The sequence below is a fragment of the Imhoffiella purpurea genome, from assembly GCF_000585215.1.
Classification (GTDB): domain Bacteria; phylum Pseudomonadota; class Gammaproteobacteria; order Chromatiales; family Chromatiaceae; genus Imhoffiella; species Imhoffiella purpurea.
This window is the reverse complement of record NZ_AONC01000061.1, coordinates 1-56,066: the sequence shown is the minus strand read 5'-3', so window position 1 is coordinate 56,066 and position 56,066 is coordinate 1. Positions and strand designations below refer to the sequence as shown.

General features: G+C 65.9%; 54 protein-coding genes and 2 tRNA genes (1 of these 56 running past the window's edge). 36 read left to right on the top strand and 20 right to left on the bottom strand.

The genetic code is table 11. The annotated features are described in order from the left end of the window. The 7 genes in view from D779_RS17400 to D779_RS17370 are tightly spaced (at most 5 nt apart) and all read right to left on the bottom strand, a layout consistent with a single transcriptional unit that may run on beyond the window. Window positions 1-18, bottom strand: the beginning of a protein-coding gene (locus D779_RS17400; protein ID WP_043756485.1) for a complex I subunit 5 family protein. It extends 1,422 nt beyond the left edge of the window; 18 of the gene's 1,440 nt are visible here — the first part of the coding sequence; its start codon is at window positions 16-18; its stop codon lies beyond the left edge, outside the window. Further along, window positions 11-289 carry an NADH-quinone oxidoreductase subunit K gene (locus tag D779_RS17395; RefSeq protein ID WP_043756483.1) on the bottom strand — a complete coding sequence of 93 codons (279 nt, stop codon included), beginning with the start codon at window positions 287-289 and terminating at the stop codon, window positions 11-13. Before D779_RS17395 ends, D779_RS17400 begins: the two co-directional genes overlap by 8 nt. After that, window positions 286-966, bottom strand: a complete 681-nt coding sequence (locus tag D779_RS17390; protein ID WP_043756481.1) for a Na(+)/H(+) antiporter subunit B — start codon at window positions 964-966, stop codon at window positions 286-288. Before D779_RS17390 ends, D779_RS17395 begins: the two co-directional genes overlap by 4 nt. Next, entirely contained in the window at window positions 963-1,262 is a 300-nt protein-coding gene (locus D779_RS17385) for a DUF4040 domain-containing protein (RefSeq protein ID WP_043756478.1), read from the bottom strand. Before D779_RS17385 ends, D779_RS17390 begins: the two co-directional genes overlap by 4 nt. Window positions 1,263-1,267: 5 nt before the next feature. Next, window positions 1,268-1,564 (bottom strand): cation:proton antiporter, encoded by a 297-nt coding sequence (locus tag D779_RS17380; protein ID WP_043756476.1) that lies wholly within the window; start codon window positions 1,562-1,564, stop codon window positions 1,268-1,270. Continuing rightward, a complete protein-coding gene (locus D779_RS17375; RefSeq protein ID WP_043756474.1) occupies window positions 1,561-1,827 on the bottom strand; it encodes a monovalent cation/H+ antiporter complex subunit F in 267 nt (88 codons plus the stop codon). Before D779_RS17375 ends, D779_RS17380 begins: the two co-directional genes overlap by 4 nt. Then, the gene (locus D779_RS17370) at window positions 1,820-2,332 is read right to left on the bottom strand and encodes a Na+/H+ antiporter subunit E (protein WP_081763575.1); all 513 of its coding nucleotides are present in this window, start codon (window positions 2,330-2,332) and stop codon (window positions 1,820-1,822) included. Before D779_RS17370 ends, D779_RS17375 begins: the two co-directional genes overlap by 8 nt. Before the next feature lie 527 nt (window positions 2,333-2,859). Here D779_RS17370 and D779_RS17365 point away from each other — a divergent pair. From D779_RS17365 to D779_RS17355, 3 genes are all read left to right on the top strand, one after another. Further along, the gene (locus tag D779_RS17365) at window positions 2,860-3,414 is read left to right on the top strand and encodes a hypothetical protein (RefSeq protein ID WP_043756472.1); all 555 of its coding nucleotides are present in this window, start codon (window positions 2,860-2,862) and stop codon (window positions 3,412-3,414) included. 369 nt (window positions 3,415-3,783) lie between these two features. After that, window positions 3,784-4,140: an HPF/RaiA family ribosome-associated protein gene (locus tag D779_RS17360; RefSeq protein ID WP_043756470.1), complete on the top strand. Its 357-nt coding sequence runs from the start codon at window positions 3,784-3,786 to the stop codon at window positions 4,138-4,140. A 118-nt stretch (window positions 4,141-4,258) separates the two neighbouring features. Next, entirely contained in the window at window positions 4,259-5,176 is a 918-nt protein-coding gene (locus tag D779_RS17355) for an SDR family oxidoreductase (RefSeq protein ID WP_043756468.1), read from the top strand. 60 nt (window positions 5,177-5,236) lie between these two features. On the opposite strand, the gene D779_RS17350 is transcribed toward D779_RS17355, so the two are convergent. Then, window positions 5,237-6,535 carry a glycerate kinase type-2 family protein gene (locus tag D779_RS17350; RefSeq protein WP_332307778.1) on the bottom strand — a complete coding sequence of 433 codons (1,299 nt, stop codon included), beginning with the start codon at window positions 6,533-6,535 and terminating at the stop codon, window positions 5,237-5,239. Between the two features lie 138 nt (window positions 6,536-6,673). Between D779_RS17350 and D779_RS17345 the strand changes: the two genes are divergently transcribed. Further along, window positions 6,674-6,931 carry a hypothetical protein gene (locus D779_RS17345; RefSeq protein WP_043756466.1) on the top strand — a complete coding sequence of 86 codons (258 nt, stop codon included), beginning with the start codon at window positions 6,674-6,676 and terminating at the stop codon, window positions 6,929-6,931. Window positions 6,932-6,962: 31 nt separating this feature from the next. Here D779_RS17345 and tsaB read toward each other — a convergent pair whose 3' ends face one another. The 3 genes from tsaB to D779_RS17330 all read right to left on the bottom strand — a co-directional run bounded on the left by tsaB (window position 6,963) and on the right by D779_RS17330 (window position 9,805). Continuing rightward, a complete protein-coding gene (tsaB, locus tag D779_RS17340; protein WP_043756463.1) occupies window positions 6,963-7,640 on the bottom strand; it encodes a tRNA (adenosine(37)-N6)-threonylcarbamoyltransferase complex dimerization subunit type 1 TsaB in 678 nt (225 codons plus the stop codon). An 18-nt stretch (window positions 7,641-7,658) separates the two neighbouring features. Further along, window positions 7,659-8,585, bottom strand: coding sequence for a hypothetical protein (locus D779_RS17335; RefSeq protein ID WP_043756461.1), 927 nt, complete (start codon window positions 8,583-8,585; stop codon window positions 7,659-7,661). 230 nt (window positions 8,586-8,815) lie between these two features. Then, window positions 8,816-9,805 (bottom strand): adenosine kinase, encoded by a 990-nt coding sequence (locus tag D779_RS17330; RefSeq protein WP_043756459.1) that lies wholly within the window; start codon window positions 9,803-9,805, stop codon window positions 8,816-8,818. 247 nt (window positions 9,806-10,052) lie between these two features. Here D779_RS17330 and D779_RS17325 point away from each other — a divergent pair, with 247 nt between their 5' ends. The 5 genes from D779_RS17325 (at window position 10,053) to D779_RS17305 (ending at window position 16,942) form a co-directional block, all read left to right on the top strand. Continuing rightward, window positions 10,053-11,264 (top strand): MFS transporter, encoded by a 1,212-nt coding sequence (locus D779_RS17325; RefSeq protein WP_043756457.1) that lies wholly within the window; start codon window positions 10,053-10,055, stop codon window positions 11,262-11,264. A 276-nt stretch (window positions 11,265-11,540) separates the two neighbouring features. After that, a complete protein-coding gene (locus tag D779_RS17320) occupies window positions 11,541-13,955 on the top strand; it encodes a DEAD/DEAH box helicase (RefSeq protein ID WP_052348230.1) in 2,415 nt (804 codons plus the stop codon). Further along, a complete protein-coding gene (locus D779_RS17315) occupies window positions 13,952-14,389 on the top strand; it encodes a hypothetical protein (RefSeq protein ID WP_043756455.1) in 438 nt (145 codons plus the stop codon). Before D779_RS17320 ends, D779_RS17315 begins: the two co-directional genes overlap by 4 nt. Before the next feature lie 8 nt (window positions 14,390-14,397). Further along, window positions 14,398-15,729: a ribonuclease H-like domain-containing protein gene (locus D779_RS17310; RefSeq protein WP_094300805.1), complete on the top strand. Its 1,332-nt coding sequence runs from the start codon at window positions 14,398-14,400 to the stop codon at window positions 15,727-15,729. Between the two features lie 121 nt (window positions 15,730-15,850). After that, window positions 15,851-16,942, top strand: a complete 1,092-nt coding sequence (locus D779_RS17305) for a DUF1615 domain-containing protein (RefSeq protein WP_232424233.1) — start codon at window positions 15,851-15,853, stop codon at window positions 16,940-16,942. A 127-nt stretch (window positions 16,943-17,069) separates the two neighbouring features. On the opposite strand, the gene cydC is transcribed toward D779_RS17305, so the two are convergent. The 3 genes from cydC to D779_RS17290 form a co-directional block, all read right to left on the bottom strand. Beyond that, on the bottom strand, window positions 17,070-18,815 hold the full coding sequence (cydC, locus tag D779_RS17300) for a thiol reductant ABC exporter subunit CydC (protein WP_043756453.1): 1,746 nt from the start codon (window positions 18,813-18,815) through the stop codon (window positions 17,070-17,072). Beyond that, window positions 18,812-20,611: a thiol reductant ABC exporter subunit CydD gene (gene cydD, locus D779_RS17295; protein WP_043756451.1), complete on the bottom strand. Its 1,800-nt coding sequence runs from the start codon at window positions 20,609-20,611 to the stop codon at window positions 18,812-18,814. The genes cydC and cydD overlap by 4 nt, the downstream gene beginning before the upstream one ends. 177 nt (window positions 20,612-20,788) lie before the next feature. Next, window positions 20,789-22,210: a sigma-54 dependent transcriptional regulator gene (locus D779_RS17290; RefSeq protein WP_043756449.1), complete on the bottom strand. Its 1,422-nt coding sequence runs from the start codon at window positions 22,208-22,210 to the stop codon at window positions 20,789-20,791. 478 nt (window positions 22,211-22,688) lie between these two features. On the opposite strand from D779_RS17290, the gene rpsP reads away from it, so the two are divergent. The 5 genes from rpsP to sbcB all read left to right on the top strand — a co-directional run bounded on the left by rpsP (window position 22,689) and on the right by sbcB (window position 26,178). Further along, window positions 22,689-22,946, top strand: coding sequence for a 30S ribosomal protein S16 (gene rpsP, locus D779_RS17285; protein WP_043756447.1), 258 nt, complete (start codon window positions 22,689-22,691; stop codon window positions 22,944-22,946). 26 nt (window positions 22,947-22,972) lie between these two features. Beyond that, window positions 22,973-23,482, top strand: coding sequence for a ribosome maturation factor RimM (gene rimM, locus D779_RS17280; protein WP_043756445.1), 510 nt, complete (start codon window positions 22,973-22,975; stop codon window positions 23,480-23,482). A gap of 87 nt (window positions 23,483-23,569) precedes the next feature. After that, on the top strand, window positions 23,570-24,343 hold the full coding sequence (trmD, locus tag D779_RS17275) for a tRNA (guanosine(37)-N1)-methyltransferase TrmD (RefSeq protein WP_043756444.1): 774 nt from the start codon (window positions 23,570-23,572) through the stop codon (window positions 24,341-24,343). Then, window positions 24,340-24,684, top strand: coding sequence for a 50S ribosomal protein L19 (gene rplS / locus D779_RS17270; protein ID WP_043756441.1), 345 nt, complete (start codon window positions 24,340-24,342; stop codon window positions 24,682-24,684). The genes trmD and rplS overlap by 4 nt, the downstream gene beginning before the upstream one ends. A gap of 54 nt (window positions 24,685-24,738) precedes the next feature. After that, the gene (sbcB, locus tag D779_RS17265; protein WP_043756440.1) at window positions 24,739-26,178 is read left to right on the top strand and encodes an exodeoxyribonuclease I; all 1,440 of its coding nucleotides are present in this window, start codon (window positions 24,739-24,741) and stop codon (window positions 26,176-26,178) included. A gap of 5 nt (window positions 26,179-26,183) precedes the next feature. Here sbcB and D779_RS17260 read toward each other — a convergent pair whose 3' ends face one another. The 3 genes from D779_RS17260 to D779_RS17250 form a co-directional block, all read right to left on the bottom strand. Continuing rightward, complete coding sequence (locus D779_RS17260) at window positions 26,184-26,489, bottom strand: GGDEF domain-containing protein (RefSeq protein WP_043756439.1); 306 nt, start codon at window positions 26,487-26,489, stop codon at window positions 26,184-26,186. 85 nt (window positions 26,490-26,574) lie between these two features. Further along, the gene (tsaA, locus tag D779_RS17255) at window positions 26,575-27,291 is read right to left on the bottom strand and encodes a tRNA (N6-threonylcarbamoyladenosine(37)-N6)-methyltransferase TrmO (protein WP_043756436.1); all 717 of its coding nucleotides are present in this window, start codon (window positions 27,289-27,291) and stop codon (window positions 26,575-26,577) included. Beyond that, window positions 27,288-27,977 (bottom strand): TetR/AcrR family transcriptional regulator, encoded by a 690-nt coding sequence (locus D779_RS17250; protein ID WP_052348226.1) that lies wholly within the window; start codon window positions 27,975-27,977, stop codon window positions 27,288-27,290. The genes tsaA and D779_RS17250 overlap by 4 nt, the downstream gene beginning before the upstream one ends. Window positions 27,978-28,179: 202 nt before the next feature. Between D779_RS17250 and D779_RS17245 the strand changes: the two genes are divergently transcribed. Both D779_RS17245 and D779_RS17240 read left to right on the top strand, forming a co-directional pair. Beyond that, on the top strand, window positions 28,180-29,256 hold the full coding sequence (locus tag D779_RS17245; RefSeq protein ID WP_043756435.1) for an efflux RND transporter periplasmic adaptor subunit: 1,077 nt from the start codon (window positions 28,180-28,182) through the stop codon (window positions 29,254-29,256). Then, window positions 29,253-32,348: an efflux RND transporter permease subunit gene (locus D779_RS17240; protein WP_052348225.1), complete on the top strand. Its 3,096-nt coding sequence runs from the start codon at window positions 29,253-29,255 to the stop codon at window positions 32,346-32,348. Before D779_RS17245 ends, D779_RS17240 begins: the two co-directional genes overlap by 4 nt. Here D779_RS17240 and D779_RS17235 read toward each other — a convergent pair. Beyond that, window positions 32,281-33,297, bottom strand: a complete 1,017-nt coding sequence (locus D779_RS17235) for an EamA family transporter (protein WP_043756433.1) — start codon at window positions 33,295-33,297, stop codon at window positions 32,281-32,283. The two genes, D779_RS17240 and D779_RS17235, sit on opposite strands and share 68 nt — an antisense overlap. 114 nt (window positions 33,298-33,411) lie before the next feature. Here D779_RS17235 and D779_RS17230 point away from each other — a divergent pair, with 114 nt between their 5' ends. After that, window positions 33,412-34,338 carry a LysR family transcriptional regulator gene (locus D779_RS17230; protein ID WP_043756431.1) on the top strand — a complete coding sequence of 309 codons (927 nt, stop codon included), beginning with the start codon at window positions 33,412-33,414 and terminating at the stop codon, window positions 34,336-34,338. A gap of 511 nt (window positions 34,339-34,849) precedes the next feature. After that, a complete protein-coding gene (locus tag D779_RS17225; RefSeq protein WP_043756429.1) occupies window positions 34,850-35,167 on the top strand; it encodes a hypothetical protein in 318 nt (105 codons plus the stop codon). Between the two features lie 61 nt (window positions 35,168-35,228). Here D779_RS17225 and D779_RS17220 read toward each other — a convergent pair whose 3' ends face one another. After that, window positions 35,229-37,019, bottom strand: a complete 1,791-nt coding sequence (locus tag D779_RS17220; RefSeq protein WP_043756428.1) for a J domain-containing protein — start codon at window positions 37,017-37,019, stop codon at window positions 35,229-35,231. Window positions 37,020-37,183: 164 nt separating this feature from the next. Between D779_RS17220 and D779_RS17215 the strand changes: the two genes are divergently transcribed. Further along, the gene (locus D779_RS17215) at window positions 37,184-37,603 is read left to right on the top strand and encodes a PilZ domain-containing protein (RefSeq protein ID WP_043756426.1); all 420 of its coding nucleotides are present in this window, start codon (window positions 37,184-37,186) and stop codon (window positions 37,601-37,603) included. A gap of 98 nt (window positions 37,604-37,701) precedes the next feature. Here D779_RS17215 and D779_RS17210 read toward each other — a convergent pair whose 3' ends face one another. Further along, window positions 37,702-39,336, bottom strand: coding sequence for an alpha-D-glucose phosphate-specific phosphoglucomutase (locus D779_RS17210; RefSeq protein ID WP_043756501.1), 1,635 nt, complete (start codon window positions 39,334-39,336; stop codon window positions 37,702-37,704). 283 nt (window positions 39,337-39,619) lie between these two features. Between D779_RS17210 and htpG the strand changes: the two genes are divergently transcribed. The 17 genes from htpG to D779_RS17125 all read left to right on the top strand — a co-directional run. After that, the gene (gene htpG, locus D779_RS17205) at window positions 39,620-41,539 is read left to right on the top strand and encodes a molecular chaperone HtpG (RefSeq protein WP_043756424.1); all 1,920 of its coding nucleotides are present in this window, start codon (window positions 39,620-39,622) and stop codon (window positions 41,537-41,539) included. 171 nt (window positions 41,540-41,710) lie between these two features. Next, entirely contained in the window at window positions 41,711-42,370 is a 660-nt protein-coding gene (adk, locus tag D779_RS17200; protein ID WP_043756422.1) for an adenylate kinase, read from the top strand. Between the two features lie 113 nt (window positions 42,371-42,483). Further along, complete coding sequence (trxA, locus tag D779_RS17195; protein WP_043756421.1) at window positions 42,484-42,858, top strand: thioredoxin; 375 nt, start codon at window positions 42,484-42,486, stop codon at window positions 42,856-42,858. A gap of 302 nt (window positions 42,859-43,160) precedes the next feature. Continuing rightward, window positions 43,161-43,580: a DUF1249 domain-containing protein gene (locus D779_RS17190; protein WP_232424232.1), complete on the top strand. Its 420-nt coding sequence runs from the start codon at window positions 43,161-43,163 to the stop codon at window positions 43,578-43,580. 242 nt (window positions 43,581-43,822) lie between these two features. Next, window positions 43,823-44,290 (top strand): Rrf2 family transcriptional regulator, encoded by a 468-nt coding sequence (locus tag D779_RS17185; protein ID WP_043756419.1) that lies wholly within the window; start codon window positions 43,823-43,825, stop codon window positions 44,288-44,290. 221 nt (window positions 44,291-44,511) lie between these two features. Beyond that, window positions 44,512-45,435 carry a 50S ribosomal protein L3 N(5)-glutamine methyltransferase gene (gene prmB, locus D779_RS17180; protein WP_043756417.1) on the top strand — a complete coding sequence of 308 codons (924 nt, stop codon included), beginning with the start codon at window positions 44,512-44,514 and terminating at the stop codon, window positions 45,433-45,435. Further along, window positions 45,432-45,599, top strand: coding sequence for a hypothetical protein (locus D779_RS17175; RefSeq protein ID WP_232424231.1), 168 nt, complete (start codon window positions 45,432-45,434; stop codon window positions 45,597-45,599). Before prmB ends, D779_RS17175 begins: the two co-directional genes overlap by 4 nt. 63 nt (window positions 45,600-45,662) lie before the next feature. Then, window positions 45,663-47,048, top strand: coding sequence for an oxygen-independent coproporphyrinogen III oxidase (hemN, locus tag D779_RS17170; RefSeq protein ID WP_043756414.1), 1,386 nt, complete (start codon window positions 45,663-45,665; stop codon window positions 47,046-47,048). Between the two features lie 10 nt (window positions 47,049-47,058). After that, a complete protein-coding gene (locus tag D779_RS17165; protein WP_081763572.1) occupies window positions 47,059-48,645 on the top strand; it encodes a long-chain-fatty-acid--CoA ligase in 1,587 nt (528 codons plus the stop codon). Between the two features lie 130 nt (window positions 48,646-48,775). Beyond that, on the top strand, window positions 48,776-50,083 hold the full coding sequence (gene tig, locus D779_RS17160; protein WP_052348223.1) for a trigger factor: 1,308 nt from the start codon (window positions 48,776-48,778) through the stop codon (window positions 50,081-50,083). A 99-nt stretch (window positions 50,084-50,182) separates the two neighbouring features. Next, the gene (clpP, locus tag D779_RS17155) at window positions 50,183-50,824 is read left to right on the top strand and encodes an ATP-dependent Clp endopeptidase proteolytic subunit ClpP (RefSeq protein WP_043756493.1); all 642 of its coding nucleotides are present in this window, start codon (window positions 50,183-50,185) and stop codon (window positions 50,822-50,824) included. Window positions 50,825-51,017: 193 nt separating this feature from the next. Then, window positions 51,018-52,292, top strand: a complete 1,275-nt coding sequence (gene clpX, locus D779_RS17150; protein WP_043756410.1) for an ATP-dependent Clp protease ATP-binding subunit ClpX — start codon at window positions 51,018-51,020, stop codon at window positions 52,290-52,292. A gap of 222 nt (window positions 52,293-52,514) precedes the next feature. Next, on the top strand, window positions 52,515-54,974 hold the full coding sequence (lon, locus tag D779_RS17145; protein WP_043756409.1) for an endopeptidase La: 2,460 nt from the start codon (window positions 52,515-52,517) through the stop codon (window positions 54,972-54,974). A 359-nt stretch (window positions 54,975-55,333) separates the two neighbouring features. Further along, a complete protein-coding gene (locus D779_RS17140; protein ID WP_043756407.1) occupies window positions 55,334-55,606 on the top strand; it encodes an HU family DNA-binding protein in 273 nt (90 codons plus the stop codon). A gap of 13 nt (window positions 55,607-55,619) precedes the next feature. Beyond that, a tRNA-Val gene (locus tag D779_RS17135) sits at window positions 55,620-55,695 on the top strand. A 6-nt stretch (window positions 55,696-55,701) separates the two neighbouring features. Then, window positions 55,702-55,778: transfer RNA gene (locus tag D779_RS17130), tRNA-Asp, on the top strand. A gap of 76 nt (window positions 55,779-55,854) precedes the next feature. After that, window positions 55,855-56,066: SurA N-terminal domain-containing protein (locus tag D779_RS17125; RefSeq protein ID WP_043756405.1), on the top strand; the 212-nt coding region annotated here is incomplete at its 3' end.

Here is a 56,066-nt window from a genome sequence, read left to right as displayed (position 1 = left end):
GAGTGCGAGGCTATCCATCGGGATCCTCGTCGTCGAGCCGGCGGTCGAGCGCGAGCGCCAGCGCGGTGGCGCTCACGGCCACCACGATGCCGGTCAGGACCAGGGCGTGCGGCACGGGATCCGGCCGCAGCGCGCCGCGCTCGGAGATGGCGACCAGGATATGGAAGACACCGCTGCCCATGACGTTGAAGGCGATCAGCTTGCGCAGCAGCGGCTCATGAACCAGGAAGGACCAGAGACCCATCGCGAAGAGGAGGATGCCGGCCCCGCCGAAGAGGAGCTCGGTCATGGCGCGTCTCGCTCGTTGCCTGCCGGCCCGGGTGGTCCGCCGGGGTAGGCGGCGGCGAGGGTCATTCCGACCGCCAGTGTGGTCGCGGTCTCGATCAGCAGGATCAGCCACTTGGACCAGGACTCCGGGTAGGCAAGGAATCCCAGTCCGGCCGCCGCCGTCCCCAGACCGACCGCGAGGAAGGCGCCGATCCCGGCGATCGCGAGCCGGCGCTGCGCCCGCTCGGACGGCAGGCCGAGCCGTCGCTCGCCGGTCAGACGCAGGATCACGCCGGCCGCGCCGAGCAGGGCGCCGCCCTGGAAGGCCCCGCCGGGCCGCTCCGCGCCGGCCCAGAGCAGATAGCCGGCGGTCAGGATCAGCAGGGGGACCACCCATGCGACCATGGCGGTCAGGGCCAGCTCGGGCGGATGGAAGCCGGGCGAGACCCGGCCCAGGGACCAGATGCCGAGCAGCGCCGCGAGCAGGACGCCCAGCTCCAGCATGGTGTCGTAGCCGCGATAGCTCAGGAGTACGGCCGTCACCGGATTGCCGACCCCGGTGCGCGACAGCGACGTCTCGGCCAGATCGGCCAGACGCGCGCCGGACGGCTGGGTCAGTGCCTCGTGGAAGGCCCACAGTAGCACCAGCGCGAGCGGGGCGACCAGCAGGGCCACGACTAGACTCGGGGTTCGGTTCATGGCGGGTGCGCCTCGTCTGGCTCGGTCTCCTCGTCGCCTCGCCCCCGAGTCGCGCGATGGGCCGTCCGGCGTGCCGCCGCCAGCATGAGGGCGCCGCCGAAGCCGGCGCCGATCGCGGCCTCCGCCAGGGCGAGGTCCGGCGCCTGCAGCCGCGCCCAGACCAGGGACAGCCAGATGCCGAAGGCGATGAAGAGGGTCGCTGCGCGGCTCGGCTCCCGGCTGGTGAGCGCGGCCAGTGCCAGGCCCAAAAGGGTGGCCACCAGAATCAGATCGAACACCAGTATCAGGACCGCCATGGCCGCTAGAGCTCCTCGGCCTCGCCGAGCGCTGCGCGCTTGGCGATCAGATGGCTGGCCGTGGCGCTGGAGGCCAGTACCAGGACCCAGATCAGCAGCAGCTTCAATCCCTGAAAGACGTCCGACACCCAGGGCATCAGCCCCAGGATCACCAGGGCGAGCCCGAGGTTGTCGGCCTTGGTCAGGGCGTGCAGCCGGGTGAAGAGATCGGGCAGCCGCAACAGCCCCAGGGTGCCGACCAGGAAGAAGCCCGTGCCGAGCGCGACGAGCGTGCCCGAGAGGATCTGGATCGCGAGGCTCATTCGGGCGCGTCTCCATGGATCCGCCGTCGGGTGAAGGCGATGCCGGACACCGCGGCGAGCAGGGCGAAGATCAGGGCCACGTCCGTCAGCGCCGGCGCGGCCAGGACCTGGGCGAGCAGCAGCAGGATGGCGATGCCGGTGGTTCCGAGCAGCTGCACGCCCATCACCCGGTTGCCCGGCGTCGGTCCGAGGATGAGCCGCGCCAGGCCCGTGGCCATCGAGATCAGGAGCAGCAGGGCGGCCGCGAGAAGGAATTCAGCCATGAGTCGGATCCGGCAGGCGCTCGCCGAACAGCGCGGCGATCCGCCGCTCGAGCGCGGCCAGCTCGGGTGCCAGGCTGGAGTCGGCGTCGATGGCGTGGATGCGCAGCCGATCCCCGTCGAGATCGGCGCTCAGGGAGCCGGGCAGCAGGCTGATGCTGTCGAGAAAGAGCACCCGGGCGGCCGGTTTCGACAGCCGCGTCCGGTAGATCTGGAAGCCGGGCGCGATCGGCATCCTCGGGTGCAGGATGCGTCCGGCCACGTCGATACCGCCGCGGACCGATTGCCATAGAAAGTAGGGCAGAAAGGCCATCAGCCCCCGGGGACTCAGTCCACGCCGCCTCGGGGGAGCGAGCCGGAGGCTGGCCCAGGTCGCAAGCAGAACGCTCGGGATGCCCAGTATCCAGGATTCGGGGGCCGGTCCGGCGAGCAGGATCCAGCCCAGAGCGAGCAGCGTGGTTCTGCCTGCATAGTGGATCCATCGTTCAAGGGTGGGATTCGGTTCCATATCGGCCTTTGATGATCCCGCGTCTGTTCATGTTCATCTTGGTCGCGAGGCGATAGCGGAGTTCCGATCCGCATCGCCGATAGGCTAAAGCAAATTGTGCGCCAAAAGATGGAACTCATAGGGTTGCGGTGTCGATCGCGGGCCATGCCCTCTGGGTTTGGGCGAAATAGCCCGGCTCGCGGTTGAAAACAACCATTCCCGGCGGCTTGCTCGGCGTACCGGGTCGAGGGGGGCTGGAGGTGTACCCTCAGCATCGCTCTCAGCGTCGCGGAAGGGGGGGCGCTCGATGCCTTGCTCAATCAGGCCGACCGGATGCTCTATCGCGCCAAGGGCGAGGGCCGCAATCGTGCCGTTCTGCGCAGAGGAAACCTCGTCTGCCGGTCTCGTCGAGCCAATGGATGCGGCCGACCGGCGGAGCTGGCATTCCCGCGATCTGTGTTGCCGACGGTTTTCTGAGTAAAATACTGAGCATTCAGCGGCGGACCCGATCCGGTCGGTTCCGCCCATCGACGAGGCAGGAGGATTCAGTGGCAATTCGCATCAAGAGTCATTGGAAGGACGAGGCGCGCGATCGCTCGCTTCCCGAAGTCGCCAGTGCCTTGGCCTTCATCGCCTGGCGCGTTGCACTCGACAAGGCCATCAATCTGCATTGCGAGCGCTTCGTCTACCGCGACGACGCCCAGCGGCTCGGCGTCATTCAGGAATATCTGGCCTTTCTCATCCAGGTCGCGGACCGGCTCTCGCACGGGATGATCGACGACGATGAACGTCGAACCCTTGTCACCGAGTTCGCCAAGAAGGTCTTCGCCCACGTCCAGGACAACACCCAGGACCTGCTGGGGCCGGGCGACTACGGCTCGCCCTTCATCGCCCTGCTCAACGAGCGCTCGGGCGAGTATGCCGAGTACAGCTTCGCCGACGACGGCCCCAGCTACGCCATGCTGCGGCACCTGGGGTTCGAGATCCAGACGCTCATGGGCGGCGGGCAGGAGAACCGCTGGGTGATCGATCAGGTGATGGACAAGGACGGCTGGGATGCCTACAAATCCTTCGCCAAGGCCTTTCGCGATCTCTTCGAGTGAGGCCGCGTCAGGGCAGCCGGCAGGGGCCTGCGCCTCGTGTCGGGGCGAGCGATTCGGTCGGTCTATAGGGCGAAAACCCTCTCTCGGATCGCTTCCGAGGGCCGAGAATGCACCCAGATTTTGATCTGGAGGGGTGAAAGTGTGATGAATGTGCGTTAAATGACACTTGCGGTCTTGCTTTTCGGACGTTCGATCGCCATGATCTGCGCACCGTCGCGCGTCTCGTACCGCGTCCCCCCCCGCCCCAGAGATACCCCGAGCGACGGAATCACTCATAGAGGCCGTTGCCCTCTTATCAGTTCCACTCGGTATTCGGTATGCGTCACTGAAAGGCGTGAGAATTGGCCGAGTCTTTGGAGAAGGTCAAGTATGCCCATCAAGATAGGCGGCGATACGCTCGCGTTGGATGCAGATATTCGCCGGCAGATCGAGCTCGAGGTCAAGAAGCTCGCCGATCGCTTTCCAGACGAACAGCTCGACGCCCACGTCACGATTCAGGAAGAATTCGATCCGATGCACGGCCATCGCGTTCGCTGCGAATTGAGCGCAAGGCTCTGCTCCGGCCGCCAGGTGGTGGTCCGAGACGCCCGCAAGAAAGCCTCCGAGGCCATCCAGGAGGTTTTCACCGCCGCGCGCCGCAGCGTGCGCCGACTGCGTCGCCAAAACGTCGTCAACCTGGCCGCGACGCCCTCGAAGATGCCCCAGATGGCTCAGGTCGGCCGCTGACCGGCGATACAGGGGGATGTTCAGATTCTGTCTTGACTGAATCCGTTCGGCACCAATCTAGTGGTCCACCGGTATCATCGTCCATCGATTCATTCCAATCATCGATGAGGAGTGTTCCATGAAGGTTGCAGTCATCGGCGGTACAGGCTTCGTCGGTCTATACGTCACGCGCCAACTGCTCGCCGAGGGCCATATGCCCAGGCTGCTGGTGCGCCCCGGCAGCGAAACCAAGATCGAGAATCCCTCGGCCTGCGAGATCGTGCATGGCGAGGTCGGCGACAAGGTGGCGCTCGAGCAATGTCTGACCGGCGCCGATGCAGTCATCTATCTCATCGGCATTCTGCGCGAATTTCCCGCGCGCGGCATCACCTTCGAGGCGCTGCAGTACCAGGGCGTGGTGGATACCATCGCGGCTGCGAAGGCCACGGGCGTGAGCCGTTTCCTGCTCATGACGGCCAACGGGGTCCGGGCCGAGGGCACGCCCTATCAGCGCACCAAATACCAGGCCGAGATCGCCCTCAAGGGTTCGGGCCTGAACTGGACCATCTTCCGTCCCTCGGTGATCTTCGGCGATCCGCAGGGACGCATGGAGTTCTGCTCTCAGCTCAAGAAGGACATCATCGACAGCCCTCTGCCGGCACCGCTCTTCTACGCGGGCATGCTGCCGCTCAAGGCGGGCGAGTTCGAGCTGGCGCCCGTCTCGGTGACGGACGTCGCCAAGGCCTTCGTGCTGGCTCTGAGCGAGTCGCGCACCCAGTCTCAGACCTACGGTCTATGCGGCCCCCAGCGTCTGAGCTGGAAGGCCATCCTGGGCGTCATCGCCGCGGCCTCGGGCAAGACCAAGATGATGCTGCCGGCGCCGGCCACGGCGATCCAGGCCGCCGCCAGTCTGCTCGACCGCTACGCCTGGTTCCCCATCTCGCGCGATCAGCTGCAGATGCTGATGGAAGGCAATGTCTGCCCGGAGAACGACAGCTTCGCCCGGCTCGGCCTGACGCCGACCCATTTCGGGGTGGACCAGCTCGACTATCTCTGAGCGTCCGCACGCTCGGACGGCGAGCCGAGATCGCGAATAGACTCGCGCTCGGCCGCTCCGTCACAGCTTGAGCCCGAGGATCAGGTCCATCACGTTGGTCCCGGTCGGGCCGGTGCGGATCAGGTCTCCGCTGGCCTCCAGCAGCGATCCGGAATCCGCACCGGCGAGACAGGACTCGGGCTCGAATCCGGCGTCGGCGGCGCGCTCCAGGGTCCAGCCGTCGACCAGGGCGCCCGCGTCCTCGGTGGGGCCGTCGGTGCCGTCGGTTCCGGCGCCGAGCATCAGGGCGTCGGGATGTCCGGCGAGCTCGATCGCCGCCGCCAATGCCAGGTGCTGGTTGCGTCCTCCGCGCCCTGGCCGATGCGGAAGCTCGACGGTCGTCTCGCCACCCCAGATGTGCAGACCCGGTTCGGAATCGATGAGGGTGCGGGCCAGCTCGCGGCCTCGCGTTGCCGCCTGGCCCTGGATCGGTTCGGGATGGAGATGGACGCTCAGGCCGGACCGGCGCGCGTGCTCGGCGATCGCGTCTATGGCGGTCTCCAGGTCGGCGATCAGCTCGATCTCCGGTCCCCGGACGGACATCTCTCCGCGCTCGGCCAGTCCTTGCCGCACCCGCTCCAGCAGCCAGTCGGGCAGGGGCAGCTTCATGACCCGGACCGCCAGATCGGGTTCCGGGGTCAGCGGTCCGGAACCGATGACGCCCGCGACATTCCCCGGTACGTCCGAGATGGCGAGCGCGCGCAGCGACCGCTCGGGGATGACATCCAGGAGTCCGCCGCCCTTGATCCGGGAGATGGACTTGCGGACCAGATTGATCTGTTCGATCGCCAGCCCGCTCCCCAGCAGCCAGGCATTGATGCGGCGCAGCTCGGTCAGGTCGATTCCGCGGATCGGTGCCTCGATCAGGCTGGAGGCGCCGCCCGACAGGAGGACGATGACCGTCGCTCCGCTCGGGATGTCGCTCAGTGCGGCGATCAGCTGCTCGCCCGCTTCCAGGCTGCTCGCGTCCGGCAACGGATGAGCGCCGAAGAGACAGCGGATGCCCGCGGCCGCCAGCGCCTTTTCGTCGGCATGCCCGGGCTTGGTGACGACCAGACCTCCGAGACAGGATCCCGAGTGGGCCGCGGCAGCGCCGAGCGCCATGGCCGATGCCGCCTTGCCGATCGCGCAGATCCAGGTCGGACCCTCAATGGCTTGGTGGCGCGAGAGGGCGCGGCGAGTGTTCTCGCGCCCGTCGACCGCTGCGATTGCGGTGGCGTAGAGCGCGAGCAGTCCCCGGCGGGCGGCCGCTAGACTATCCGATGGGAATATTGCGCCTGGAGCAGCCGATAGGTCTTGAATGATATTGACCGATTTCAATGTCTTATTGACGCGTCTCGATCAGTATGAACGACCGCTGTGTGAATGGTTTCCTCACCTCGGCCTTATCGTCTTCCCAACCTTCGCCAAGGCGAATGGACAGCGCCAACGGGCGTTCTTCGGAATCCGAGAGCATCCATGCTGAACCTCTGCCCGAAATGCAACCACTCGCTCTGGCCCTTCGTCGTGATCTCGCTCATCACGATCCTCATCGGGTTCCTGACCTGGCTGATGCTGGGCCTGTCGCCCCTCGGGCCGCTGGCTCGGCTGGGAATCGCCTCGGCCATGTTCCTGGTGGTCGGGGGGACCCTGCTGCACTACGTCCTGAGCTGTCTGCGGCGGCACTGCCGTCATCAGCATGATGCCACAGCCAGGCGGCGCGAGGTATTGGGTTGAATGTCGAGCGCAGGCGGGCGAGCACGCGCACTCAGGCCGCGCGGGTGACCTTGTCCCTCAGGTAGACGGGCATGGCCCGATCGGCGGGGACATGGCGTCCCTCGGCATAATCGGCCGCGGCCAGGATGGCGATGTCCCGCGCCTCGCAGACGGCCTCCGGACTCATGCCCGAGAGCGCCTCGCCCAGACGTCCGGTCAGCAGGCTTCGATAGGCCGACCAGCCCGGCCCGACGCCATGCCAGCCGCAGCCCTGCGGACTCGAGACCGAGTCGGGCGGGCAGACGCGCTCTTCGCAGCAGTATGCGGCCAGATCCTGCCCGTCGATCTCGAAGCATCCCCAATAGACCTCCTCCATGCGTGCGTCTAGCGCCACGAGCAGGCGTCTGTCGCCCGTGCGTCTGAACTGACCCTGGGCCATGGCGGCGAGCGTCGAGACGGGAACCACGGGAATCTCGGCGCCGAAGGCGGCGCCCTGGATGACGGCGGTGGCGATGCGGACGCCGGTGAACGAGCCCGGACCGCATCCGAAGGCCATGGCGTCCAGGTCGGTGACGGCCAGCCCGGCCTCTGCGAGCAGATCCTGCATCATCGGCAGGATGAGCTCGCCGTGGCGGCGGGGGGCATGTTCGAGACGTTGTTCGAGACGCTCGTCGAGGAGCAGGGCGGCGGAACAGGTTTCGCTGGAGGTATCGATCGCGAGCAGCTTCATTGGGTTCTGGGTACTGGGTCAGACGGGTGTGAGGTCGAGCGGCTGGAAGCCGTAGGCCCCCATTCTATATCCGGCGTCCTCCAATTCGTGGATGAAGGGATAGGGGGGCTGCAGAACCCAGCCATGGAAGGTGGATTCCAGCGTTCCCTCGACCTGGCGTGGCGGTCTGTCCTCCGAGATCTCGACCAGGAAGAGACGGATGCGGCCGAGCATGCGGAACGGATCCTCCAGCTGGGTCTGCACCGCCCAGCCTTCCAGACCGTCGAGGAAATACTCGCTTCGGATCGTCGATTCCTTCATTTGGGCGGCCAGTCCGAACAGCAGCAGGCGTTTGTATTCCAGCTGGTGGTCGAAGCCATTCCCGATGGAGACCGAATCCTCGTCCGTCCAGACGCCATGGGTCCGTCGCGTGGAGAGGTAGTAATAGCTCTCGTGCAGATCGCGCCAGGTGCCTGATGGCGGCGGAACCTTCCATAGCGCGCTGTAGCGGATCTGGCGCGAGGCGAAGCGGAAGAGATTGCGCGCCATCCAGTCGCGCTTGCGCCGCTGCCGGGTGGTGAGCGTGCAGTGCTGTTGGTCCAGTTGCCGCAGCGCCAGGTCCAGATTCACGAACATGAGCCGGTAGAGACGCTGCTCCAGGGTGATGCCGTTCGCCGATTGGGTCGATTCGCCATCCTCGGCGTAGGGTTTGGGGAGTCCGGCACAGGTCTTGAGAACCGGGACCTTGAGCGCGGACAGCACCGAGATGCGCCGATTGGCGGTCAGGTCCGACTTGCGCAGATTTTCGAGCGCCATCATCAGCGCCGGCCCGGCCTGACGGACGCCGCCGTCGCGCAGGCCGGTCAGCCATTCGCTGAGTTTGTCCAGATTGCCCTCGAAGCGCGGCCGGGTGCATTCCCGCAGCGTCAGGGGCGACGGCAGTGATGGGGCATCGAAGCTCGTCATCGAGCGTCCTCCATTCGACGTTCACCGACGGACCGCCCCCTGCTCCAGGAGCCAGGAGGTCGATGTCCGTCGGCCGCTTGCGATCGGTCCAGAGTCTTTGGCTCGAATCCTAACACCCTGGGGTAGGCCCCAGGATGTCGAGTGGTTCGCAGTTTCGGGATCCGTCACGGGCCGATCGAATGCCTGGACAGCGTGCGATCGGCTTTCCGCCGATCGACGCGATTGGCCGATCAGCCGAAGGTTTCGAGGATCCTTCGGGTCTCGGCGGCCGAGATGCGCGGCCCGAGCGAGGTGACCAGCTTGGCCGAGGCGGCCGAGGCCAGATCCCCCGCGCGCCGATAGCTCCAGCCCTGGCTCAGTCCGTAGAGGAAGGCCCCGGAGAACATGTCGCCCGCGCCGAGCGTGTCGACTGCCTCGACCTTGATCGGATCGATCTCGATCAGTGCGCTGCCGTCCCAGACCAGGGCGCCCTGCGGCCCCCGGGTGATGGCGAAGGTCTTGGCGATGGTCTTGAGATAGTCCACCGCCTGATGCAGATCCTCCGAGCCGGCCATGCCCATGGCCTCGAACTCGTTGGCGAAGAGCAGGTCCACGCCCGAACCGATCATCTCCTGCAGCCCCGGCTTGAAGAACTTCACCATGTTCGGGTCGGAGAGCGAGATGGCGGTCTTGACGCCGGACGCGTCGGCGAGGCGCTTGGCCTCGATCGTGGCGTGACGCGCCGTGTCCGAGGTGACCAGATAGCCCTCGGTGTAGAACCAGTCCGAGTCGGTCAGTGCCTCCTCGACCAGTTCCTTGGTGGAGAGGTTGCCGCTGACCCCGAGGAAGGTGCACATGGTGCGGTCGCTGTCCGGGGTGACCAGCACCACGCAGCGCCCGGTGTCGCCCTGGACCTTCTCGGTGTGGTGGTTGGTGTCGACGCCGCCGTCGAGCAGATCCTTCATGTAGAAGTGGCCGAGCTCGTCGTCGGCGACCTTGCAGGAGTAGTAGCCTCTGCCGCCGAACTGGCTGAAGGCGATGATGGAGTTGGCCGCCGATCCGCCGGATCCGCGCTGATGATTCCGGTCCTTCAAGTGGGTCATGATACTGGTCTGCTGATGCTCGTCGACCAGTGTCATCACGCCCTTGTCGATGCCGAGGATGCCCAGGTCCTCATGCTCCACCTCGTATTCCATGTCGACCAGCGCGTTGCCGATCCCGTAGATCTGATATTTCGCCATGCGAGCTCCTGTCGTCCGTTCGTGAAAGCCGCCCATTGTACAGGTCCGAGCAGCGCAGATCCGGGACGTCTCCGGAATCGAGCGACCCAGCGGCTTGGGAACAGGCATGGAATATGAGAGTATGTAAGCATATTCAACGATATGCATCCGGGGCGGTGTCCCTCCGAATCCCGGGCGCATCCGGTACGCAGGCGATTGCGATTCCGTTCGCGTCGGCCATCAACCCGTTCCGCATCCAGTAGGATTCATGACCAGTCATTCGATCCAGCAGCCCCGGTTCCGGGTGCTGGGTGCCATCAGCTTTTCGCATCTGCTCAACGACACCATGCAGTCGCTGATGGTCGCCATCTATCCGCTCTTCAAGTCCGGGTTGCATCTGAGCTTCGCCCAGATCGGTCTCATCACCCTGGCCTTCCAGTTCACCTCCTCGCTGCTGCAGCCTCTGGTCGGGGCCTATACCGACCGGCGACCTCAGCCATTCTCGCTCGCCGCCGGCATGGGCTGCACGCTCGCCGGTCTGCTGGCGCTCTCCATCGCCGACAGCTTTCCCATGGTGCTGATGGCGGCCGCCATGGTCGGAACCGGATCGGCCGTCTTCCACCCCGAGGCGTCGCGGGTGGCCCGCATGGCCTCGGGCGGACGCTATGGGTTGGCCCAATCCATCTTTCAGGTCGGCGGCAACGCCGGCGCGGCGATCGGACCTTTGCTCGCGGCCTTGGTCGTCCTGCCGCACGGTCAAGGCAGCCTCGCCTTCATGTCACTGATCGCGCTGGTTGCCATGCTGGTGCTGATCGGCGTTGGGCTCTGGTATCGCCACCAGCAACGCCAGCCGCGACCGGTGTCTAAGTCGACCCATGACCCCCTACCCAAGGGCAAGGTACGGACCACGCTCGGGGTGCTGCTGGCGCTCATGTTCTCCAAGTTCTTCTACTCGGCCAGTCTGAGCAGCTTCCTCATCTTCTATTTGATGGAGCATTACGGTATCGGCGTGCGCGATGCCCAATTCCATCTCTTCCTCTATCTCTTCGCCATTGCTGCGGGAACCCTGTTGGGCGGACCCATCGGAGATCGCATTGGCCGACGACAGGTCATCTGGGCATCCATCCTCGGCGTTGCGCCCTTCACCCTGATGCTGCCCTATGTGGGACTGGGAACCTCGGCGGTCCTGGTGATGATCATCGGCTTCATGCTCGCCTCCGCCTTTCCGGCGATGGTGGTCTACGCGCAGGAACTCATTCCTGGCCGCGTCGGTGCCATCTCGGGGCTCTTCTTCGGGCTCGCCTTCGGCCTGGCCGGTGTTGGAGCCAGTGTCCTGGGCCTGGTCGCCGACCACTGGGGCATCGAGACCGTCTACCAGATCTGCGCCTTTTTGCCCTTGATCGGTCTGCTGGCGGTCTTCCTGCCGGATCTGCGCCTGAACCGAGAGCCGATGGTCATGCCCGAGCCGGCACGGGTCTGAGGGGCGGGAGACGGATTTCCTCTCCGTCGTTTCCAGAGGAGATCGTCCGTTCTCCTCGAACCCTCCTGCCAGCCGGAGTGGAAACCAGTTTTCGGATAAGTGGGCGCGCTGTTCTCGACGTGGCCGTTGAAGATGTCGATGATGAATTCGAGGTCGCTTGAAGGCAGAGGTGAAACGTTTACGGATGCTCCGATCCATCCCCTATAAGCTCATGATGAATCCTGGCGAAGGCGTTTGCCTTGGGGAGCGAACTCGGACGGCGAGGCTCTGCCGGTGATGCCAGGGACATCGAAGCCCGGATCCTCCGCCCGTCACGGGGAGTCGGCGTCGCTGCCGGTCGAGCGTCTCCGATCCAGACTGCTGGCCAAATACGGTGCCCGCATCACCGCAAGCCAGACCCAGCCGGCCATCGAGGCGAGCTGGAACGATCTGCCGCCGGATCTGGCGCCCGCCCTGGGCTCGGCGCTGCGCGCGCGCGGCCTGGAACGGCTCTACAGCCACCAGCGCGCGGCCTGGGATCTGGCCCGGTCGGGCCGACATCTGGTGGTGGCGACCCCGACCGCCTCGGGCAAGACGCTCTGCTACAATCTGCCGGTCTTGCAGTCGGTGCTGACCGAGGGACGGAAGGCGCTCTATATCTTCCCGACCAAGGCCCTGGCCCAGGATCAGGTGGCGGAGCTCATGGAACTCGGCCGGGCGCTGACCGAGGCGGGCGGGGAGGGCATCCGGGCCTTCACCTTCGACGGCGATACGCCGGGCGACGCGCGCAAGGCGGTGCGCACCCGGGGCGACATCGTGGTCAGCAATCCGGACATGCTGCACCAGGCGATCCTGCCGCATCACACCAAGTGGGCCCAGTTCTTCGAGGGGCTGGCCTACGTGGTGGTCGACGAACTGCACAGCTATCGCGGCGTCTTCGGCTCGCACGTGGCCAACGTCTTCCGGCGCCTGCGGCGTATCTGCCGCTTCTACGGGGTCGAGCCGACCTTCATCTTCGCCTCGGCGACCATCGCCAATCCGGCCGAGCTGGCCGGGCGTCTCTGCGGCGCGCCGGTCCAGGCGATCCTGGAGAGCGGCGCGCCCCAGGGCGAGCGGCATCTGCTGCTGTGGAATCCGCCGGTGATCAATCCCGACCTGGGCATCCGCGCCTCGGCGCGCTCCCAGTCGACCCGCATCGCCCGCATGGCGGCCAAGCTGGGGCTCAAGGCGATCGTCTTCGCCCGCTCGCGGCTCATGGTCGAGGTCGTCACCAAATATTTGAAGGACGTCTTCGACCGCGATCCGCGCAACCCGCCGCGCGTGCTGGCCTATCGCGGGGGCTATCTGCCGAGCGAGCGCCGGCGCGGCGAGCAGGCGATGCGCGCCGGCAAGGTGGATCTGGTGGTGGCAACCTCGGCCTTGGAGCTGGGTGTGGACATCGGCGCCCTGGACGTGGCCATCCTCAACGGCTATCCGGGCACGGTGGCTGCGACCTGGCAGCGGCTTGGGCGTGCCGGGCGGCGTCTGCGGCCCTCGCTCGGGGTGCTGGTCGCGAGCAGCGATCCGCTCGACCAGTATCTGGTCCGCCATCCCGAATTCCTCTTCGGCGCCTCGCCCGAGCAGGCCCGCATCCATCCGGATCAGCTGCTGATCCTGCTCGACCACGTGCGCTGCGCGGCCTTCGAGCTGCCCTTTCGCGACGGCGAGCGCTTCGGCGAGGAGGATCTGGGCGAGATGCTCGCCTATCTGCGCGACGAGGGTCTGGTCCAGCATCAGGGCGCGCGCTGGTACTGGGTGGCCGACAGCTATCCGGCCAACGCCGTCTCGCTGCGCTCGGTGGCCGAGGGCAATTTCCTCGTCATCGATACGACCGAAGGCGCCCAGACCATCATCGCCGAGGTCGACTACGGAAGCGCCCCGGGCACGCTCTACGAAGGGGCCATCTACATGGTCCAGTCCCAGCCCTATCAGGTGGAGCGGCTCGACTGGGTCGGGCGCAAGGCCTTCGTCACCCGCACCCGCGCCGACTATTACACCGACGCCATCGACTACACCCGGCTCAAGATCCTCGACCGCTTCGAGGGACGCGAGCAGGGCAGGGGCGCCGTGGCCAACGGCGAGGTGCATCTGGTGCGGCGCTATCCGGGCTACAAGAAGATTCGCTACTACAGCCACGACAACGTGGGTTATGGCAAGATCGCGCTCCCGGATCAGGAGATGCACACCACCTCGGTCTGGTGGCAGGCGGATCCCGCGGTGCTGGAGGCGGTCCTGCCCGACCGCCAGCGGGCCATTGAGGGCTTTCTCGGCGCGGCCTATGCGCTGCATCATGTCGCCGCCCTGCGGGTCATGGCCGAGCTGCGCGATCTGGGACGCGCGGTCGGCGATGCCCAGGGGACCTGGTTCGCGGTGGTCGGCGGGGACGGACGCGGCCAGATGCGGGGTCCGGACAACGAACCCCTGGAGGCCGAGGGCGCCGGTCGCTTCGAGCCCACCCTCTTTCTGTACGACAACTATCCGGGCGGCGTCGGGCTCTCCGCGCCGCTCTACGACGACGCCCGGCGGCTGCTGGGCGATGCCCGCGATCTGGTGGCGGGCTGTGCCTGTCAGGGCGGCTGTCCGGCCTGTGTCGGCCCCATCCTGGCGGGCGACGAACATCTTGCATCGACGCCGCGCCAGACGGCGCTGGCGGTTCTGGAGTTATTGACATGAAGCCATCCGTCATCGCCCTGCTGGCGATCGGTCTCGTCGGGTCCGGCGTCTCGGGGGGGCTGCTCGCCACCCAGTACCGACCCGTGCTGGAAGGGGACGCGGGGATCTGGTGGACGCCCGAGTCGAGCCCACTCACACTCGATCAGACCGCGGACGACTTCCGTCTCTACATCGACAAGGAGTCGCTGCAGGCGCATTTGGTGCGCGGCTCGCTGACCGGGCTGGGGCGCGAGGGTCTGGCCTTCAGTGTCGAGCCCAAGGATGTGGCGGTTCGGATCAACAACTGGAATTCGGTCAAGGCCGCCTTCCTGGAGGCATCGCTCTATCCGGCCTTCGGGCTCGGGGCCTCGCTGAGCTGTCTGCTGATCGGCATCGTCGCCGCCTTCCAGCGTCCGGCGCCGGTGTTGCAGGGACAGGCGAGCAGACGGCGCTGAGGCCGTCCATGGCCGACCGGTCGCTGAGTGGTCGTCTGGGGCGTCTGCGCGGACGGACTGGAGCCGCCGGGCCGAGTGCCGAGACAGGGGTGGCGGATTCCGACGCCAAGGTGAGGGCTGGCACCATGGTGAAGGCATCCTTCGCCGACCGGGTGCAGCGGCTGATGGGGGGACCGGCGGTTCGTCCGAGGCGCGAGCCGGACGAATCGGCGCTGTCCGAGGCGCTGGGTGCGGAGCGGATCGCCCCTGGTGTCCTGGTGCTCGACCGGACCCTGGACGCCCGGATCCGGCATGGCGCTCTGCCCCTGTCCCGTTTCGTCCCAGATGCCGATCCCGGTCCCCGCCAGCCGCTGGCCGAGATGAGCTTGCGCCCGGACGTCTCGGATGGCGAGGACCTGAGATCGCCTGCCGTCTTTCTCGATACCGAGACCAGCGGTCTCGCCGGCGGCACCGGCACCTGGGCCTTCCTGACCGGCGTGCTGCGGGTCGAGGGCGATGGCTGGAGGCTGAGCCAGTATCTGCTCGCCCGGCTCGACGCCGAGCCCGCCTATCTGGAGGCGGTCCGACAGGCGCTGGCCGGTGCCGGAACCCTGGTCACCTACAACGGCCGCGCCTTCGACGCGCCCCTGCTGAGCACCCGTTTCCGTCTGGCCGGTCTGTCGGATCCGCTGCGCGATCTGCACCATCTGGATCTTCTGGGGCCGGCGCGCCGGGCCTTCGGTCGGGTCTGGCCCGATTGCCGGCTGGCGACGGCCGAGTCGCGTCTGCTGCGATTCGTCCGCGAGGGCGACCTGCCGGGCTCCGAGGCGCCGGCGGCCTGGCTCGGCTGGCTGAGGAACGGCGATCCCGGTCCCTTGGGCGGGGTGCTGAGGCACAACCGCTGGGACCTGCTGTCCCTGGCCGGTCTGATGCCGGCCCTGGCCCGGAGCTTCGAGAACCCGGAATCCATGGGCGCCGATATCCATGCCGTCGCCTCCTTCCATCAGTCGCGGGGACGCGAGGACGTGGCCTGGCGTCTGCTCGAATCCGGCCGCGCCCGTCTCGGGGCTCAGGCCCTGCTGGATCTGGCGCGTCTCCATCGGCGCCGGGGCGGCTGGGCCTCGGCGCGCGCCATCTGGGAATCCCTCGTCCATGGGGGCGACGAACGGGCGCGGCTCGCGCTGGCCAAGTACCATGAGCACCGGACGCGGGATCTGACGCTGGCCCTGGAGCTGGCGCGCGGGCTTCCGTCGGGTCCGGATCGCGAGCGGCGCTGCGAGCGTCTGCGGGGCAAATTGGCTGGAGTGGGTGTGAATGCGGATGGAGACATCGAATTGGACGGGCGAATGGGGCTGGACTGAAGGGTCGGGTCCGACTCGCTGGGCGGCTTGGCGAATCGCGGCGCTGTCCGGCGTCCTGGCTGCGGTTTTGGCCGGATGCGGAGGATCTGGAGCGACGCGCTCTGAGGGGGCCGCGCCGGTCGTGCGTGGCCCATCAGTCGAATCCGAGCCGCCTGCCGCGCCCCGCCCGCAGGCACCGCCTCGAACGCCGGAGGAGCATCGTGCCCGTGTCCTCGAACTGGCCGAGCGTCTACTGCCGCCCGATCTGCGCGACCGTTCCGGCTGGGCGCGCGATATCGCGACCAGCATGACGGCGCTCTCCATCCCGGCCCTGCCGCGCAAGGTCTGCGCCGTCGCGGCCGTGATCGAGCAGGAATCGGGCTGGCGCGCCGATCCGGTGGTGCCGAATTTGGGCAAGATCGCACGCACCGAGATGGAGCGCAGGCTGGGCCAGTACATGATCCCGGGCGCCGTACTGGATCTCGCCCTGCGCAAGACCTCCTCCAACGGACAGACCTATGCCGAGCGGATCGCCGATCTGCGCACCGAGCGCGAGCTGTCCGAGCTCTTCGAGGAGATGATCGCCGAGGTGCCTCGGGGGCAGAGCCTGTTCGGCGACATGAATCCGGTGCGCACCGGCGGCCCCATGCAGGTCAGCATCGCCTTCGCCGAGCAGACGATGCGCGAGCGTCCCTATCCCTGGCGCAATCCCGGAAGCGCCCGCGAGGAGGTTTTCAGCCGGCGCGGCGGTGTCTATTTCGGTACCGCCATGCTGCTCGACTATCCGGTCAGCTACGACCGCATGCTCTATCGCTTCGCCGACTTCAACGCCGGGCGCTATGCCAGCCGCAATGCCGCCTTCCAGCGTTTGGTCGCCCGCCTGACTGGGATCGACCTGGCACCGGACGGCGACCTGCTGCGCTACGCGGATGGCAAGCCCGCTGGCACGAGCCAGACCGAGCGCGCAGTGCGGGCGATCGAGGACCTGGGCATGGACGAGGCGACGATCCGGCGCGACCTGCTGCAGGAGAAGTCCTTCGCCTTCGAGCGCACCAGGCTCTATCGGCGCGTGCGCGAGCTGGCCGAGCGACGCGGTCTGCCGACCCCGGCGGCCTCGGTCCCGGACATCGCGCTGGAGAGCCCCAAGATCACCCGCAAGCTCACCACCCGTTGGTTCGCCGAGCGGGTGGAGGGGCGCTATCGGCGGTGTTTGGCACGCAATCACGAAGGGTAGGGACGCGGGTCTGCGCAGACTGTAGGTTGGGCCGAGGTACGAGGCCCAACGCGACGCCGCATGTTGGGCCTCCTGACGTCGGCCCAACCTACTGCCTCGGTAGGGTCCGCTGTGCGGACCGAATCGCTCAGGAAGATGGGCCGGCAGCCGCCTCCGCCGCCGTGACCAGCAGTTCGGCGGCCATCGCCTTGGGCACGACCGAGACATCGCCGCGCGCCAGCTCGCGTCCCCGGTCGAGCACCAGGACCTGATCGACCCAGTCCAGCCCGGCCGGGCGGTGGGTGATGAGCAGCACGGTGCGGCCGGTCATGAGACGGTCGAGCGCGCGCATCAGGTCGCGCTCGGTCTCGGCGTCCAGTCCCTCGGTCGGCTCGTCGAGCAGCAGGATGGGGGCGTCCTTCAGCAGGGCGCGGGCGACGGCGATGCGTCGGCCCTGTCCGCCGGACAGTCGCACCCCGGTCTCGCCCACCCAGGTGTCGTAACCTTCGGGCAGATCGGCAATGAAGTCGTGGATCTGGGCGACGCGGCAGGCCTGTTCGATGGCGCCCTGCGATGCCTCGGGATTGGCGATCAGCAGGTTCTCGCGGATGGTCGAGTCGAACAGATAGGTGTGCTGGCTGACCACGGCGATATGACGGCGCAGATCGTCCCCGCCGAACTCGGAGATCTCGTGTCCGCCGATGCGGATGGAGCCGGTGTCGGGCGCCCAGAAACGCAGCAGCAGGTTGAAGAGGGTGCTCTTGCCCGAGCCGGTCGCCCCGACGATGGCGGCCCGGCTGCCCTGGGGGATCCGCAGCCGGATGTTCTCCACCGCCGGGCGTCCGGCGTCCGGATAGCTGAAGCCGACCCCCTCGAAATCGATGTCGAAGTGCGTGGGTTGGGGCGATGGACCCTCCGGGTCCTGGACCGCCGGCTGGGTGTCGACGATGCCGAACAGCCGTCTGGCGGCGGCGAGCGAGCGCCCGAGGAGCTGGAAGGCGTGGGGCAGGGGGGCGACGGCCTCGAAGCTGGCGAGGATGAAGAGCGCCAGCATGGCCAGCTCGGGGCTGCCGAGCGCGCCGGAGCGGACCATGGGGATGGCGAGCCAGAGCAGGACCCAGAGACTGAGGCTGGCGCAGACGCCGACCGCCGCCTGGGTCAGTCCGTTGTCGCTGGCGAGCCGGGCCTGGTCGGCGATCAGACGGCGGCTGAGGCCGTCGATCCGCGCGGCCTGACGCTCGGTCGCGCCGTAGACCGTGAGCTCGGCCATGCCCTGGACCCCGTCGATGACGGCGGTTCGGAGGCTGCTTTCGTCGTCGGCGATCCGCCGGCCCGGCGCCTCTCCGCGCGCCCGCGACCAGATGGGCAGCGCGATCCCGGAGAGCAGGTAGAAGACCAGTCCGGTCGCCGCCAGGATGGGGGCGTGCAGATAGAGGAAGATGGTGAAGAGTGTGATGCTGATGAAGGCGACGACGGCGGGAACCAGTACCCGGACGTAGAGGTTGTCGAGCGCGTCGATGTCGGAGCGGATGCGGCTGAGCAGGTCGCCGCTGTGATACTGCTGCAGGCGGGCCGGGGCCAAGGGCTCCAGGTGGCGGTAGAACCAGACGCGCAGGCTGGCGATGAGCCGGAAGGTGGCCTCGTGGTTGACGAGGCGCTCGCCGTAGCGTCCGGCGGTCCGGATCATGGCGCTGCCCCGGACGATGGCGGCCGGGGTGAAGTAGTTCATGGTGACCCCGGCGATGCCGGCGGCGGCCATGGCGGTGAGGAACCAGCCTGCGGCGGCCATGAGGGTGACGTTGGCGATCAGGGTCACCGTGGCGGCCAGGGTGCCGAGGATCATCCAGGTCCGATAGGGACGGAAGAGTCGCCAGAGACGCAGTAGCTCCTTCATGCCGGGTCGCCCTCCGGATCGATGGTGGCGCGATGCGCGCCCGAGTCGCCGTAGGCGGCGATCATGCGGGCATAGATGCCGCCGCTGGCGGCCAGCTCCTCGTGGGTTCCCTGCTCGGCGACCCGTCCCCGGTCGAGTACCAGGATGCGGTCGGCGCCGCGCACGGTCGCCAGCCGGTGGGCGACGACCAGGAGCGTGCGGCCCCGGGACAGCTCGTCGATGCCCTCCTGGACCAGCCGCTCGCTCTCGGGGTCGAGGTTGGCGGTCGCCTCGTCGAGGATGACGAGCGGGGCGTCGCGCAGGAAGGCCCGGGCCAGCGCGATACGCTGGATCTGTCCGCCCGAGAGTCCGGCGCCGCGCTCGCCGACCAGGCTCTCGTATCCGTCCGGCATGGCTTCGATGAAGTCCTGGGCGCGCGCCCGTCGTGCCGCCTCGCGGACCGAGGCGAGATCGGCGTTCGGGACGCCGAGCCGGATGTTGTCGGCGATGCTGCCCTGGAACAGACGCGGCTGCTGCGGGACCCAGGCCAGGTGACGGCGCCAGTCGTCCGGATCGATCCGCGACAGATCCTGGTCGCCGACCCGAATGCGCCCCCCGCCCGGGATGAGGAAGCCGAGCAGCAGGTTGATGACGGTCGTCTTGCCGGCCCCGCTGGTGCCGACCAGCGCGATCCGCTGGCCCGGCGGGATCTCGAAGCTCATGTCCTCGAGTGCGTCCCGGCCCTCCTCGTAGCTGAAGCGCACCGCCTCGAAGCGGACACCGAGCGGCCGCGCGGCGGCCAGCGGCTCGGTGCCGGGCGCGCGCTGGGCCGGCTGGGTGTCGAGCACCTCGATCAGCTGCTCGGCGGCGGCGGCCGCGGCCATGCGGGCATGGTACTGGGTGCCCAGGTTGCGCAGCGGGGCATAGAACTCGGGGGCCAGCATGAGCACGAAGAGCCCCTGCAGATAGCTGATATCCGGCACCTGGAGCCAGGGCGGGACCGGGAGCGCCATGTTGTAGAGCCGGAAACCGATGAAGACGGCGACGATGGCGATGCCGACGCTGGCGAAAAACTCCAGCACGGCCGAGGAGAGGAAGGCGACCCGCAGCACCTGCATGGTGCTGACGCGGTAGTCGTCGGAGACGCGGGCGACGATCTCGACCTCGCGCCGGCTGGCGCCGAACAGCTTGAGCGTGGTCAGCCCCTGGATGACGTCGAGGAAATGCGCGCTCATGCGCGCGAGCTGCTTCCATTGGCGCTGGTTGCGCGCCTCGGCGCCCGATCCGATCAGGATCATGAAGAGCGGGATCATGGGGGCCGTGACCAGCAGCACCAGGCTCGCCAGCCAGTCGACCGGGATCACCACCATGAGGATGGCGAGCGGCAGGATCATGGTCAGGGTCATGGCCGGCAGGAAGCGGGCGTAATAGCCCTCGAGGTCGTCGATGCCCTTGGTCAGGGTCTCGACCAGGGCGCCGCTGCGGTGCTCGGCGAGATAGCCGGGGCCCAGCCGCTGCAGATGGCGGTAGACCTGGTCGCGAAGTGTCGTTCGGACTCCGGCGGCGGCCTGGAAGGCCGAGCGCTCGGCGATCCAGAGGATGGAGGCGCGGATCGCGAAGAGGGCCAGCAGACCCCAGAGCCAGGGTGTGACGATCTCCAGTCCGGCGCCTTCGAAGATGACGTCGTCCAAGATGACCGCCAGGCACCAGGCCTGGACGATCGCGAGCAGTCCGTTCGTCGCGTTGAGCCCGATGGCCAGGCCGAGCGATCTGCCGGCCAGGGGGCGTTTGGATTTGAGCCAGGCGTTGACAGACATGTGACGTCGTTCCAGGAAGTGCGGCATCGATCTTGGAGCGACGAGGATACGGAACCAGGGTCCGTATCGGCAATGTGGATTATCTGTCCGGACGATCTCCGGACGAGTGTCAGGGGCTCGGCCCTGGCGCTCGGAGCGGTCGGCGACGCGACATCCTGTCGCGCTCGCCTGCGGTCTCTAGCGGTTCGCGGCGCTGCGGGCGACTCCATGCTTGGCCATGAGACGATAGAGCGTCATGCGCGAGACGCCCAGGTCCTGAGCGGTCCGGGTGATATTGCTGGCGTTGCGCTCCAGGGCGAACTCCAGATTGGTCTTCTCCGACTGCTCGCGTGCGCTCTTCAGGGTTCCCATCACGTAGGGGGGGGGGGCGGCTGGCGGATGCCTTTCCAGCGGTTCGTGATGCGTTGGCTCGGCGACCGGGATGGGGCCGGCGCTGATCTTCAGGTGTTCGGGCTGGATCAGGGTATCGTCGCAGCTCAATGCGGCCTGGAAGACCACACTGCGCAGTTCGCGCACGTTGCCGGGCCAGCGGTAGTGACGTAGGGCCGCCAATGCCTCGGGGCTGAACTTAAGGTTGCGCATGCCGGCCTCGGCGGCGACCTGCTCGAGGAAATGGTTGGCCAGTAGCTCGATGTCGCTATCGCGCCGATAGAGGCTCGGTGTCTGGATGGTCAGGAAGGCCAGCCGGTAATAGAGATCGGAACGAAAGTTCCGCTCTTGGATGGCCTGCTCCAGATCGACGTTGGTCGAGGCGATCACCCGGACGTCGACGTGCGTGCCCCGGGTCGAGCCGATCGGCGTGACGATCTTGTCCTCGAGGAACCGCAGCAGGGTCGCCTGAGACTCGAGCGGCATGTCGCCGATCTCGTCCAGGAAGAGGGTGCCGCCCGCTGCGCTCTGGATGTAGCCGGATTTGCGGTTGTTGGCGCTGGTGAAGGATCCCTTCTCGTGTCCGAAGAGCTCGGATTGCAGCAGCGAAGGCGGTATGGCCGCGCAGTTGATGGCGACATAGGGACCCTTGGAGCGGGACGAATGGTCGTGGATGGCGCGCGCGGCCAGTTCCTTACCGGTTCCGGTCGGGCCGCTGATGAGCACGGAGACGTCCGATTCGGCGGCCCGCTGCAGCATGCGGTAGAGGGCGAGCATGACGTCGCTATCGCCGATCAGGCCGAAGCGGTTCGGGGTCTTGGACTGTGGTTGTGGGCTCCGCTTGTTCAGGTCGCGCTCGATATTGGCCATCCCGAAGGCATGGCCCAGTACGGTCGCCATGCGTTCGGCCTCGAGTGGGAAGACATGGAAGTCGTAGAGCATCTCGGCGATGAAGCGTTTCACATCCTGGCGATTGATCTCTTCCTCGGCGAGTGCGGCGATCCATTTGATATCCGGAAAGGAGGAGACCAGCTTCCTGAGTTCGCTCTCTTCGCGCGGATCGGGCTTCTCCGAGAAAAGGGCCAAGCCGACCAGAAAGCGGTGCTGCTTGTCGGCGCTTTGCGCGTCTTCGAGATCGGCGGCATAGCTGATCGCCCAATGTCTGGCCTCCAGAGCCTCGACGACCTCGTCTGACAACCGATGCTGGGAAACAACTAGGAGCTTGCGCATGAGGATCTCTCTTTACGTGGCGCTGTCGGCGTTGGAGCGCGGTTCTGATGCCTATTCGCCTGGGGATCCTCCCTGTCGGAGCCGAGTATCCCGGGTGAGCGACCGCGTTCTGTCGTCATTCCTTGGGCACTAGCTTAACAACTCTGCGACATCCGGCGTCACTCATGCGTGACGTTTTTGGGGTCCATTGTTCGAATTTGTGATGACCCTAGCATAAAATCCCGTTTTTGTCGGGTAAAAGATACACTTTTTATTGATGTGGTATTTGTGCTGCCGATGCGCTGTTCCGCGAGAGATATCGCCGCAACCCGGACCCCTCGTGTCTGGCCGAGTGCAATCGAGGTGTCGGTGCCCCCCATTCCGATGCGACGGTGTAAATTGGTTCTTCCATTTTTCTCCGGATTCTGTATATTTGGCGGTTTACCTGCTGCGGGGCTGCCCGCCGCAACGCCCAATCAGTTCTGAGCCAGGACAGCACATGGTCACGATTCGCTTGTCTCGCGGTGGTTCCAAGAAGAACCCCTTCTACCAGATCGTCGTCGCGGACATCCGCTCCAAGCGGGACGGCCGCTATATCGAACGCCTCGGGTTCTACAACCCGACTGCCAAGGGCGGAGAGATTCCGCTGCGCATCGATCGCGAGCGCGCCGACTACTGGATCAGCCAGGGTGCCCAGCCGACCGATCGTGCCAAGCAGCTGTTGAAGCAGGCTGCCAGCGAGGCGGTCGCCGCCTGATTTCGCGCGCGGCCGGGGCAGCGGCGATGAAGTCGCGTGACGGTCACGCTCGGGTCGTTCTCGGCAGGGTTGCCGGTGTCTACGGCGTCAAGGGTTGGGTCAGGATCTTTTCCGAGACGGTTCCCCGCGAAGGCATACTGGGCTATTCGCCCTGGCTGCTCGGTGTCGAGACATCGAGCTTTCGAGTCGCCGAGGGCAAGCGTCACGGCAAGGGGATCATCGCGCGGCTGGAAGGCTGTGACGACCGCGACCGGGCCGCTCAGCTGGTCGGCCGGGAGATCTCGGTTCCGCGCGACCGTTTGCCGCCGCCGAGCCCCGACGAGTTCTACTGGATCGATCTCGAAGGTCTGAGCGTTGCGACCACGGCGGGCGTCGATCTGGGGCGCGTCGATCATCTCTTCTCGACGGGCGCGAACGATGTTTTGGTCGTCAAGGGCGATCGGGAGCGTCTACTGCCGTTCGTCTGGGGCGATGTCGTGAAGGACGTCGACTTCGACGCGGGCCGTATCGAGGTGGACTGGGATCCCGATTTCTAGGATCTCCCGGCGCTCGCTCCCGTCTGATCTCGGTCCGACCGTGTGTCTGGCCCTGGCGCGTCGGTGCTGGCCAAAGGGCTCGTAATCATGCGTTTCGATGTCATCACGCTGTTTCCGGAGCTGTTTCGGATCCTTTCGGATCAGGGCGTGACGGGACGTGCGCTGACGCGCGGTATCGCCGATCTGCATCTCTGGAATCCGCGGGATTTCACCCGGGATCCGCATCGGACGGTGGACGATCGCCCTTACGGTGGCGGTCCCGGTATGGTGATGAAGGTCGAGCCGCTGCGCGATGCGATCGCGGCCGCGCACGAGCAGGCACCCGGCAGCCGGGTCGCCTATCTTTCGCCTCAGGGGCGTCCTCTGGATCAGTCCGCGATGCTCGAGATCGCCGCGCGACCCGGCTGGATACTGCTCGCCGGGCGCTACGAGGGGGTCGACGAGCGCCTGATCGAGACCCACGTGGATGAGGAATGGTCGATCGGCGACTATGTCCTCAGCGGCGGAGAGCTGCCGGCGATGGTGGTCATGGATGCCGTCATCCGGCTGTTGCCCGGGGCGTTGGGACACGCCGATTCTGCGCGACAGGATTCGCACATGGACGGGCTGTTGGATTGCCCGCACTACACCCGCCCGGAACGGATCGAGGAAGGCTCGGTTCCACCGGTGCTGATCGGCGGCGACCATGCCGCGATCGAACGCTGGCGGCTGCGGCAGGCGCTTGGGCGAACCTGGTTGCGTCGCCCCGATCTGCTGGCGCGACGCGGTCTGAGCGCGGCCGAGCAGGCATTGTTAGATGAATTTGTCCTGGCCCATCGCGAAGGTGGCGCCGGTCGAGAACAGGAGCCAAGGAAATCATGAGCAATATCATTCAGCAGCTCGAGCAAGAGCAGATGACCCGCGAGGTCCCGGATTTCGCACCGGGCGACACCGTGGTCGTCCAGGTCAAGGTCACCGAGGGCAACCGCGAGCGCCTCCAGGCATTCGAGGGTGTCGTCATCGCCATCCGCAATCGCGGCCTCAACTCCGCCTTCACCGTGCGCAAGATCTCGCACGGCGAAGGCGTGGAGCGCGTCTTCCAGACCTACAGCCCGTCGGTCGCCTCGATCCAGGTCAAGCGCAAGGGCGACGTGCGTCGCGCCAAGCTCTACTATCTGCGCGGCCTGACCGGTAAGGCTGCCCGCATCAAGGAAAAGATCTGATTCCCTGGCGGTCGTCTCCAGTGGCGACCGTTCGGCCAGGAAGTCTTTTCCGACTTGGCTCAAAGCTTCTACTGGCACGATTACGAGACCTGGGGCTCCGATCCCCAGCGTGATCGTGCCTGTCAGTTCGCCGGTCTGCGCACCGATCTCGATCTGGTCGAGGTGGGTGCGCCGCTCGTTCTCTACGCGCGTCCTGCGACCGACATCCTGCCCCATCCGGACGCCTGTCTCATCACCGGGATCACGCCCCAGCACGCCGAGCGCGAGGGTGTGTGCGAGGCCGAATTCGCCGCCGCCATCCATGCCGTTCTCGGCGAGCCAGGTACCTGCGGGGTCGGCTACAACAGCATGCGGTTCGACGACGAGATCACGCGCAACCTCCTGTATCGCAACCTCTTCGACCCCTACGCCCGCGAGTGGCGGAACGGGAATTCACGCTGGGATCTGATCGATCTGCTGCGTCTCGCCCAGGCGCTGCGCCCGGACGGGATCCACTGGCCGCGTCACGACGATGGAACCCCTTCCTTCAAGCTGGAGCACCTGACCGGGGCGAACGCCATCCCCCACACAGGTGCCCACGATGCGCTGGCCGACGTTCGGGCGACCCTCGGCATGGCGCGTCTGCTGCGCCGGACCCAGCCCAAGCTGTTCGACTACGGGCTCACGCTGCGCGACAAGCGGCGGGTGCGCGAGATGCTGGATCGCCGTCAGCCGCTGATCCATGCCTCGGCGCGCTATCCGGCGGCCTTGGGCTGCATCGCTCCCGTGCTTGCGCTGGCGTCGCGTCCCGGGAATCCGAATGGCGTCATCGCCTTCGATCTGCGGGCTGATCCGCGCCAGCTCCTGGATCTCTCCGAGGACGAGATCCGCGGGCGTCTCTTCACGCCCGCCGCCGAGTTGCCGGAGGGCGTGGAGCGGGTTCCGCTGAAGACCATCCATGTGAATCGCGCCCCCGTCCTGGCGCCGATGAAGACGCTCGGTTCGGATGCGGCGGAGCGCTGGCGCATCGATCCGCATCTGGTCGTCGAGCGGGTCCGTTTTCTGGCCGGGTACGCGGACGAGATCCGCTCCAAGGTCGAGGCCGTGCATCGGCCGCCCGAGGATTCGGGGACGCGCGATCCGGACCTCATGATCTACTCGGGTGGCTTTTTCTCCGACCGGGATCGGCGAACCCTCGACTGGCTGCGATCGCTCGCGCCGGTCGAGTTGTCCGGGGAATCGCCAAGGTTCGAGGACGGCCGGCTGCGCGAGATGCTGTTCCGCTACCGTGCCCGCAACTGGCCCGAGACCCTGAGCCCGGAGGAGCGGGAGGACTGGGATGCCTACCGTTTCGAGCGCCTGACCGATCCGGACGGCGGCGGCAGCATCCAGGTCGACGGCTACCAGGCCCGTCTGGCCGAGCTCTGGGAGACGGTTGGAGAGGATCCGGCCAAGGCCCCCGTTCTGGAGGCCCTGTCGGACTGGGCCGAGCGCGTGCTGGACGCCGATCTCTGAGGCGTTCAGGGGCAGACGCGGGCCTCGCTGCCGATCTGGGCGAGCCATGCGCAAGCGTCTTCCCGGCCCGTGCCCATGAGCGTCAGCGCGAACTCCTCGCCTCCGTAGCGCGAGACGCGATCCCCTTGCTGACGCAGTCCCTCCTGCAGGGCGGAGGCGATCATGACCAGACATTCGTCGCCCTTCTGATGCCCGAAACGGTCGTTGAACGCCTTGAAGTCGTCGACATCGATCATGATCACCGCGATCGGGACCTGTTTCGACAGGGCCTCTCTGAAGTGTTCCGAGAGGTCGTGGTCGAATCTACGCAATCCTGTGTGGTCATGTCGTCGGGCGATCCAGTCGATCAGCACGCTTCGGCGCGATGATCCGGTATCCGGGTGCCATCTCCCGGTCTCATGGCTCCGGCGCGGGTCGTTCGATGGCGATCACGGTCGTCTCGCCGTCCTCGAGGCGCCAGCGGACGTTGAACTCATGGAGCCGGGTGCCGAAGTCGCGCCGTTCCGGATAGCGATCCATGTACCCCGGACGCGGGTCCTGAGCCAGGACCTGGGCGACGAGGTCGCGCAACTGTCGATCTCCCCCGGGGTCTGCGCGGGCGAGATCCTCCAGTGCCTGTTCGGAGAAATGCACGGTGAGCTGGCGATTGTGCGGCGCCACCGCGAAACCGCTCGACGCCCGAGGCAGCGCGTCGGCATAGGGGACATAGGGTTTGATGTCGATCACGGGCGTTCCGTCGAGCAGATCGATCCCGCGCAGGCGCAGAGCCAATCCTCGCTCGTCCTCGATCAATCCCAGGTGCTCCACCGCCGAGATCCCGATCGGATTGGGGCGATAGGGGGCGCGGCTGGCGAAGACGCCCACCGACGCGCGTCCGCCGAGACGCGGCGGGCGGACCGTGGGCCTCCAGCCGGCCTCGGGGCAGTCGGCATGGAAGACGAACAGGATCCAGACGTGAGAGAAGCCCTCGATCCCCTTGAATGCCTCCGGGCGCGCGAAGGGTGGCAGGAGCTCCAGACGGGCCTCGGCCGCGGTGACCAATCCGGGCTGGCGGGGGATGCCGAACTTGTCGGTATAGGGCGAGCGGACGATTCCGATCGGCTCGACGTTCATGGCGTTCGAGTCTCCGTCTCCGGGCCTCCGGTGCGCGCATGGGCCGCGAGGATGAGATCGACGCCGGATTCGACCCGCTGTCTCAGGATCTCGGGTGTCGGTTTGGGGCAGCCGTTGATCATGAGCCCGGTGGTCTGGAAGCCTTGCCACATCCCCAGCAGCTGTTCGGCGGCCCGGGGGCAGTCGTGAGGTTCGAGGTCCCCGCGCTCGACGGCCTTCTCCAGCAGGCCGGCGAGTCTGTCGCGGGTCGCCTCGGCGCCCTCCTGATAGAAGATGGGGCCGAGCCAGGGGTATTGGGTCGCCTGGCTGGCGAGCATGCGCTGGAGGATGAGGAATTCGTCGCTGGTCAGGTAGCGCATGAGACAGAGGCCGAACTCGACCAGGGCTATGCGCAATTGGCTTGGATCGGTGGACAGATCCTCGAGGAGGCCGGTCATGCGATTGCGCTGGGCCAGGATGACCGCGCGAATCAGCCCGGGGAGATCGCTGAAATGGGCATAGACCGTGACCTTGGAGACGCCCGCCGTGCGCGCCACGCCTTCCATGGTCAGGCCCTTGAGTCCGCCCGAATAGAAGAGCGACCGGGCCGCGTCGAGCATCGCCTCGTGCTTGGCGGCGTCCTGTGGACGCCCTCGGGCCGCTCGGGTGGGTTGGGCGTCGGTCTGGTCTGGATCTTTCTGCGGCATGTGGCGGGGCGACTGGTCGAGTGCTGTTCGATGCGATCGCCAAGGTTACCAGGACGCCGCGCCCTTCAGCAGGACGCCGAGCGGAGCGACGACCGTTCGTCGGGACGAATTGCCTCTTCCGGCGCGTTTGCGATTTGCGCTATTTACTAAACGGTACCGTACATTAATAATCTAGGTCCAATTCATTTTGGAGGATGCGTGCGTGCGGCGATCCGCGATATCCCTGGCTCTCCTGGCGAGCCTCCTGGTGCTGCTCCCCGCCTGCCGGCCCGGGGCGGAAAGCGATGCGCAGGTGCTTCCGCCCTGGGTGCTGACGGCCGAGGTCCGGGCGTCGGGCGCCGCGTCATGGTCGCTCACCGGAACCTGGCAGGCGCGGCACGAGATTCCGGTGTCGTTCCGGATCGGCGGCCGGATCGATGCGCGTCTGGTCGACGCGGGGGCGGGGGTCGGGGCCGGGCAGGTTCTGTTTCGGCTCGATCCGCGCGACGTGGTCCAGCAGCGGGTCGCCGCCGAGGCCCAGGTGGCCAGCGCGCGCGCCGAGACCGACAACGCCCAGCGCGAGCGCGATCGTCTCGCCGACATGCTGAAGCGCAAGCTGGCCAGCCAGCAGGATTACGATCGGGCGGCGACCGCGGCCCGCGCGGCGCGCGAGCGTCTGGTGGCGGCCGAGGCGGAGCTGGCGCAGGCGGTCAATGCCACCCGATACGCCGTCCTCGAGGCCCCGGCCGCGGGGATCCTGCTCGACGTGACCGGACAGCGGGGCCAGGTGGTGACCGCGGGCCAGCCGCTGGGAACGCTGGCCGAGGACGGCCCGCTGGAGGCCGAGGTCTATGTCCCCGAGGATCGGCGCGCCGATCTGCCCGAACGTGCCCTGGCCCATCCGCTCGGCGACGGACCGCCGATCCCGGTCTCGCTGCGCGAGATCGCCGGTGCCGTGGATCCGGCGACCCGGACCTGGCGTGCCCGTTTCAGGCTCGACGCCCCCGACGCGGTCGAGTCCCGGGACCTCGCCCTCGGGACCACCCTGACCCTGAGGTTCGAGGCCGCTGGGGAGGCTCGGGGCGAGCGGCGGGTGCCGCTCGGGGCCGTTCTGGAGCGCGGCGACGGGCCGCTCGTCTGGCGTCTGGTCGATGATCGGGTCGAGCCCGAGGCCGTCACCCTGCTCGGGATCGATGGCGAGTACGCCCGCATCCGAACCCGGCTCCCGGTGGGGACCCGGGTGGTCGCGCTGGGGGTGAACCGGCTCCATTCCGGACAGATGGTCAGGGTCCGGCCATGAGTGCCGTCGGCGATGACCGCGCTCCCGGGGTGGGGGGATTCAATCTGTCCGCGCTCGCCGTGCGCGAGCGCTCGATCACCCTCTTTCTGATTCTGGTGACGGCCGCCGCCGGTCTCCTCTCCTTCCTCGAACTCGGCCGGGCCGAGGATCCGGCCTATACCGTGAAGGTCCTGGTGGTCTCGGCGGTCTGGCCCGGGGCGAGCGCCCAACAGATGCAGGATCTGGTCGCCGAGCCGCTCGAGAAGCGCATCTCGGAGGTCGATTTCTTCGACAAGGTCGAGACGACGGCCCGTCCCGGTCGGGTCGATCTGCTCGTCGACTTCCGTGACGACACGCCGCCGTCCGCGGTCCCCGAGCTCTTCTATCAGGTGCGCAAGCGCATGCAGGACGAGGCCTCCCATCTGCCGGCCGGCGTGCAGGGGCCCTTCGTCAACGACGAGTTCTCGGACGTCTATTTCGCCCTCTATGCGCTGTCCGCGCCGGATCTGCCGCCACGCCATCTGGTGCGCGAGGGCGAGCGCATCCGCGACCGGCTGGCCCGCATCCAGGGCGTGCAGAAGGTACGTATCCTGGGCGAGCGGCCGCAGCGGTTCTTCGTCGAGTTCGATCAGGCGCGACTGGCCACCCTGGGGCTGACGCCCGAGGCCGTGGCCGACGCGCTCGACGCCCAGAACCGGCTGCTGCCCACCGGTCTGATCGAGACCTCGGGACCCAGGCTCCATCTGCGTCTGGATCAGGGGCTGGACTCTCCGGAGAGCATCGCGGCGGTCCCATTGCGGGTCGGAGACCGATTGGTCCGTCTGGGCGAGGTCGCCCGGATCGAGCGCGGTTACGAGGATCCGCCGGGCTATCTGATCCGCGCCGGCGGCGAGGACGCCGTCCTGCTCGGCGTGGTCATGGAGCGGGGCGAGAACGGTCTGGATCTGGGTGAGCGTCTGGCCGATTTCCAGACGCGCCTGAGATCCGAGCTGCCGCTGGGCATCCGGTTCGCGCAATTGACCGACCAGTCGGATGCCATCTCGCATGCCGTGGAGCTGTTCCAGATCAAGTTCCTGGTGGCCGTCGCGGTGGTGATGCTGGTGAGCTTCGTCGCGCTCGGCTGGCGCGCCGGAGTCGTTGTCGGGATCGCCATTCCGTTGACCCTGGGACTCACCTTTTTGCTGATGCTGATGCGCGGGGTCGATCTCGACCGCGTCTCGCTGGGCGCGCTCATCATCGCCCTGGGGCTCCTGGTGGACGACGCCATCATCTCGATCGAGATGATCCTGGTGAAGATGGAGGAGGGCTGGGAGCGTCTCCGAGCGGCGGCCCATGCCTGGACGGTCACGGCCGCCCCCATGCTGAGCGGGACCCTGGTGACGGCCATCGGCTTCGTGCCCATCGGTTTCGCCCAGTCGAGCGTCGGCGAGTATGCGGGCAACATCTTCTGGGTCCTGGCCTTCGCCCTGATGGTGTCCTGGCTGGTGGCCGTGACCTTCACACCCTATCTGGGAACGCTGCTGCTGAAGCCGCCGGGGCCGAAAGGCGAGGGGCGGGCGGATACCCTCTACGACTCGCCGCTCTATCGCCGGCTGCGTTCGGTCATCCGCTGGTGCGTGGGCCACAAGCGTCTGGTGGTCGCGTTCACCTTCGGTACCCTGGTGCTGGCGATCCTCGGACTCGCGGGTCCGGTGGAGAAACAGTTCTTTCCGACCTCGGACCGGCCCGAGGTGCTGGTGGACGTCTATCTGCCCGAGGGCAGCAGTATCCGGGCGACTCAGGAGGTCGCCGAGCGGGTCGAGCGTCTGGTCGAGTCCGCGCCCGGTCTGCGCTCCATCTCGACCTATATCGGTGCCGGGGCGCCCCGCTTCTTCCTGGCACTTAACCCGGAGCTGACCGATCCGGCCTTCGCCAAGCTGATCCTGGTCGCCGAGGGACCGGTGGAGCGCGACGCCATCATCGAGTCCCTCGAGGGCCATGTCGAGAAGGGCGCGTTCCCCGAGGCCCGGGTTCGGGTCCACAAGCTGCTCTACGGTCCGCCGGTGATCTGGCCGGTGAGCTTCCGGGTGGTGGGGCCGGATCCGCTGGTGCTGCGCGGAATCGCCGAGCGGGTGCGCGAGGAGGTCGCGCGCCACCCCAATACCCGCGACGCGCATCTCGAATGGGGCGAGCGGGTGCCCGTTCTCCGCCTCGAACTCGATCCCGACCGGCTGCGTCTCATCGGTCTCACCCCGCGCGAGATCGCCGGCCAGCTTCAGTACGAGCTGTCGGGCCTCGCGGCGACCGAGCTCCGCGAGGATATCCGTCACCTCGATCTGGTCGTGCGCGGTCTGCCCCAGTGGATCGGGCATGCCGGGCGTCTGGAGGATCTGAGCATCAAGACGCTCGACGGGCGCCGCATCCCTCTGTCGCAGGCCGGAACCCTGCGGGTCGACTTCGAGGATCCGGTGCTCAAACGCTACAACCGGGAACCCTTCATCGCGGTCAACGCCGAGGTGGTCGGGGCCCAGCCGCCGGACGTGACCGAGGCGATCCTGCCCCGGCTCGAACCCATCCGCGAGGGCCTAGGGCTCGATTACCGGATCGACCTGAGCGGTTCGGTCGAGGAATCCGCCAAGGCGGATGCCTCCATCCAGCGGGTCCAGCCCATCATGCTGGTGCTGATGCTCACGGTCATCATGTTCCAGATGCGCAGCTTCTCCGGGACCTTCATGGTGGTGGCCACGGCGCCGCTCGGCATCATCGGCGCGACCCTGGCCCTGCTGGCCGGCGGTCAGCAGTTCGGCTTCGTCGCCTTGCTGGGTCTGATCGGGCTGGCCGGTATCCTGATGCGCAACACCCTCATCCTGGCCAAGCAGATCGAGGACAACCTGGGGCAGGGCATGGAGGCCGCGACCGCGGTGATCGAGGCCACCGTGCGGCGGGCGCGGCCCGTGGTGCTGACCGCGTCCGCCGCCGTCTTCGCCTTCATGCCACTGACCACGGATACCTTCTGGGGGCCGCTCGCCTATGTGCTGATCGGCGGCGTCATCGTCGGGACCGGGATCACGCTCCTGTTCCTGCCGGCTCTCTATGCCCTTTGGTTCCGGGTGCGTCTGTGCCCGAGCGCGTGAGCGCGTGCCGCGAGTCTGCGGGACCGGGCCGCGTCCGGTGTGCTCCGCGTCTCGGGTGCCAGTGGAGCAGTCCCATGGCGGCGACCACCAGGGCGAAGCCGAGCGCCTGAATGGGCGCGATCTCCTCGCCCAGGATCCACCAGGCCGCGAGCAGGGTCACCGCCGGGCCGCTCAGGGCGATGAGGCTGGCGCGTCCGGCCCCGGTGTGGCGGATGCCCTCGAACAGCAGCAGGAAGGGCACCACCGTGGCCACCACCACCATGATGGCGATCCAGCCGACGCCCTCGACCGGCAGATTCCAGTCCTCCGAGTCCGCCCAGAAGAGCCCGTAGAGGACGAATACCAGAAAGGTGGTGGTATTCATCATGGCGGTGAGACGGGCTCCGCCCACCCGCTTGGACAGATCCTGTCCCAGGACCAGGAAGAGGGCGTAGCTGCCGGCGGCGGTCGCGCCGCAGGCGATGCCGATCCACTCGCTCCGGCCCAGATGGCCGCCGAACCCCTTGGGCGCGAACAGCATTATCAGGCCCAGATAGGCGAGCGCGAAGACCAGGAGTTCGCGTCGGGTCGGGGCGCGCCGCTCGCGCATGGCGGTGAGCGCCTGGACCAGCAGCGGGTAGGTGAAGAGCAGCATGCGCGAGAGACCGGCGCCCAGATGGTCGATGGCCATGAAATCGGCGATGGTGGCGACCGTGAAGAGGGTACCGATGAGCAGCGTGTCGCGCCAATCACGCCAGCCCGTCCGCTGTCCGTCCGGAAGCAGACGCACGACCAGCCAGTAGAGCGGCATCGCCAGCAGGATGCGCAGCATCAGGACCCCGCCGACCGTCATTCCGGTCGCGAGCGCCAGCTTGGCGAAGACGCCCTTGAAGGCGAATCCGACGTTGGCCAGAAAGACCATGAGCGCGGGTGTCTGGAATGCGGTCCTGTGTCGCGGGTCGTCGTGCATGCGAGGGTCCTGGGAGGATTGCGGGGCCTCCTTTGTGCAACGGATTCCGCTATGATTCAATCGTAAAGATTTGATGTCAGATATGAATTTTCTGCATATCCACTCTGGTCTCCGATGGACAGCAAGCTCCTCAAGTGTTTCCTGCACGTCCTGGACGCGGGCGGTCTCACCCCGGCTTCGGAACGGCTGCATCTCACCCAGTCCGCGCTGAGCCGCCAGCTCAAGCAGCTCGAATCCGGTCTTGGCGCCGAGCTCTTCCAGCGCACCGGCCGCGGCCTGGTTCCGACCGAGGCCGGGCGCCAGCTGGAGCGTCGGGCGCGTCCGCTGATGGCCGAACTCGAGCGGCTTGCCTCGGACATCGCCTCCGCGGGCCAGGAGGTTGCCGGTTCCCTGGCCATCGCGGTTCCGCCGAGCGTCGGTTCCGCCCTGCCGGCCAATCTGGTTCACCGCTATCGGGCGCTCTATCCGCAGGTGCGCCTGCGGATCGCCTCGGCGCTCAGCGGGGCCATCCAGGATGGACTGCTGCAGGGGCGGCTCGATCTGGGGCTCGTGCATCACCCCTTGACCAGTGCCGGACTCCAGCACGAGACGCTGTGGCGCGAGCGGCTCTGGCTGGTGGCGGACTCAGCGGCCGGATTGGATCCCGGGATTCCGGTGCCGCTCGGCGAGGCCTTGACCGGCCCCATGGTGCTGACCGGTTCGCGACACGGTCTGCGGGTGCTGGTCGAGGGCCAGGCGGCCGGTCTGGGTCTGGCGCTGGACGTGGCGATCGAGGTCGACAGTCTGCGCATCATGCTGGAATTGGTCGCGCTCGGCTTAGGCCGGACGCTGCTGCCGTATCGGGCGATCGAACCCGAGCTGGGCGCCGGCAGGATTGGCGCGGCGCCCGTCGTCTCGCCGGAAATGGAGCGGGTGACGGTCCTCGCCTGGCCCTCGGGTCGGCCGCTCTCGCGCGCCGCGGAGGCCATGGCCGATCTCATCCGATCCGATCCGGGGGCTTTGCGAGCCCCCTTTTCTGGCGGGCTCGGCCTGACCGACTAAGACCAGCTGTCGGTCCTCCCGGGAGAGGTGATGGCTCTGCTCGCCGGGGCTGTCCGTCACCGCGGTCTCGCCTGTGCGAGCTCGATCGACCCGGAACCCACTTGAGAAATGGTCTGTCGCTACGAGGTATGGAAAAGAAGATCATTATTCGTTCGAATCGATGATGCCCCGTCTCCCCAGGGAAACGCCGATAAACACAATGCGTCGATCAGGCATTGGCAAAATCAGCGGCTTAGGTTTCCCCGTGACTGATACATCGGCATCTCCTCAGGTGACTGCAATGCGACTCTTTCGGGCTGTGGCGCCTCCCGTTGGGGCTTGGATGCAACACGTCGGGTGCAGAGCAACACTTTTAGGATACGCCAAGGCGCTGTTAGACTGGACCGCAACACTGTTGGCTGAGATCGACGATGGCCTGCGTCTCCAATCTCGGCGTTTCGTTGTTCGTTGCGATCGCCCCTCGAAAGGCTGTGGGTATCTGATTGGCTGAAGCCATCGGTTGACGAAATCCATGCAGATTGCCGGTTCCTACACGACCTTCCACCCGGTTCAGCCCGAGCCTTCGCGGGATCGGTCCGCACCAGGAAGGACGGATGGCGGGACGCGGGTCGAAGAGTCGTTCGCGGTCGAACCGGCAGCTGTCGTCGAGACCTTTCAGCGCGTCGAGGAGAGCGCCGAGATCCAGGCCCCGCGTCCCTATCCGCTGCCGGTCCGGCGTTTGGTGAACGAGGGCTATGCCCGGCAGGCGGTGGCGGCCTATGAGTCGGTTCTGCAGTTGCAGCGTCGCGACGGTCTGCACACGATCGAGGGCGTGGATCTCTACGCCTGACTTCCCCTCTTGACACTCGAAATTTCTCGTGATCGGGCGATTCGTGTCCGGACGGGATGGCTCAATAGCGCATGCGCAGGATGCGCAGATCGGAGCCTTTGGGCTCGAGCAGGACCTCGATGACCCCGTCGCGCTGGGCCAGTTTGGAGTCCAGGTCCAGATAGACGACCTTGAAGATGGCGATGGCGGCGCAGCGCCCGCCGTTGGCGGTGGGCTTGACCTGGAGCTGTTCGAAGTCGATGCGCCGGGCGCGCGTGCTGGCGAACCAGTGCCGGTAGGTCTGGCGGATCGCGAACCAGGTTCCGAGATCGTTCTCCTTGGCCAATGGGCTGTAGAGTGCCATGAGTCCGTCGAGCGAACCGGACTGGTAGGCCTGTTGGAATCGCTGCATCAGTGCCGTGGCCTGACGGCAGACGGTGGCGTCCGGGTCCGAGCCCGGGACGGATCCGATGGTCGCGGGTGCCACGCCGAGCTGCAGTGGCTGGCGCGGAGATGTTGGCTGGGCCGGAGGTTTCGGGGCCTGGATCGCGGGGATCTGGAGTTCCGGCTGGAGCCTCTGCGGTATCCGAGGCCGACTGTCGGACTCGGAACGAGGCGGCGGTTGGCGCTCGGGCAACGGTTCGGGAGCGGGCGTCCGGTCGTCCGGTTCCGGTGGCATTCGCGGCGCCGAGGATTCGGCGGCTGGGCTGGCGGTCTGAGGCGCCGGAATCGGAGAGGGTTCGGGTTCCGGCGGTTCGATCGGTGCTGATGGCTCCGGAGGCTCGATCTCCGGCGTGGGCGCCTCGTGCGTCTGGATGGGATCGGATGGCTCGGGAAACCGCGTGCTCGCGGCAGTGTCCTCCGCCCCCTGGGATGTGGTCGAGCTGGTGGATTCGATCGCCGCATCCGGTTCGCGTGCCGGATCGGCGGCGGCCATGTCCTGCTGTGGCTCGATTTCTTCTTCCGGTGCCGGTTCCCGAGCGTCGGTGCTTGGCTCGTTCCTGCGCGAGAGGGTGATCGGCGTGCCGGGTTCGTCGGCCGCCGTCGCGGCTGCGGCGGTCGGTCTGGATCCCGTCGGCTCGGGTGTGCTGTCGATCGCGTTCGAGGCCACGACCGGCTGGGTGGGCTGGGGCGGGTCGTTGGGCGCCGTTTCCTCGCGCGAGCCGGTTGCCGTCGTTGGGGGCTTCCGCTCCGTCTGTCCGAGTGGATGATGGATGATCCTGGGTCTTGGCTTGGGCTCCTCGTGCAGGAGGGATGAGCCGATCGCGGCGAGTAGCGCCAGGGCGAGGGCGCCTCCGGCCCAGTACATCATCCTGGGCTGACCGAGCAGCCTGTTCCAGGCGTTTCCGGGGATTCGAGACAGGATCCATGTGATATCGCGTCCGAATCGGCGCTGTGGTGAGTGCGCCTGCGTTTCGGGACGACTCCCCTCTGTTCCTGTGGCGGATGCCGACGGTCGGCGACCCTGGGTCCGGGGGCGTCGGAAGCTGTCGTAGGCCCGGTTGATCTGTTCGGTGTGCTGGGTGGCCCAGACCGTTCGGTTCGGATGGCGATCGGGATGGTAGACCTGGATCAGGCGCCTGTAGCGTTGTTTCGCCAGTGCCGGGTCGGCATCCGGTCCCAATCCCAGGGTCTGCGCCGAAGGGCCTTGGTCGGCAGGGAAGAGTCGGCGGTCGAGCAGTCGATAGGCCCGGGTCGTCGCCCGTCCGCGATCGAGCCGGTTGCGCGCGAGCGCCGCGTCGAGCGCGGCGGCGCCTGGGTTGTCCGGGTTGCCGAGCCAGAGCAGGAGCGCGTCCAGGTGCTGCTCCAGCGCGTTCGAAGGCCGTCCGCTCGCGAGCGAATCGGCGATCTCTTGCGTCCAGTGAGCGCTCATGATCGGCGCTGGATCCCTCCGGTCGGATGAGAGTCGGGGCGATGTCTCTGACGCCTCGCTCGGGCCGATTCCGGTCGTATCCCGGCTCGTCGCTCGGGGCCGCGGGACGAGGCGCATGTCTGAGCTATCCTATCGTTCAGTGTCATTTGTGTCGCCGCTGGCCTATGTCTCCGATCGAACGCCAATTTCTTCGTCATCCGTCGGACATGCCCATCAGTTATTCGCTGCGCGAGGTGGTGGCCGACCATAGCGACTATCTTCGCAATATCGGCGAGGGTGGACTTTGCTTCAGATCGCGTATCGCGATCATGCCCGGTACTGGGATCCATATCGAGATCCCGATCGCCGAGCCCGTCTTCGAGGCCGAGGGCATCGTGGTCTGGTGTCGTGAGGGAGGAGACTCTTACGAGGTGGGCGTGCGCTTCGAGGGCATCGATGTCGAATACGGGCTCCGCATGGTCGAGCAGGTCTGCCATATCGAGCACTACCGTCGCGAGATGTTGGAGCGCGAGGGCCGGGCCCTCTCGGGCGAGGAGGCCGCGATGGAGTGGATCCAGAAATACGCCGAGCGATTTCCTCACTGACTCCATCGGGAGCGGCCAGCCAACAGCGCCACGCTGGGGTGCGTTCCTCGCCAAAGATCGGCGGGGCGGCGGCCGGAGGCCGGCGGCTCCTCTCTCGATCAGGTGATGACGTCCGGTTCCTTGCGTCCGGTGCGCTCCTCGATCTGGGCGAGTTCGCGCGCGATCAGGATCAGGGACCGCATCGCCTCCTGGGTGTCCTGGTCGTGGCGGGTCGGATCGGCCTCGAAGCATTCGAGGTAGACGCGAAGCGTGGCTCCGGCGGTTCCGGTTCCGGAGAGTCGAAAGACGATGCGGGCTCCACCCTCGAAGCCGATACGGACGCCCTGATGCTCCGAGATGCTGCCGTCGATGGGGTCGGTGTAGGCGAAGTCGTCGGCATAGCCGACCGTCATGCCGCCCAGTTGCTTGCCGGGAAGACCCGACAGCAGCAGCCGCAGATGGTCCATGAGCCCCTCGGCCGCAGCCAGGTCCACCGCCTCGTAGTCGTGACGGGTGTAGAAATTGCGTCCGAAGCGGCGCCAGTGGTCGTGGACGATGTCGGCGACCGACTGCTGGCGGACCGCCAGCAGGTTGAGCCAGAAGAGTACCGCCCAGAGCCCGTCCTTCTCGCGAACGTGATCCGATCCGGTGCCGAAGCTCTCCTCGCCGCAGAGGGTGATGCGGCCGGCGTCCAGCAGGTTGCCGAAGAACTTCCAGCCGGTCGGCGTCTCGAAGCATTCGATGCCCATGAGGTCGGCGACCCGGTTCGCGGCCTGGCTGGTGGGCATGGAGCGGGCGATGCCGCGGATCCCGCTGCGATAGCCCGGGGTCAGATGGGCGTTCGCGGCGAGGATGGCGAGGCTGTCGCTCGGGGTGACGAAGATCCCCTTGCCGAGGATCATGTTGCGGTCGCCGTCGCCGTCCGAGGCGGCGCCGAAATCCAGTCCCTCCGGGCCGCTGGTCAGCTCGACCAGCTCCTCGGCATGCACCAGGTTCGGGTCCGGGTGCCCGCCGCCGAAGTCTTCCTTGGGAATGCCGTTCATCACGGTGCCGGGCGCGGCGCCGAGACGGTTCTCCAGGATCTCGGTCGCGTAGGGACCGGTCACGGCGTGCATGGCGTCGAAGCGCATGCGGAAGAGCCCCGAGTTGAAGAGCTGGTGGATGGCGTTGAAATCGAACAGGGACTCCATCAGCTCGGCGTAGTCCGCGACCGGGTCCAAGACCTCGATCTGGGTCCCGTCCAGCTCCAGGCTGCCGAGCGTGTCGAGGTCGACGGCCGGTGCGTCAAGGGTCAGATAGCGGTCGATGGTGCGGGTGCGCTCGTAGATGGCGTTGGTCACCGACTCGGAGGCCGGGCCGCCGTTGGCGGCGTTGAACTTGATGCCGAAGTCCTCGTCCGGTCCGCCCGGGTTGTGACTGGCCGAGAGCACGATGCCGCCCTGGGTCTTGTATTTGCGGATCACGCAGGAGACCGCGGGCGTCGAGAAGATGCCGCCGCGTCCGACCAGGATCCGGCTGACGCCGTTGGCAGAGGCCATGCGCAGGATGGTCTGGATGGCCTCGCGGTTGAAGTAGCGGCCATCGCCGCCGACGACCAGGGTGCCGCCCTTGAGTTCGGTCTGGGTGTCGAAGATCGCCTGGACGAAGTTTTCGAGATAGCCGGGTTGCTGGAAGACCTTCACCTTCTTGCGCAGGCCCGAGGTGCCGGGGCGTTGCCCGTCGAACGGCGTCGTGGCGATAATTTGGGGTTCCATCTTCAAGCCCTTGATTTTTGTCTGGTAGCCTTCAGTGAGCGGCCGAGTGCCGACGGCCGGAAAACGGCGCGGACCGGGGTGGTGCGGTGTCGGAATAGCCGTGCGATCGATCCGGCTCGACCCGGGCGCATGCCTCGGGGTTTTCGGATCGCGATCAGGCATTGTATCCCCACGTGCCCATGCGACAATACCGGATTGCCTTCCGGCCATGTCCGGGCATGCTTCGACGATTCGCGTCGATTCATTCAACCAAGAACCCAATCATCCAAGGTAACGACACAAGATGACAGTAGAAGCGCATAAGGAAACGTTGGAATTCAAGGCCGAAGTCAGTCAGGTGCTGGATCTGGTGATCCGGTCGCTCTATTCGAACAAGGAAATCTTTCTGCGCGAGCTGGTCTCGAACTCCTCGGACGCGGCCGAAAAGCTGCGTTTCGAGGCATTGAGCGACGACGGGCTCTACGAGGGCGACAGCGAGCTGCGGATCCGCGTCACGGTCGACCGCGACGCCGGGACCCTGACGGTCTCCGACAACGGCATCGGTCTCAGCCGCCAGGAGGTCATGGACACCATCGGCAGCATCGCCAGCTCGGGAACCCGTCGCTTCCTCGAGAACCTCTCCGGGGATCAGGCCAAGGACAGCAAGCTGATCGGCCAGTTCGGCGTCGGTTTCTATTCCGTCTTCATCGTCGCCGACAAGGTGACCCTGACCTCGCGCCGCGCCGGGCTCGGTGCCGATCACGGCGTGCGCTGGGAGTCCGACGGGCGCGGCAGCTACTCGCTGGAGACGCTCGAGAAGGCCGATCGCGGCACCTCGGTGACCCTGCACCTGAAGGAGGAGGAGAAGGAGTTCCTCGACAGCTGGCGTCTGCGTTCCATCATCGGCAAGTTCTCCGATCACGTCGCCATCCCGGTCGAGATGGTCAAGGAGCTCTACGGCGAGGAGGCCGAGGAGAAGAAGGACGCGCCCCCGGAATACGAGCAGGTCAACCGTGGTACGGCGCTCTGGATGCGCAACAAGTCCGAGATCAGCGAGGAGGAGTATCACGACTTCTACAAGCACGTCTCGCACGACTTCGAGCCGCCGCTGGCCTATGCCCACAATCGGGTCGAGGGTACCAACGAGTACAGCACGCTGCTCTACGTGCCCAAGAAGGCGCCCTGGGATCTCTGGGACCGCGACCAGAAGCACGGCGTCAAGCTCTACGTGCGCCGCGTCTTCATCATGGACGAGGCCGACAAGCTGATGCCGCACTATCTGCGCTTCGTCAAGGGCATCGTCGACTCGGACGATCTGCCCCTGAACGTCTCGCGCGAGATCCTGCAGCACAACCGCAAGATCGACACCATCCGTCAGGCCAACACCAAGCGCATCCTGGGCCTGCTCGAGACCATGGCCAAGGACGAGCCCGAGAAGTACGGCGAGTTCTGGGACGAGTTCGGCAAGGTGCTCAAGGAAGGTCCGGCCGAGGACTTCGGCAACAAGGAACGCATCGCCGGTCTGCTGCGTTTCTCCACCAGCAACGGCGAGGGCACGGCCCAGCGCGAATCGCTCGACGCCTACATCGAGCGGATGAAGGAAGGTCAGGACAAGATCTACTACATCACCGCCGACAGTCCGGCCGCGGCGCGTCACAGCCCGCATCTTGAGGTCTTCCGCAAGAAAGGCGTCGAGGTGCTGCTGCTGTCCGATCGCGTCGACGAGTGGCTGGTCAGCCACCTGACGGAGTACAAGGGCAAGACGCTGCAGTCGGTCGCCAAGGGCGATCTGGATCTCGGCGACCTGGCCGACCAGGAGGAGAAGGAGGCCAAGGAGAAGGCGGCGGCCGAGCACGGCTCGCTGATCGAGCACCTCAAGAAGTCGCTTGGCGAGCGGGTCGAGGAGGTGCGTCCCAGTACCCGTCTGGTCGACTCCCCCGCCTGCCTGGTGGTCGGCGAGGCCGATATGAGCGCCAATCTGGCGCGTGTGCTCAAGGCGGTCGGTCAGGACGCCCCCGAGACCAAGCCGACCCTCGAGATCAATCTCGATCACCCGCTGGTGAAGCGGCTCGAGGCCGAGACCGACGACGCGCGCTTCGAGGATCTGTCCATGATCCTCTTCGATCAGGCCCAGCTCGCCGAGGGCGGCCAGCTCGACGATCCGGCGGCCTTCGTCGGTCGTCTGAACAAGCTGATGCTCAACATGATGGTGGCGGGCGGCTGACGCCGTTCGCACGAGGGCGGTCCGGGGAAGGCCGTCCTCGCTCGGGCGTTCCGGGCGATGCGGCCGCGCCGCCGCGTCCGGGCGTGCTTCGTGTCCCGTCGGTGGTTCTCGGCAAGGCTGCTGTGGCACACTGACCCGTCAACGATATAAAACAACGAGGAACAAGACACCATGCGCATCATCCTGTTAGGGGGGCCGGGCGCCGGAAAGGGTACCCAAGCCGGCTTCATCAAGGCGCACTTCGACATTCCGCAGATCTCGACCGGCGATATGCTGCGCGCGCACGTGAAGCAGGGCACCGAACTCGGCAAGGCCGCGAAGAAGATCATGGACGAGGGCGGCCTGGTCTCCGATGACATCATCATCGGGATGGTCAAGGCGCGCATCGCCGAAGACGATTGCCGCAAGGGCTTCCTGTTCGACGGCTTCCCGCGCACCCTGGCGCAGGCGGACGCCATGAAGGAATCCGGCGTCTTCGTCGATGCGGTGGTCGAGATCGACGTGCCCGACGAGGAGATCATCAAGCGCATGTCCGGCCGGCGCGTGCACCTCGCCTCGGGGCGGACCTATCATGTGATCTTCAATCCGCCCAAGGTCGAGGGCATGGACGACGAGACCGGCGAACCGCTGATCCAGCGCGAAGACGATCGCGAAGAAACGGTCAAGGCACGCCTGAAGGTCTATCACGATCAGACCGCGCCACTGATCGGCTACTACTCCAAGTGGGCCGAGCAGGGTGGCGAGGGCGCTCCGCGCTACATCCATGTCCACGGTATCGGGAGCGTGGAAGAAATTCGCGCGCAGATCATCGGTGAGCTGGACGCGCTCTGATCCCTGATCGACAGGCCTGTTCTCGGGCTTCGGCCCGGGCCGGCCCTGGATAACGCCGCGGGGAGTAGCCATATCTGTTACCATCCCCGCAATTTCAGCTACAGGAATAGAGCATGGCAGTCGTAGAGCTCGATACCAGCAATTTCGAACAAACCATCCAGGACAACGACTTCGTCATGGTGGACTATTGGGCGCCCTGGTGTGGTCCATGCCGATCCTTCGCCCCGGTTTACGAAAAGGTCTCCGAGGATTTCGATGACATCGTGTTCGCCAAGGTGAATACGGAGGAACATCAGGATATCGCGGCCCATTTCCAGATCCGATCCATTCCGACCCTGATGATCTTTCGCGAGCAGATCATCATCTTCTCCCAGGCGGGGGCGTTGCCCGAGGGCGCTCTGCGCGACCTGATCGGCAAGGCCAAGGAACTGGACATGGAGGATGTGAAGCGTCAGATCGCCGAGCAGGCATCCTCGGGCGACGCCTAGGACGTCTTCAGGATCGAGGAAGCGCGTTCAGTCTCTGGATGAAGCGCGAGAATTCTGTGATGCAGGGACGCGTCATGCCTTGAGCCAAGACCCATTCGGTCTGTTCGTGTCGGCCGGCGGGGCTCGCAACGAACCACGGCATGCGGCGCTTCCTTGCGCGTCATGCCGGCTCACTTTCCCCCATTGCGGCAATTCAGCTAGTCCTCATGCAGCCTTTCAATCCCTCCTGGTCGGTCGCCAAGCTCTGCTCGGCTCGACCCACTGTTGGCGCTCTGATGGTTCTGTGCGAGGAGAATTACCGCTTGCTGTCGCGGCTGGCGCCGAATCTGTGCCGGGAGAGCGGGGTTCTGGTCTCGCGTCAGTCCGGAACCATGGATCTCCATCTGCATATACTGGAGCAGTCGCCCTATACCACCGAGATCCGTCTTACCTATCTTTTCGACGCACAGGCGTCCTCGACTGGCGCTGCGGATCCGGACGCGCATCTGCGCGTCTATCACGATGCTCGCCAGGTCGAGCTGCTGGATCTCCAGCAGGCCGTTCTGCCATTGCGGGTCCGCTACGCCCCCCCGGCGTTGGCCGACAAATGGCAGGCCAATCTCTTTTTGTCGAAGTGGCTGGATTTCTGTCTCAAGGCCGGACATGGATTCGGACGGATACATGGCTTCGCCTCCGCATCCGGCGAGGATCTCTGCGGCGAGATCTGTCTGGCCCGTTCCTGATCGCCGTTCGATCGAGGCGATTCCTTCCCGAGCGATTTCCATCCCGTACCCGTCCGGCCTGCCCGGGACGGCTGGCGGCTTGCCGTCCGACAGTTCGCCGCGATTCGGGCTGCGGTACGAGATTCCTAATTGCCTGCCATTGAAATGGGACGATTGTTGACTAATTAAGCCTAAAGGGCATCAGGCAACGCGACCTGCCGATTCGCCCGTCTCCCGTCAAATCGGCCAAAGGCACCCGAACTATGAGATTATCGACCAAAGGCAGATATGCCGTGACAGCCATGCTCGACCTCGCGCTGCATGCCGGCAAGGGTCCCGTGACCCTGGCGGATATCTCTGTGAGCCAGGGAATTTCACTGTCCTACCTGGAGCAGCTGTTCGCCGCGCTCCGGGCGAAGAAGCTGGTGCGCGGCGTCAGGGGCCCCGGAGGGGGCTATTATCTGGGCAAGCCCGCGGAGGAGATCTCGATCGCGAACATCATCTGCGCCGTGGACGAATGGGTCGAGTTCACCCGTTGCGGGGGGCGCGAGAACTGTCGCGACGGCAAGCGCTGTCTGACGCATCATCTCTGGGATCAGCTCAGCGACCAGATCTTCAGCTTCCTGAGCGACATCTCGCTCCAGGATCTGGTCGATCGCGGTCGTGTCGAGGTGGCGATCCCCGACCTCGGGCATGAGGCGGATCAGGTCTCGAAACGCAGGGCGGCGTGAGCCCGCTTCTCCGAATGTGGATCGGGGCCTGACCGATCTCGCAGGCACCATCCCCGTCCGGAGCGGTTTTCTCCCGGTGCCGCGTATTGGTGGCCGGTCGTCCGACTCGAAGCTCGGGCTGAAACGCCGTCGATGCGGTGTTATGCTTAGGTGCTTCATTTCGGGCGGCAGATCGTGCCGATTACCCCGGACTCCCTGGGTACCACCAACGAATAGGCGCTATGGCAGAACAGCCAGACGGTTTGATTACGATCCAGGATTTCGTGCGCTGGGGCGCCAGCCGCTTCAATGCGGCCCAGCTCTTCTTCGGTCACGGAACCGATAACGCCATCGACGAGGCCGCGCATCTGGTTCTCAGCGGGCTGTATCTCGATCCCGGTCTGCCCGCGGGATTTCGTGACTGCCGGCTCACCCCGGCGGAGCGCGTGCGCGTGTCCGAGCTGATCGAGCGCCGCGTGGCCGAACGGGTGCCTGCCGCCTATCTGACCGGCCGCGCCTGGTTCGCGGGCATGGAGTTCGCGGTCGATCGACACGTCCTGGTGCCACGCTCGCCCATTGCCGAGCTGGTCGAGGCCGGATTCGATCCCTGGCACGATGCCGAGCGCATCGGCCGGGTCCTGGATCTCTGTACCGGCAGCGGCTGCATCGGCATCGCCGCGGCCGCCTATCTGCCCGACGCCGATGTGGATCTGGTGGACATCTCTCCCGCCGCCCTGGAGATGGCTCGCCGCAACGTCGAGCGTCACGGTCTCGAGGATCGCGTCCGGGTATTGGAGTCCGATCTCTTCGAGGCGCTGATGGGCAATCGGTACGACGTCATCGTGTCGAATCCGCCCTATGTCTCACGGGCCGAATTCGATGCCCTTCCGGCCGAGTATCACAACGAGCCCGAGCTCGCCCTTCTGGGCGGAGAGGACGGTCTCGATCTCGTCATCCGCATTCTGAAGGATTCGGCCCGCTTCCTGACGGACGAGGGCATCCTGATCGTCGAGGTCGGGAGTTCGGCCCCGTATCTCGATAGCCGCCTCCCCGAGGTTCCCTTCACCTGGCTCGAGTTCGAGCGCGGTGGCGAGGGGGTCTTCCTGCTGACCCGCGAGCAGCTCGTCGAGCACCAGGAGCGGTTCGAGGAGGCGCTCGCGCAATGACGCCGGGGCGTTCGCGCGGTACTCGACGCATCTGCGTTCGAGAGGATCTGCCGTTCATGGACCTGGCCGGCAAGTATGCGGAAGAGATTCCATTCCATTCCCCGCTCGAACCGATCGACGAGACCCATCGCCGTGGGATCGGTGTCGGCGGGGATGATGCCTGAACAGGCTTTTCGTAAGGTGCCGAACGGGGCTGGACGCACGCCCCGCGGCTGGAGGATTGAACGGTGGAGCAAGGCGTTTCCTTTGATCTTGACCTGATTCGTCGCTACGACCAGAGCGGTCCGCGCTATACCTCGTACCCGACCGCGGTGGAGTTCGACGAGTCATTCGACGAGGCGGCCTACAAGGCGGCCTGTGCACGTAGCAACGAGAGCGGTCGTCCGCTGTCGCTCTATTTCCATATCCCTTTCTGCGACACGGTCTGCTTCTACTGCGCCTGCAACAAGATCGCGACCAAGGATCGCTCGCTCGTTCCGCCCTATCTGGAGCGCGTCTACAAGGAGCTGGAGATGCAGGCCGCGTTGTTCGACAGCTCGCGCCAGGTCGAGCAGCTGCACTGGGGCGGCGGTACCCCGACCTTCCTCAGCAACGCGCAGATGACCGAGCTGATGGAGATGACGCGCCGTCACTTCAAGCTGGCCGGGGACGACGTCGGTGAATACTCGATCGAGATCGATCCGCGCGAGGCCGATGCCGAGACGATCAAGGTCCTGCGCCAGATCGGCTTCAACCGCATGAGTCTGGGCGTTCAGGACTTCGATCGCCGGGTGCAGGAGGCGGTCAACCGCGTCCAGACCGAGGAACAGACCATGACGGTGCTGAACGCGGCGCTCGACGAGGGTTTCCGCTCGGTCAGTATCGACCTCATCTACGGTCTGCCTTTCCAGTCGGTCGACAGCTTCCTCAAGACCCTCGACCGGGTGATCGAGGTCAACCCGCAGCGGATGTCGATCTTCAACTACGCGCATCTGCCCGAGCGCTTCAAGCCGCAGCGCCGCATCAACGAGGCGGATCTGCCCGCGCCCCAGGTCAAGCTCGACATCCTGCAGGCGACCATCCAGCGTCTCACCGACGCCGGCTACGTCTATATCGGCATGGACCACTTCGCCCGTCCCGACGACGAGCTGACCCTGGCTCAGCAGGCCGGTACCCTGTACCGCAACTTCCAGGGCTATTCCACCCATGCCGACTGCGACCTCATCGGTATCGGCGTGACCTCGATCGGCATGGTCGACAACACCTATGCCCAGAGCCGGCGCGAGCTGGCGGAGTACGACGCCGACATCGACGCGGGCCGTCTGCCGATCTTCCGCGGCATCGAGCTCAATCGCGACGATCTCATCCGGCGCGACGTCATCACCCGTCTCATCTGCCACTTCCAGCTCGACAAGGCATCGGTGGCGTCCAAGTGGGGCATCGACTTCGATGTCTATTTCGCCGACAGCCTCGAGAAGCTCAAGGGCATGGAGGAGGACGGTCTGGTCGCGCTCGAGCCGGGTATGATCCGCATCCTGTCGCGCGGCCGTCTGCTGGTGCGCAACATCTGCATGACCTTCGACGCCTATCTGGCCCAGAAGACCGGGCCGATCGGCTTCTCCAAGGTCATCTGATCCCTCCCCGGTGGCGGCTCCGGTCGATTCCACCCACATCCCCGCGCGGTTCCGCCAGACGGCGGAGCGGCGCGGGGATGCCATCTGCATCTTCGCCGACGAGCGGTCCTGGTCCTTCTCCGAGCTGGACCGTGCCACCGATGCCGTTGCGGCCGCTTTGGCCGATTCGGGCATATCGCTCGGCGATCGGGTCGCGCTGCTCTGCGCCAACGGCCCCGAGTTCGTGATCGCCTATCTGGGCATCCTCAAGTCGGGCGCCACGCTGGTGCCGATCAACACCCTGCTCAACTATCGCGAGGTGGCCTTCATCCTCGCCGACAGTGGGGCGCGCGGCCTCTTCTATCAGGGCGGGTTCGAGACGGCCGCCGAGTCCGCGCTGCTGGAGTCGCCCGAGGTCGCGTTGCGGGTGCGCATCGGCGACGGGACCGCTCGGGGCGTGCCCGTTCTGGCCGACCTGATCGAGCATCCAGGTCCGGCTCCAGCGATCGAACCGGATCCGTCCGACGCGGTCGCTGTGATTCTCTATACCTCCGGGACGACCGGTCGCCCCAAGGGCGCCATGCTGACCCATGCCAATCTGCTCGCCAATGCGCGGGGCGTGAGCCGGGCGCTGGATTTCGGCGACCGGGATCGGGTGCTGGTGGTGCTGCCCATGTTCCATGCCTTTGCGGCGACGGTCGGGATTCTGACCTCGCTGCTGGAGGGCTGCGGCATGATCCCCGTGGCGCGTTTCGATCCCCGGCTCGTCTCCCAGGCGATCGCCAGGCATGGTGCGACCATTTTCCTCGGCGTCCCCAGCATGTACGGCGTTCTGCTGAGGCTCGACGATGCGTGGGTCGGGCGCTGGTCCGGGATTCGGCTGTGCGTGAGCGGCGGGGCCTCCATGCCGGTGGCCGTCATGTCCGCCTTCGAGCGGCGTTTCGGGGTTCCGGTGCACGAGGGCGACGGTCCGACCGAATGCGGTCCGGTCACCAGCGTCAATCCGCTCGAGGGCGCGCGTCGGCCCGGATCGATCGGCGTACCCATCCCGTCCGTCGAGATGTGCATCCTGGATGCGGCCGGGCGAACCGTGCCGGACGGCGAGACGGGCGAGGTCTGCGTGCGCGGGCCGAGCCTCATGAAGGGCTATTTCAATCAGCCCGAGGCGACCCGCGAGAGCTATTTCGGCGACTGGTTCCGCACCGGCGATCTCGGCTACCGGGACGCGGACGGCTATTTCTATCTCGTCGACCGGCTCAAGGATCTGATCATCACCAACGGCATGAACGTCTATCCGCGCGTCGTCGAGGAGGCGCTCTATCGGCATCCGGACGTGGCGGAGGCGGCGGTCGTGGGGGATCCGGACGCGCGGCACGGCGAGGTGCCGGTCGCCCATGTGGCGCTGCGTCCAGGCGCCCGGTGCGAGGCGGCGGACCTGCGGGCCTGGTGCCGGCAGCATCTGGGTCAGCACGAGATACCGCGTCGCATCCGCATCCATGAGACCCTGCCGAAGAATGCGGCCGGCAAGATCCTCAAGCGCGAGCTGCGGGTGACCGGAGAACATGAGCGCGGGGTGGTTCCCGAAGGGGCTCGAGAGGGCGATCGGGCATCTGACTGATGGTGCTTGGAGACTCGCCTTGCGCCAAGCTATACTGCCCGGCTTTTGAGGATGCGGGCGGCACGTTCGCGTCAGGATTCACCTAACGGGCGGTCCGTACCAAGCAGACGGTACCGACGGGAGATAGTCAATGCAAGTTTCGGTGGAAGCGGGCGAGGGGCTCGAGCGACGCATGAAGATCGATCTGCCTTTCGAGCAGATCCAGACCGAGGTCGAAAAGCGTTTGCAGCAGCTTGCGCGTACCGCCAGGCTACCCGGTTTCCGTCCGGGCAAGGTGCCGATGAAGGTGCTGCGCAAGCGCTACTCCGACCATGTTCAGCAGGAGGTCTTCAGCGAGCTGGTGCAGTCCAGTTTCATGGAGGCATTGTCCGAGCAGGACTTCCGTCCGGTCGGCGCGCCGACCATCGATCCGGAGATCGACGTCGAGGGCGAGAAGTTCGGCTTCACCGCCACCTTCGAGGTGATGCCCGAGGTCGAGCTGGCCTCGCTGGACGGCAAGGTGGTCAAGAAGCCGGTGAGCGAGGTCACGGACGCGGATCTGGAGGCCATGATCGAGCGCCTGCGCGATCAGCGCAAGACCTGGGAGGCGGCCGAGCGCCCCTGTCAGACGGGCGACAAGCTGACCATCTCCTTCACCGGAACCCTCGATGGCGAGGCGTTCGAGGGCGGCTCCAGCGAGGGTTTCGAGATCGAGCTGGGCACCAGCCGCATGATCCCGGGTTTCGAGGACGGCCTCATCGGCGCCTCGGCCGGCGAGCAGCGCACCCTCGATCTCAGCTTCCCCGAGTCCTACCAGGCGGAGCATCTGGCCGGCAAGCCCGTGCGTTTCGAGGTGACGGTCGATGCGGTGGAGGAACCCAAGCTGCCCGAGATCGACGCCGATTTCGTCAAGGGCTTCGGGGTCGAGGACGGCGACATCGAGCGTTTCCGCTCGGACGTGCGCGGCAACATGGAGCGTGAATTGAAACAGCGCCTGACCGCCCGCACTAAAGAATCCGTAATGGATCTGCTGGTCGAGTCGAACGCCATCGATCTGCCGAAGGCGCTTCTCGAATCCGAGATGAAGTCCATGGCCGAGCAGATGCGCAACGCCCTGGGTGGCGGCAAGATGGAGCTTCCGCATCATCTGTTCGAGAGCGGTGCCCGGCGTCGCGTGGCGTTGGGGCTGATTCTCGGCCAGATCGTCAAGGATCGCGGTCTGACCGCGGATCCGGATCGGGTTCGCCAGGCGATCGAGCAGATGGCCGCGTCCTACGAGGATCCGCAGGCCGTGGTGAATTACTACTACGGCAATAAGGAGATGCTGAGCTCCTTCGAGAGCCTGGCTCTCGAGGAACAGGTGGTGGAGCTGATCCTCGAAGAGGTGGCCGTCGAGGAAGAGAACTTGACGTTCGAAGAGTTGACCAATCCGCCGGCCCCTTCGTCCGAGGCAGCATAGGTCTCGGTTCGGGCCATGGATCCGCCCGGAGACCCTGTCTCCGGGCCCGAAGCAACCAGACAGCAAGGTGAAATCCGACCCATGAGCAACCTCCATCCCATGAGCAATCCGACGAGCAGTAGCGACTGGCAGCCGCAAGGATTGGGTCTGGTTCCCATCGTCGTCGAGCAGACCGCGCGCGGCGAGCGCTCCTTCGACATCTATTCGCGGCTGCTCAAGGAACGCGTCATCTTTCTCGTCGGTCAGGTCGAGGATCACATGGCGAACCTGGTGGTCGCCCAATTGCTGTTCCTCGAGTCCGAGAATCCCGACAAGGACATCCATCTCTATATCAATTCGCCTGGCGGTTCGGTGACCGCGGGGCTCGCCATCTACGACACCATGCGCTTCATCCGTCCCGACGTCAGCACCATGTGCATCGGTCAGGCCGCGAGCATGGGTGCCTTGCTGCTGGCGGGTGGGGCGGCCGGCAAGCGTTTCTGTCTGCCGCATTCGCGGATGATGATCCACCAGCCCCTGGGCGGCTTCCAGGGGCAGGCGACGGATATCGACATCCATGCGCGCGAGATCCTCTATATCCGCGAGCGTCTCAACCGCATCCTGGCGGAGCACACGGGTCAGCCGATCGAGAAGATCGCCGAGGACACCGAGCGCGATCGTTTCATGGGTGGCGAGGCGGCTCAGGAATACGGGCTCATCGACAAGGTCATCGCCGAGCGAGGCCCCGCCGCGAAGACCTGACGATTCTGGACCTCGCCGCCGGGCCGCCCCCGGCGGCGCACGCTTCTGGCAATAGCGCGCCCGGATTTGTGACGCCAGGCAAACCCTGTGCTTAACCGTCTTGCCATATATGCCCAAACGGTTATGATTGAATTTGCCTCAATCGGGACAGCTGGACCTGCGTCCCTCATAGACCCCCGGAGACCTAACCCCGATGAGCGGAAACAACCACGGCAAGAGCGACGAAGGTAAACTGCTCTACTGTTCCTTCTGTGGTAAGAGTCAGCACGAAGTCCGCAAACTCATCGCCGGTCCTTCCGTGTTCATCTGTGACGAATGCGTCGAACTCTGCAACGATATCATTCGCGAGGAGATGCAGGAGAGCGTCGGCGAGACGACCAATCACCTGCCCAAGCCGCGCGAGATCAATGCGCGTCTGGACGAGTTCGTCATCGGCCAGGAGAAGGCCAAGAAGGTCCTGTCCGTCGCCGTCTACAACCATTACAAGCGTCTCGAGGTGGCCGAGGCCAAGGAAGACATCGAGATCGCCAAGAGCAACATCCTGCTGATCGGCCCCACCGGGTCGGGCAAGACCCTGCTCGCCGAGACGCTGGCGCGACTGCTCAACGTCCCCTTCACGATCGCCGATGCCACCACCCTCACCGAGGCCGGCTATGTCGGCGAGGACGTGGAGAATATCATCCAGAAGCTGCTGCAGAAGTGCGACTACGACGTCGAGAAGGCGCAGACCGGCATCGTCTACATCGACGAGATCGACAAGATCTCGCGCAAGTCGGACAACCCTTCGATCACCCGCGACGTGTCCGGTGAGGGGGTCCAGCAGGCGCTGCTGAAGCTGATCGAGGGCACCATCGCCTCGGTTCCGCCGCAGGGTGGCCGCAAGCACCCGCAGCAGGAGTTCCTGCAGGTCGACACCTCCAACATCCTCTTCATCGTCGGCGGCGCCTTCGCCGGACTGGACAAGGTGATCCAGAACCGTTCGCGCAAGACGGGGATCGGCTTCTCCGCCGAGGTCCACAGCGTCAGCGACGGCCGCCAGATCAGCGAACTCCTGAGTTCGGTCGAGCCCGAGGACCTCATCCGCTATGGCCTGATCCCCGAGTTCGTCGGTCGGCTGCCGGTCATGGCGACCCTGGAGGAGCTCGACGAGGCGGCGCTCATGCGCATCCTGACCGAGCCGAAGCATGCCATGGTCAAGCAGTACGCGCGTTTGTTCGAGATGGAGGGCGTGAACCTCGAGATCCGCGAGGACGCGCTGCGCGAGATCGCGCGCAAGGCGATGGAGCGCAAGACCGGTGCCCGCGGTCTGCGGACCATCATGGAGCAGGTCCTGCTCGATACCATGTACGATCTGCCGTCGATGGATCATGTGAGCAAGGTGGTGATCGATGCCTCCGTCATCGCCGGTGAGAACAAGCCCTTCCTCATCTACGACGGTGTCGAGAAGCAGGCCGCCGTCGCCGATTGAGCGGGGCGCGCGCAAGATCGAGCCTAGGCATGCAGTCCTGGTGAGGTCGTCAGGATAGATCCAGGTCGGGCGATGCAGGGCGTCGTTGAACTCGACGCCACTTGCCCCGACCCTGTCATTATTCCCACCACACCGACATCTACGGTGGCGATTCGGCGAGCAGACTCTCGAATGCTCCCATCGCCAGTGCGTGGACTGTTGCTTTGACGAGAATGAGTTTTCATGGCGCAACACGATACCGCTTCCGCGACCGACTTCCCCTCCAGCCAGGAAGTGCCCGTGCTTCCGCTGCGGGATGTCGTCGTCTACCCACACATGGTGATCCCGCTCTTCGTCGGGCGCGACAAATCCATCCGCGCCCTCGACGGGGCCATGGCGAGCGACAAACAGATCCTGCTCATCGCCCAGAAGAGTGCCGACGTCGACGATCCGGCCGTCAAGGATCTCCATGAAATCGGCACCCTGGCGAATATCCTGCAGCTGCTGAAGCTGCCCGACGGGACGGTGAAGGTCCTGGTCGAGGGCAATCAGCGGGCCCATATCGAGCGCTTCCTCACGACCGAGGAGGCATTTTCGGCGGTCATCCAGCCGCTCGAGGAGACCCTGGAGGTCGACGAGCGCGAGCAGGAGGTGCTGATGCGCTCGGCGATGAGCCTCTTCGATCAGTACGTCAAGCTGAACAAGAAGGTCCCGCCCGAGGTGCTCTCCTCGCTGGCCAGCATCGACGATGCCGGCCGTCTCGCCGATACCATGGCCGCGCATATGTCGCTGAAGCTCGACGAGAAGCAGCACGTGCTCGAAATGGTGGATGTTCAGGCCCGGCTCGAGCATCTCATGGGTCTGATGGAGTCCGAGAACGACATCCTGCAGATGGAGAAGCGCATCCGCGGGCGCGTCAAGCGCCAGATGGAGAAGAATCAGCGCGAGTACTATCTGAACGAGCAGATGAAGGCGATCCAGAAGGAGCTGGGCGAGCTCGAGGATGCGCCGAACGAGATCGAGGACCTGGCCAACCGCATCGAGGCGGCCGGCATGCCCCGCGAGGCCAAGAACAAGGCCCAGGGCGAGCTGAACAAGCTCAAGCTGATGTCGCCCATGTCGGCCGAGGCCACGGTGGTGCGCAACTATATCGACACCCTGGTCAACGTGCCCTGGAAGAAGCGCACCCGGATCCGCAACGACATCAAGGTTGCCGAAGGGGTGCTGGACAAGGATCACTACGGCCTGGAGCGGGTGAAGGAGCGCATCCTCGAATATCTCGCCGTGCAGCAGCGGGTGCGCAAGCTCAAGGGTCCCATCCTCTGTCTGGTCGGTCCGCCCGGCGTGGGCAAGACCTCGCTCGGTCAGTCGATCGCGCGCGCCACCAACCGCAAGTTCGTGCGTATGTCGCTCGGCGGCGTGCGCGACGAGGCCGAGATCCGCGGTCATCGCCGCACCTATATCGGCGCGCTCCCGGGCAAGATCATCCAGAATCTGTCCAAGGCCGGCTCGCGCAACGCCTTCTTCCTGCTCGACGAGATCGACAAGATGGCGATGGACTTCCGCGGCGATCCGGCGTCCGCGCTCCTGGAGGTGCTGGATCCCGAGCAGAACCACACCTTTGCGGATCACTATCTGGAGGTCGACTTCGACCTGTCCGAGGTGATGTTCGTCGGTACCGCCAACACGCTCAACATCCCGCCCCCGCTGCTGGATCGGATGGAGGTGATCCGTCTCTCCGGGTATACCGAGGACGAGAAGGTCGCCATCGCCGAGCGCTATCTGGTGCCCAAGCAGGTCAAGAACAACGGCCTCAAGTCGGGCGAGCTGGTGATCCGCGAGGCGGCGCTGCGCGACATCATCCGCCATTACACCCGCGAGGCGGGCGTGCGCAACCTGGAGCGCGAGATCTCCAAGATCTGCCGCAAGGTGGTCAAGGAGGTCCTGCTCAAGAAGCGTGACGCCCCCACCGTGGTGACCTCGAAGGCGCTCGAGAAATATCTGGGTGTCCAGCGCTATCGTTACGGTCGTGCCGATGAGCATGACCAGATCGGGCAGGTGACGGGTCTGGCCTGGACCGAGGTCGGCGGCGAGTTGCTGCGGATCGAGTCGGCCCTGGTTCCGGGCAAGGGCAAGTTCACCTATACGGGGCAGCTCGGCGACGTCATGCAGGAATCCATTCAGGCGGCCATGACCGTGGTGCGCGCGCGCGCCGATGCCCTGGGCGTTCCCGAGGACTTCCACAACAAGTTCGACGCCCATATCCACGTGCCCGAGGGCGCGACCCCCAAGGACGGTCCGAGTGCCGGTGTCGCCATGTGCACCGCGCTGGTGTCCGCCTTGACCCGGATTCCGGTTCGGGCCACGGTCGCCATGACGGGAGAGATCACCCTGAGAGGCGAGGTGCTGCCGATCGGGGGCTTGAAGGAGAAGCTGCTGGCGGCGCATCGGGGCGGCATCGAGACGGTCATCATCCCGCTCGAGAACGAGCGCGATCTGACCGAGATCCCGAAGAACATCAAGCAGCATCTCAAGATTCATCCGGTCCGCTGGATCGATGAGGTACTGGAGCTCGCGCTCGTCGAGCGCCCAGAGCCCAAGGCGGCCAATATCGACGGTGGCGAGTCGATGGCGGAGGAAGAGGAGGCTCGGGACGCCGGTGTGGACGCCTCGCGTGACCAGAATGCACGTCTGCATCACTGAATGATCGCGGCTGGCCCGGTCGGATCCGCTGAACTCGATCCGACCGGCTCGCGGCGTCCCTGAAGAGGCGCCGCATCCATATCTCGCTCGAAACCGTCTCGGGCGCTGGTCGAGTGCCCGGACCGAGTCGCTCCGATCGTCGGAGGCTCGAAACAGGGCCCTGTCGGTCGTTTCCATACGCGGTACTCTCAAATGTGGGTTGCCCTCGGGGTGTCTCCGTCTTAGGATTCAGCCTCTATTGCAATGGCATCGTTGCAGGGCTGGGCTGTCGTGGCTCGAGGTTGCGGGTCGGCGGTCCAGCTTGGAGTGGTACCGCGGTTCGTTTGGCGAATAACTAAAGCAGTCAATAGGGGAAATAAATGAATAAATCGGAACTCATCGAAAAAATGGCTGATGCCGCAGATATCTCCAAGTCGGCTGCGGCTCGCGCGCTGGATGCCTTTACAGATGAGGTTGCAATTGCTCTGAAAAACGGCGATACTGTTTCGCTCATCGGGTTTGGCACCTTCGCCGTTAAGGAGCGCGCCGCCCGGACTGGCCGCAACCCGCAGACGGGTGCGACCATCGAGATCAAAGCCTCGAAAAATCCTTCATTCAAGGCTGGCAAAGCGCTGAAGGATGCAGTACAATAGCTGCTCGTCTCAAGGGTGCTTAGCTCAGTTGGGAGAGCATCGCCCTTACAAGGCGAGGGTCGCAGGTTCAAGCCCTGCAGCACCCACCAAAATTTGGAGCGGTAGTTCAGATGGTTAGAATACCGGCCTGTCACGCCGGGGGTCGCGGGTTCGAGCCCCGTCCGCTCCGCCATCTCGTATAGAATCGGGGCATCCAGTGGATGCCCCTTTCTTTTATCCGAAATCCCAATCTCAGCTCTCTATTCGCCATGCTTCAGACTATCCGTGACCGTGCTCAAGGGTGGATCGCTTGGGCGATCGTCATTCTGATCAGTATTCCATTCGCCTTGTGGGGTATTCAGTCCTATCTCGGGGTCGGTGGCGAGCCGATCGCCGCCACGGTGAACGGGGCGGAGATCACGGCGCGGGATCTCGACAGGCGGGGGCAGCAGACCCGATTCGAGCTTCGCCAGCGTCTCCG

Bases quoted from the DNA above. Each gene is read 5' to 3' on its own strand.
- adk (WP_043756422.1), top strand. From the start codon at position 41,711: ATGCGCATCATCCTGTTAGGGGGGCCGGGCGCCGGAAAGGGTACCCAA.
- D779_RS17210 (WP_043756501.1), bottom strand. From the start codon at position 39,336: ATGGAACCCCAAATTATCGCCACGACGCCGTTCGACGGGCAACGCCCC.
- D779_RS17345 (WP_043756466.1), top strand. From the start codon at position 6,674: ATGCTGAACCTCTGCCCGAAATGCAACCACTCGCTCTGGCCCTTCGTC.
- cydC (WP_043756453.1), bottom strand. From the start codon at position 18,815: ATGAAGGAGCTACTGCGTCTCTGGCGACTCTTCCGTCCCTATCGGACC.
- D779_RS17395 (WP_043756483.1), bottom strand. From the start codon at position 289: ATGACCGAGCTCCTCTTCGGCGGGGCCGGCATCCTCCTCTTCGCGATG.
- cydD (WP_043756451.1), bottom strand. From the start codon at position 20,611: ATGTCTGTCAACGCCTGGCTCAAATCCAAACGCCCCCTGGCCGGCAGA.
- D779_RS17325 (WP_043756457.1), top strand. From the start codon at position 10,053: ATGACCAGTCATTCGATCCAGCAGCCCCGGTTCCGGGTGCTGGGTGCC.
- D779_RS17310 (WP_094300805.1), top strand. From the start codon at position 14,398: ATGGCCGACCGGTCGCTGAGTGGTCGTCTGGGGCGTCTGCGCGGACGG.
- D779_RS17360 (WP_043756470.1), top strand. From the start codon at position 3,784: ATGCCCATCAAGATAGGCGGCGATACGCTCGCGTTGGATGCAGATATT.
- trxA (WP_043756421.1), top strand. From the start codon at position 42,484: ATGGCAGTCGTAGAGCTCGATACCAGCAATTTCGAACAAACCATCCAG.
- clpX (WP_043756410.1), top strand. From the start codon at position 51,018: ATGAGCGGAAACAACCACGGCAAGAGCGACGAAGGTAAACTGCTCTAC.
- clpP (WP_043756493.1), top strand. From the start codon at position 50,183: ATGAGCAATCCGACGAGCAGTAGCGACTGGCAGCCGCAAGGATTGGGT.
- rimM (WP_043756445.1), top strand. From the start codon at position 22,973: ATGAAGTCGCGTGACGGTCACGCTCGGGTCGTTCTCGGCAGGGTTGCC.
- D779_RS17330 (WP_043756459.1), bottom strand. From the start codon at position 9,805: ATGGCGAAATATCAGATCTACGGGATCGGCAACGCGCTGGTCGACATG.
- tsaA (WP_043756436.1), bottom strand. From the start codon at position 27,291: ATGAACGTCGAGCCGATCGGAATCGTCCGCTCGCCCTATACCGACAAG.
- D779_RS17355 (WP_043756468.1), top strand. From the start codon at position 4,259: ATGAAGGTTGCAGTCATCGGCGGTACAGGCTTCGTCGGTCTATACGTC.
- htpG (WP_043756424.1), top strand. From the start codon at position 39,620: ATGACAGTAGAAGCGCATAAGGAAACGTTGGAATTCAAGGCCGAAGTC.
- D779_RS17250 (WP_052348226.1), bottom strand. From the start codon at position 27,977: ATGCCGCAGAAAGATCCAGACCAGACCGACGCCCAACCCACCCGAGCG.
- D779_RS17290 (WP_043756449.1), bottom strand. From the start codon at position 22,210: ATGCGCAAGCTCCTAGTTGTTTCCCAGCATCGGTTGTCAGACGAGGTC.
- D779_RS17320 (WP_052348230.1), top strand. From the start codon at position 11,541: ATGCCAGGGACATCGAAGCCCGGATCCTCCGCCCGTCACGGGGAGTCG.
- D779_RS17335 (WP_043756461.1), bottom strand. From the start codon at position 8,585: ATGACGAGCTTCGATGCCCCATCACTGCCGTCGCCCCTGACGCTGCGG.
- D779_RS17370 (WP_081763575.1), bottom strand. From the start codon at position 2,332: ATGGAACCGAATCCCACCCTTGAACGATGGATCCACTATGCAGGCAGA.
- D779_RS17380 (WP_043756476.1), bottom strand. From the start codon at position 1,564: ATGAGCCTCGCGATCCAGATCCTCTCGGGCACGCTCGTCGCGCTCGGC.
- tig (WP_052348223.1), top strand. From the start codon at position 48,776: ATGCAAGTTTCGGTGGAAGCGGGCGAGGGGCTCGAGCGACGCATGAAG.
- D779_RS17140 (WP_043756407.1), top strand. From the start codon at position 55,334: ATGAATAAATCGGAACTCATCGAAAAAATGGCTGATGCCGCAGATATC.
- D779_RS17390 (WP_043756481.1), bottom strand. From the start codon at position 966: ATGAACCGAACCCCGAGTCTAGTCGTGGCCCTGCTGGTCGCCCCGCTC.
- D779_RS17235 (WP_043756433.1), bottom strand. From the start codon at position 33,297: ATGCACGACGACCCGCGACACAGGACCGCATTCCAGACACCCGCGCTC.
- D779_RS17385 (WP_043756478.1), bottom strand. From the start codon at position 1,262: ATGGCGGTCCTGATACTGGTGTTCGATCTGATTCTGGTGGCCACCCTT.
- D779_RS17215 (WP_043756426.1), top strand. From the start codon at position 37,184: ATGTCTCCGATCGAACGCCAATTTCTTCGTCATCCGTCGGACATGCCC.
- D779_RS17230 (WP_043756431.1), top strand. From the start codon at position 33,412: ATGGACAGCAAGCTCCTCAAGTGTTTCCTGCACGTCCTGGACGCGGGC.
- rpsP (WP_043756447.1), top strand. From the start codon at position 22,689: ATGGTCACGATTCGCTTGTCTCGCGGTGGTTCCAAGAAGAACCCCTTC.
- D779_RS17220 (WP_043756428.1), bottom strand. From the start codon at position 37,019: ATGAGCGCTCACTGGACGCAAGAGATCGCCGATTCGCTCGCGAGCGGA.
- trmD (WP_043756444.1), top strand. From the start codon at position 23,570: ATGCGTTTCGATGTCATCACGCTGTTTCCGGAGCTGTTTCGGATCCTT.
- lon (WP_043756409.1), top strand. From the start codon at position 52,515: ATGGCGCAACACGATACCGCTTCCGCGACCGACTTCCCCTCCAGCCAG.
- prmB (WP_043756417.1), top strand. From the start codon at position 44,512: ATGGCAGAACAGCCAGACGGTTTGATTACGATCCAGGATTTCGTGCGC.
- D779_RS17375 (WP_043756474.1), bottom strand. From the start codon at position 1,827: ATGGCTGAATTCCTTCTCGCGGCCGCCCTGCTGCTCCTGATCTCGATG.
- D779_RS17185 (WP_043756419.1), top strand. From the start codon at position 43,823: ATGAGATTATCGACCAAAGGCAGATATGCCGTGACAGCCATGCTCGAC.
- D779_RS17240 (WP_052348225.1), top strand. From the start codon at position 29,253: ATGAGTGCCGTCGGCGATGACCGCGCTCCCGGGGTGGGGGGATTCAAT.
- rplS (WP_043756441.1), top strand. From the start codon at position 24,340: ATGAGCAATATCATTCAGCAGCTCGAGCAAGAGCAGATGACCCGCGAG.
- D779_RS17175 (WP_232424231.1), top strand. From the start codon at position 45,432: ATGACGCCGGGGCGTTCGCGCGGTACTCGACGCATCTGCGTTCGAGAG.
- tsaB (WP_043756463.1), bottom strand. From the start codon at position 7,640: ATGAAGCTGCTCGCGATCGATACCTCCAGCGAAACCTGTTCCGCCGCC.
- D779_RS17315 (WP_043756455.1), top strand. From the start codon at position 13,952: ATGAAGCCATCCGTCATCGCCCTGCTGGCGATCGGTCTCGTCGGGTCC.
- D779_RS17225 (WP_043756429.1), top strand. From the start codon at position 34,850: ATGCAGATTGCCGGTTCCTACACGACCTTCCACCCGGTTCAGCCCGAG.